50 protein-coding genes and 1 tRNA gene (1 of these 51 only partly in view) are annotated in these 57,201 nt (G+C 73.0%); 28 read left to right on the top strand and 23 right to left on the bottom strand.

All coding sequences use genetic code 11. The annotated features are described in order from the left end of the window. A partial coding sequence (locus amrb99_RS28075) for a methyltransferase domain-containing protein (RefSeq protein WP_190861564.1) occupies positions 1–619 on the bottom strand: 619 nt, incomplete at its 3' end. A gap of 217 nt (positions 620–836) precedes the next feature. Here amrb99_RS28075 and mfd point away from each other — a divergent pair. The 7 genes from mfd (at position 837) to amrb99_RS28110 (ending at position 10,766) form a co-directional block, all read left to right on the top strand. Further along, positions 837–4,457, top strand: coding sequence for a transcription-repair coupling factor (mfd, locus tag amrb99_RS28080; RefSeq protein WP_190861567.1), 3,621 nt, complete (start codon positions 837–839; stop codon positions 4,455–4,457). Positions 4,458–4,544: 87 nt separating this feature from the next. Next, positions 4,545–5,213 carry a hypothetical protein gene (locus tag amrb99_RS28085; RefSeq protein WP_190861569.1) on the top strand — a complete coding sequence of 223 codons (669 nt, stop codon included), beginning with the start codon at positions 4,545–4,547 and terminating at the stop codon, positions 5,211–5,213. Between the two features lie 94 nt (positions 5,214–5,307). Then, the gene (locus tag amrb99_RS28090) at positions 5,308–6,282 is read left to right on the top strand and encodes a MazG family protein (protein WP_190861571.1); all 975 of its coding nucleotides are present in this window, start codon (positions 5,308–5,310) and stop codon (positions 6,280–6,282) included. Between the two features lie 70 nt (positions 6,283–6,352). After that, entirely contained in the window at positions 6,353–8,740 is a 2,388-nt protein-coding gene (locus tag amrb99_RS28095; protein WP_347256893.1) for a transglycosylase domain-containing protein, read from the top strand. Positions 8,741–8,827: 87 nt separating this feature from the next. Further along, entirely contained in the window at positions 8,828–9,772 is a 945-nt protein-coding gene (locus amrb99_RS28100) for an NADP-dependent oxidoreductase (protein WP_190861573.1), read from the top strand. Between the two features lie 60 nt (positions 9,773–9,832). Next, on the top strand, positions 9,833–10,033 hold the full coding sequence (locus amrb99_RS28105) for a hypothetical protein (RefSeq protein ID WP_190861575.1): 201 nt from the start codon (positions 9,833–9,835) through the stop codon (positions 10,031–10,033). A gap of 379 nt (positions 10,034–10,412) precedes the next feature. Then, positions 10,413–10,766, top strand: coding sequence for a tetratricopeptide repeat protein (locus amrb99_RS28110; protein WP_347256902.1), 354 nt, complete (start codon positions 10,413–10,415; stop codon positions 10,764–10,766). 289 nt (positions 10,767–11,055) lie between these two features. Here amrb99_RS28110 and amrb99_RS28115 read toward each other — a convergent pair whose 3' ends face one another. From amrb99_RS28115 to amrb99_RS28130, 4 genes are all read right to left on the bottom strand, one after another. Beyond that, complete coding sequence (locus tag amrb99_RS28115) at positions 11,056–12,435, bottom strand: ATP-binding protein (RefSeq protein ID WP_190861579.1); 1,380 nt, start codon at positions 12,433–12,435, stop codon at positions 11,056–11,058. A 159-nt stretch (positions 12,436–12,594) separates the two neighbouring features. Continuing rightward, complete coding sequence (locus tag amrb99_RS28120; RefSeq protein ID WP_190861581.1) at positions 12,595–13,524, bottom strand: ABC transporter permease; 930 nt, start codon at positions 13,522–13,524, stop codon at positions 12,595–12,597. After that, entirely contained in the window at positions 13,514–14,317 is an 804-nt protein-coding gene (locus amrb99_RS28125; RefSeq protein ID WP_190861583.1) for an ABC transporter ATP-binding protein, read from the bottom strand. Before amrb99_RS28125 ends, amrb99_RS28120 begins: the two co-directional genes overlap by 11 nt. Further along, positions 14,314–15,363, bottom strand: coding sequence for an ABC transporter substrate-binding protein (locus tag amrb99_RS28130; RefSeq protein WP_190861585.1), 1,050 nt, complete (start codon positions 15,361–15,363; stop codon positions 14,314–14,316). The genes amrb99_RS28125 and amrb99_RS28130 overlap by 4 nt, the downstream gene beginning before the upstream one ends. 199 nt (positions 15,364–15,562) lie before the next feature. Here amrb99_RS28130 and eno point away from each other — a divergent pair, with 199 nt between their 5' ends. The 4 genes from eno to amrb99_RS28150 all read left to right on the top strand — a co-directional run bounded on the left by eno (position 15,563) and on the right by amrb99_RS28150 (position 18,965). Next, positions 15,563–16,849 carry a phosphopyruvate hydratase gene (gene eno, locus amrb99_RS28135; RefSeq protein WP_190861587.1) on the top strand — a complete coding sequence of 429 codons (1,287 nt, stop codon included), beginning with the start codon at positions 15,563–15,565 and terminating at the stop codon, positions 16,847–16,849. Positions 16,850–16,856: 7 nt separating this feature from the next. After that, entirely contained in the window at positions 16,857–17,294 is a 438-nt protein-coding gene (locus amrb99_RS28140) for a septum formation initiator family protein (RefSeq protein WP_347256894.1), read from the top strand. A 115-nt stretch (positions 17,295–17,409) separates the two neighbouring features. Continuing rightward, a complete protein-coding gene (locus amrb99_RS28145; RefSeq protein WP_190861589.1) occupies positions 17,410–18,018 on the top strand; it encodes a DUF501 domain-containing protein in 609 nt (202 codons plus the stop codon). Then, complete coding sequence (locus amrb99_RS28150; RefSeq protein ID WP_190861591.1) at positions 18,015–18,965, top strand: Ppx/GppA family phosphatase; 951 nt, start codon at positions 18,015–18,017, stop codon at positions 18,963–18,965. The genes amrb99_RS28145 and amrb99_RS28150 overlap by 4 nt, the downstream gene beginning before the upstream one ends. A gap of 36 nt (positions 18,966–19,001) precedes the next feature. On the opposite strand, the gene amrb99_RS28155 is transcribed toward amrb99_RS28150, so the two are convergent. Then, the gene (locus tag amrb99_RS28155; protein WP_190861593.1) at positions 19,002–19,760 is read right to left on the bottom strand and encodes a DUF2510 domain-containing protein; all 759 of its coding nucleotides are present in this window, start codon (positions 19,758–19,760) and stop codon (positions 19,002–19,004) included. 106 nt (positions 19,761–19,866) lie between these two features. On the opposite strand from amrb99_RS28155, the gene amrb99_RS28160 reads away from it, so the two are divergent. Then, positions 19,867–20,688: a uracil-DNA glycosylase gene (locus amrb99_RS28160; RefSeq protein WP_190861596.1), complete on the top strand. Its 822-nt coding sequence runs from the start codon at positions 19,867–19,869 to the stop codon at positions 20,686–20,688. 25 nt (positions 20,689–20,713) lie between these two features. Here amrb99_RS28160 and amrb99_RS28165 read toward each other — a convergent pair whose 3' ends face one another. Next, positions 20,714–21,361, bottom strand: coding sequence for a DUF4232 domain-containing protein (locus tag amrb99_RS28165; protein WP_190861599.1), 648 nt, complete (start codon positions 21,359–21,361; stop codon positions 20,714–20,716). Between the two features lie 265 nt (positions 21,362–21,626). Here amrb99_RS28165 and amrb99_RS28170 point away from each other — a divergent pair, with 265 nt between their 5' ends. Both amrb99_RS28170 and amrb99_RS28175 read left to right on the top strand, forming a co-directional pair. After that, the gene (locus amrb99_RS28170) at positions 21,627–22,976 is read left to right on the top strand and encodes an NAD(P)/FAD-dependent oxidoreductase (protein ID WP_190861602.1); all 1,350 of its coding nucleotides are present in this window, start codon (positions 21,627–21,629) and stop codon (positions 22,974–22,976) included. Positions 22,977–23,084: 108 nt separating this feature from the next. Then, positions 23,085–23,157, top strand: a tRNA-Leu gene (locus amrb99_RS28175). Between the two features lie 186 nt (positions 23,158–23,343). Here amrb99_RS28175 and amrb99_RS28180 read toward each other — a convergent pair. The 3 genes from amrb99_RS28180 to amrb99_RS28190 all read right to left on the bottom strand — a co-directional run bounded on the left by amrb99_RS28180 (position 23,344) and on the right by amrb99_RS28190 (position 26,205). After that, positions 23,344–23,571 carry a DUF4287 domain-containing protein gene (locus amrb99_RS28180; protein ID WP_190861606.1) on the bottom strand — a complete coding sequence of 76 codons (228 nt, stop codon included), beginning with the start codon at positions 23,569–23,571 and terminating at the stop codon, positions 23,344–23,346. 195 nt (positions 23,572–23,766) lie between these two features. Then, on the bottom strand, positions 23,767–24,987 hold the full coding sequence (locus amrb99_RS28185; RefSeq protein WP_190861609.1) for an acetyl-CoA C-acetyltransferase: 1,221 nt from the start codon (positions 24,985–24,987) through the stop codon (positions 23,767–23,769). Positions 24,988–25,185: 198 nt separating this feature from the next. Continuing rightward, the gene (locus amrb99_RS28190) at positions 25,186–26,205 is read right to left on the bottom strand and encodes an SGNH/GDSL hydrolase family protein (RefSeq protein WP_190861612.1); all 1,020 of its coding nucleotides are present in this window, start codon (positions 26,203–26,205) and stop codon (positions 25,186–25,188) included. 190 nt (positions 26,206–26,395) lie between these two features. Between amrb99_RS28190 and amrb99_RS28195 the strand changes: the two genes are divergently transcribed. Together amrb99_RS28195 and amrb99_RS28200 are read left to right on the top strand one after the other, a co-directional pair. After that, the gene (locus tag amrb99_RS28195) at positions 26,396–27,784 is read left to right on the top strand and encodes a cystathionine beta-synthase (RefSeq protein ID WP_190861615.1); all 1,389 of its coding nucleotides are present in this window, start codon (positions 26,396–26,398) and stop codon (positions 27,782–27,784) included. A gap of 183 nt (positions 27,785–27,967) precedes the next feature. After that, entirely contained in the window at positions 27,968–28,651 is a 684-nt protein-coding gene (locus tag amrb99_RS28200) for a hypothetical protein (RefSeq protein WP_190861618.1), read from the top strand. 164 nt (positions 28,652–28,815) lie between these two features. On the opposite strand, the gene amrb99_RS28205 is transcribed toward amrb99_RS28200, so the two are convergent. Further along, the gene (locus tag amrb99_RS28205) at positions 28,816–30,924 is read right to left on the bottom strand and encodes an MMPL family transporter (RefSeq protein ID WP_347256895.1); all 2,109 of its coding nucleotides are present in this window, start codon (positions 30,922–30,924) and stop codon (positions 28,816–28,818) included. A 208-nt stretch (positions 30,925–31,132) separates the two neighbouring features. Here amrb99_RS28205 and amrb99_RS28210 point away from each other — a divergent pair, with 208 nt between their 5' ends. After that, positions 31,133–32,281: a cystathionine gamma-synthase gene (locus amrb99_RS28210; RefSeq protein WP_190861629.1), complete on the top strand. Its 1,149-nt coding sequence runs from the start codon at positions 31,133–31,135 to the stop codon at positions 32,279–32,281. A 340-nt stretch (positions 32,282–32,621) separates the two neighbouring features. Next, positions 32,622–33,791 carry an alpha/beta hydrolase fold domain-containing protein gene (locus tag amrb99_RS28215; protein WP_347256896.1) on the top strand — a complete coding sequence of 390 codons (1,170 nt, stop codon included), beginning with the start codon at positions 32,622–32,624 and terminating at the stop codon, positions 33,789–33,791. Between the two features lie 28 nt (positions 33,792–33,819). On the opposite strand, the gene amrb99_RS28220 is transcribed toward amrb99_RS28215, so the two are convergent. From amrb99_RS28220 to amrb99_RS28230, 3 genes are read right to left on the bottom strand one after another with little or no spacing between them, the layout of a single operon-like run. Beyond that, positions 33,820–34,374, bottom strand: a complete 555-nt coding sequence (locus tag amrb99_RS28220) for a DUF2269 family protein (RefSeq protein WP_190861631.1) — start codon at positions 34,372–34,374, stop codon at positions 33,820–33,822. Between the two features lie 26 nt (positions 34,375–34,400). Further along, positions 34,401–36,482, bottom strand: coding sequence for a hypothetical protein (locus amrb99_RS28225; protein WP_190861633.1), 2,082 nt, complete (start codon positions 36,480–36,482; stop codon positions 34,401–34,403). Between the two features lie 37 nt (positions 36,483–36,519). Next, positions 36,520–37,941, bottom strand: coding sequence for a sigma 54-interacting transcriptional regulator (locus amrb99_RS28230; protein ID WP_190861635.1), 1,422 nt, complete (start codon positions 37,939–37,941; stop codon positions 36,520–36,522). Positions 37,942–38,120: 179 nt separating this feature from the next. On the opposite strand from amrb99_RS28230, the gene amrb99_RS28235 reads away from it, so the two are divergent. Genes amrb99_RS28235 through ilvA form a run of 3 tightly spaced genes read left to right on the top strand, consistent with a single transcriptional unit; the run spans position 38,121 to position 41,526 of the window. Beyond that, positions 38,121–39,281, top strand: coding sequence for an FIST N-terminal domain-containing protein (locus amrb99_RS28235; protein WP_190861637.1), 1,161 nt, complete (start codon positions 38,121–38,123; stop codon positions 39,279–39,281). Beyond that, entirely contained in the window at positions 39,281–40,264 is a 984-nt protein-coding gene (locus tag amrb99_RS28240) for an ROK family protein (protein WP_190861639.1), read from the top strand. The genes amrb99_RS28235 and amrb99_RS28240 overlap by 1 nt, the downstream gene beginning before the upstream one ends. A 35-nt stretch (positions 40,265–40,299) precedes the next feature. Further along, a complete protein-coding gene (gene ilvA, locus amrb99_RS28245) occupies positions 40,300–41,526 on the top strand; it encodes a threonine ammonia-lyase (RefSeq protein WP_190861641.1) in 1,227 nt (408 codons plus the stop codon). A 229-nt stretch (positions 41,527–41,755) separates the two neighbouring features. On the opposite strand, the gene amrb99_RS28250 is transcribed toward ilvA, so the two are convergent. The 5 genes from amrb99_RS28250 to hppD form a co-directional block, all read right to left on the bottom strand. Then, positions 41,756–43,183, bottom strand: a complete 1,428-nt coding sequence (locus amrb99_RS28250; RefSeq protein ID WP_190861643.1) for a M1 family metallopeptidase — start codon at positions 43,181–43,183, stop codon at positions 41,756–41,758. A 305-nt stretch (positions 43,184–43,488) separates the two neighbouring features. After that, complete coding sequence (locus tag amrb99_RS28255) at positions 43,489–45,174, bottom strand: M1 family metallopeptidase (RefSeq protein WP_190861723.1); 1,686 nt, start codon at positions 45,172–45,174, stop codon at positions 43,489–43,491. 55 nt (positions 45,175–45,229) lie between these two features. Then, positions 45,230–46,021, bottom strand: a complete 792-nt coding sequence (locus amrb99_RS28260; protein WP_190861645.1) for an RDD family protein — start codon at positions 46,019–46,021, stop codon at positions 45,230–45,232. Positions 46,022–46,124: 103 nt separating this feature from the next. Next, positions 46,125–47,051 (bottom strand): RDD family protein, encoded by a 927-nt coding sequence (locus amrb99_RS28265; protein ID WP_190861647.1) that lies wholly within the window; start codon positions 47,049–47,051, stop codon positions 46,125–46,127. 103 nt (positions 47,052–47,154) lie between these two features. Next, a complete protein-coding gene (gene hppD, locus amrb99_RS28270; protein ID WP_190861649.1) occupies positions 47,155–48,282 on the bottom strand; it encodes a 4-hydroxyphenylpyruvate dioxygenase in 1,128 nt (375 codons plus the stop codon). Between the two features lie 133 nt (positions 48,283–48,415). Here hppD and amrb99_RS28275 point away from each other — a divergent pair, with 133 nt between their 5' ends. Next, a complete protein-coding gene (locus amrb99_RS28275; RefSeq protein WP_347256897.1) occupies positions 48,416–48,925 on the top strand; it encodes an Lrp/AsnC family transcriptional regulator in 510 nt (169 codons plus the stop codon). Between the two features lie 71 nt (positions 48,926–48,996). Here the strand turns inward: amrb99_RS28275 and greA are convergent, their stop codons facing one another. Beyond that, complete coding sequence (greA, locus tag amrb99_RS28280) at positions 48,997–49,494, bottom strand: transcription elongation factor GreA (protein WP_151598654.1); 498 nt, start codon at positions 49,492–49,494, stop codon at positions 48,997–48,999. Positions 49,495–49,694: 200 nt separating this feature from the next. Beyond that, a complete protein-coding gene (locus amrb99_RS28285) occupies positions 49,695–50,078 on the bottom strand; it encodes a DUF4307 domain-containing protein (RefSeq protein WP_190861653.1) in 384 nt (127 codons plus the stop codon). A gap of 189 nt (positions 50,079–50,267) precedes the next feature. Here amrb99_RS28285 and mca point away from each other — a divergent pair, with 189 nt between their 5' ends. The 4 genes from mca to amrb99_RS28305 all read left to right on the top strand — a co-directional run bounded on the left by mca (position 50,268) and on the right by amrb99_RS28305 (position 53,688). Next, positions 50,268–51,131: a mycothiol conjugate amidase Mca gene (gene mca / locus amrb99_RS28290; protein WP_190861725.1), complete on the top strand. Its 864-nt coding sequence runs from the start codon at positions 50,268–50,270 to the stop codon at positions 51,129–51,131. Beyond that, on the top strand, positions 51,122–51,382 hold the full coding sequence (locus tag amrb99_RS28295; RefSeq protein WP_194737249.1) for a hypothetical protein: 261 nt from the start codon (positions 51,122–51,124) through the stop codon (positions 51,380–51,382). The genes mca and amrb99_RS28295 overlap by 10 nt, the downstream gene beginning before the upstream one ends. A 25-nt stretch (positions 51,383–51,407) precedes the next feature. Continuing rightward, a complete protein-coding gene (locus amrb99_RS28300) occupies positions 51,408–52,736 on the top strand; it encodes a low temperature requirement protein A (protein ID WP_241756015.1) in 1,329 nt (442 codons plus the stop codon). Between the two features lie 94 nt (positions 52,737–52,830). Beyond that, positions 52,831–53,688, top strand: a complete 858-nt coding sequence (locus tag amrb99_RS28305; protein WP_190861655.1) for a tetratricopeptide repeat protein — start codon at positions 52,831–52,833, stop codon at positions 53,686–53,688. Here the strand turns inward: amrb99_RS28305 and amrb99_RS28310 are convergent. After that, positions 53,663–54,139, bottom strand: a complete 477-nt coding sequence (locus amrb99_RS28310; RefSeq protein ID WP_190861656.1) for a pyridoxamine 5'-phosphate oxidase family protein — start codon at positions 54,137–54,139, stop codon at positions 53,663–53,665. The two genes, amrb99_RS28305 and amrb99_RS28310, sit on opposite strands and share 26 nt — an antisense overlap. Positions 54,140–54,224: 85 nt before the next feature. On the opposite strand from amrb99_RS28310, the gene amrb99_RS28315 reads away from it, so the two are divergent. Continuing rightward, positions 54,225–55,178, top strand: coding sequence for a ribonuclease Z (locus amrb99_RS28315; RefSeq protein ID WP_190861657.1), 954 nt, complete (start codon positions 54,225–54,227; stop codon positions 55,176–55,178). A gap of 31 nt (positions 55,179–55,209) precedes the next feature. Then, positions 55,210–56,568, top strand: coding sequence for an NAD(P)/FAD-dependent oxidoreductase (locus amrb99_RS28320; RefSeq protein WP_190861658.1), 1,359 nt, complete (start codon positions 55,210–55,212; stop codon positions 56,566–56,568). Positions 56,569–56,580: 12 nt separating this feature from the next. Here amrb99_RS28320 and amrb99_RS28325 read toward each other — a convergent pair whose 3' ends face one another. Beyond that, positions 56,581–57,201, bottom strand: partial view of a class I SAM-dependent methyltransferase gene (locus amrb99_RS28325; RefSeq protein WP_190861659.1) — the 3' portion only. Its footprint extends 282 nt past the window's final position; the window shows 621 of its 903 coding nt (coding positions 283–903); its start codon lies beyond the right edge, outside the window; its stop codon occupies positions 56,581–56,583.

Here is a 57,201-nt window from a genome sequence, read left to right on the forward strand (position 1 = left end):
GCCCGGCCGCGTCCGGTGCGTCCGGTGCGTCCCGCAGGGCCACGGTGGTGCCCGCGGGCGGCGGGACGGCGGCGTCCGCCGCGCCCTCCGCCGGGAAAGGCGCCGGGCTCTCGGCGGGGACGCGGGCGTGGGCGCCGCGTCCCGCCCGGGCGGGACGCGGCTTCCGGCGCCGCCCCGAGGCGTGCATCCAGCGCGGCAGGTGCCGGTCGAGGAACCCGAACGCGGTGTTGCGGTCGCGCAGGTGGACCAGCAGCAGCCCGCCCGGCTTGAGCGCCGCGACGAACCGGTCGAGGACCAGCTCGGCGTGCGGGACCCGCTCGACGAGGTAGGTCGCGTGGACGATGTCGTAGGCGCGCGGCGGCATCGGCACCGTGCGGAGGTCGCCGAGGTGCCACTCGTCGAGGTCGGGCCGCTCGCACGCGTGCGCGCGCAGCTCGGGGGACTCCAGATCGACCCCGGTCACCAGGCATTCGCGGTCGCCGAGGTCCAGCCCCGCGCCCCAGCCGCAGCCCGCCTCCAGGATGTGGATCCGCTGCAGGGGCTTCTCCAGTGCGTACTGCCTTGCGCGTTCTGAGAAGAGATCGCCGTCGTTGACCGGCGGCGTACGCAGATCGGTCACAGTTTCGCAGCGTAACCGCTCGACTGCGCTCTGTCCGCTATTTGCCTATTCTTGGTAACCGCCGTGTCGCCCTCCGCGACCGGCGGCGGCCTGCGGCGTCGCCAGCGCGAGGGCGTGCGCGGGCGCGTAGTCTGGTACGCGATGCCGGGTCCGCTCACGGATTCCGGTCCTTCGGGCTGCCCTGCCCCTCGGGGTGAATGCGAACTTACGGGCGAAGATGACGCTTTCTGGACTTGTTGACCTTGCGTGCGCCGATCCTGACCTCGAGCGCGCGCTGAAGCGGGCGCGCGTCGACACCGAGGTCGTCGCGCCCCCCGCCACCTGGCCGATCCTCGCCGCGGCGCTGAGCCGCGCGGTCGGCGCGCGCTCCGCCGGTCCCGGCGGGCGGCACGGCGTCGTGCTGGCGGTGACCGCGACGGGCCGCGAGGCCGAGGACCTCACCGCCGCGCTGACCAGCCTGATCGGCGCCGGCCGGGTGGCGCACTTCCCGGCCTGGGAGACGCTGCCGCACGAGAAGCTGTCGCCGCGCTCGGACACGGTCGGGCAGCGGCTCGCCGTGCTGCGCCGCCTCGTCCACCCGGACGCGGCGGACGCGCCCACCGAGGAGGAGGCCCGCGAGCCCGGCGCCGCGGGCGTCAAGGGCGGGGCGCTGGACGTCGTCGTCACGCCGATCCGCGCCGTCCTGCAGCCGATCGTGTCGGGCCTCGCCGACCTGGAGCCGGTCCGGCTGGTGTCCGGCGGGGACGCCGACATGGACGACGCCGTCCGGCGCCTCGTCGACGCCGGGTACCACCGCGTCGACCTGGTGGAGAAGCGCGGCGAGATCGCGGTGCGCGGCGGCATCCTCGACGTGTTCCCGCCCACCGAGGAGCACCCGCTGCGGGTGGAGTTCTGGGGCGACACCGTCGAGGAGATCCGCTACTTCAAGGCCGCCGACCAGCGGTCCCTCGAGGTCGCGCAGGACGGCCTGTGGGCCCCGCCGTGCCGCGAGCTGCCGCTCACCGAGAAGGTCCGCGAGCGCGCGAAGCTGCTGGCCGAGGAGCATCCGGCGCTGGAGGACATCCTCGGCCGGATCGCCGACGGCGACACCGTCGAGGGCATGGAGGCGTTCTCGCCCGTCCTCGCCGAGAGCATGGAGTTGCTCACCGACCTGCTGCCGGACGGCTCGGCGCTGCTGGTGTGCGAGCCGGAGCGGATCCGCACCCGGTCGGTCGAGCTCGTCCGCACCAGCCAGGAGTTCCTGGAGGCCAGCTGGGTCAACGCCGCCGCGGGCGGCGAGGCGCCCATCGACCTCGGCGCCGCCGCGTTCCGGTCGCTGGAGGAGGTCCGCGAGCACAGCACCGAGCTGGGCCTGCCGCGCTGGAGCGTCACCGCCCTCACCCCCGGCGCGGCCGCCGCGGACGCGTCCGACGCGTTCGACCCGGACGCCGCGGGCGAGGTGCTGAACCTCGGCGTGCACGCCGCCGAGGCGTACCGGGGCGACACCACCCGCGTCGTCGGCGACCTCAAGGGCTGGATCGACGCCGGCTGGCGCGTCGTCATGGTCACCGCCGGGCACGGGCCCGCCGAGCGCCTCGTCCAGCTCGTCGGCGAGGAGGGCGTCGGCGCGCGGCTCGCCGACGTGGCCGCGCCGCCCGAGCCGTCCGTCGTCACCGTCACCACCGGGCTGCTGGAGAACGGCTTCACCTGGGAGCCGGTCAAGCTCGCGGTGCTGACCGAGACCGACCTGTCCGGGCAGAAGTCGTCCACCAAGGACGTCCGGCGGATGCCGTCGCGGCGCCGCGGCGGCATCGACCCGCTGCAGCTCAAGCCCGGCGACTACGTCGTCCACGAGCAGCACGGCGTGGGCCGGTACGTGGAGATGGTCAGCCGGACGGTGCAGGGCGCCACCCGCGAGTACCTGATCCTGGAGTACGCCAAGAGCGACCGGCTGTTCGTCCCGACCGACCAGCTGGAGGAGCTGACCCGCTACGTCGGCGGCGAGACGCCCAGCCTGCACCGGCTCGGCGGCGCCGACTGGCAGAAGGCCAAGTCCCGCGCCCGCAAGGCCGTCAAGCAGATCGCCGGGGAGCTGATCCGGCTGTACTCGGCGCGGATGGCGAGCCCCGGGCACGCGTTCGGCGCCGACACCCCGTGGCAGCGCGAGCTGGAGGACGCCTTCCCCTACGTGGAGACGCCCGACCAGCTCGCCGCCATCGACGAGGTGAAGGGCGACATGGAGAAGCCGGTCCCGATGGACCGGCTGATCTGCGGCGACGTCGGCTACGGCAAGACCGAGATCGCGGTCCGCGCGGCGTTCAAGGCCGTCCAGGACGGCATGCAGGTCGCGGTGCTGGTGCCGACGACGCTGCTCGTCCAGCAGCACCTGTCGACGTTCACCGAGCGGTTCGCGGCGTTCCCGGTCGTGGTGAAGCCGATCAGCCGGTTCCAGACCGACGGGGAGATCGACGCCACGCTGCAGGGCCTCGCCGACGGCACCGTGGACGTGGTGGTCGGCACGCACCGCATCCTGTCGGCGCGGACGAAGTTCAAGAAGCTCGGTCTGGTGATCATCGACGAGGAGCAGCGGTTCGGCGTCGAGCACAAGGAGGAGCTGAAGCGGCTCCGCACGCAGGTCGACGTGCTCGCCATGTCGGCGACGCCGATCCCGCGGACGCTGGAGATGGGCCTCACCGGTATCCGGGAGATGTCCACCATCCTCACGCCGCCGGAGGAGCGGCACCCGGTGCTGACGTTCGTCGGCCCGTACGAGGAGAAGCAGATCGCCGCCGCGATCCGCCGCGAGCTGCTGCGCGAGGGCCAGGTGTTCTTCGTGCACAACCGGGTCCGGTCGATCGACAAGGTCGCGGCGAACATCGCCCGGCTCGTCCCGGAGGCGCGGGTCGCGACCGCGCACGGCCAGATGAACGAGCACGAGCTCGAGAAGGTCATGGTCGACTTCTGGGAGAAGAACTACGACGTGCTGGTCGCCACGACGATCGTGGAGTCGGGGCTGGACGTCCCGAACGCCAACACGCTGATCGTCGACCGCGCCGACATGTACGGGCTGTCGCAGCTGCACCAGCTGCGCGGCCGCGTCGGCCGCGGCCGGGAGCGCGCGTACGCCTACTTCCTGTACCAGCCGGAGCAGCCGCTGACCGAGACCGCGCACGAGCGGCTCGCGACGCTCGCGCAGCACACCGAGGTCGGCGCCGGCATGTACGTCGCGATGAAGGACCTGGAGATCCGCGGCGCGGGCAACATCCTCGGCGCGGAGCAGTCCGGGCACGTCGCGGGCGTCGGGTTCGACCTGTACGTCCGGATGGTCGGGGAGGCCGTCCGGGACCTGAAGGAGGGCGGCGCCGAGCCCGAGGCCGTCGAGACCAAGGTCGAGCTGCCCGTCGACGCGCACCTGCCGCACGAGTACGTGCCGGGCGAGCGGCTGCGGCTGGACGCCTACCGGCGGATCGCGGCGATCACGTCCGAGGACGAGATCGGCGCGGTGCACGACGAGCTGAAGGACCGGTTCGGTCCGCTGCCCGTCCCGGTGCTGAACCTCCTGGAGGTCGCGCGGTTCCGCGCGAAGGCGCGCCGGGCGGGGCTGAGCGACGTCACCGTCCAGGGCAACTTCATCAAGTTCGCGCCGGTGGACCTGCCCGACTCCAGGCAGGTGAGGCTGCAGCGGCTGTACCCGAAGAGCATCCTGAAGCCCGCCACCGACACGCTGCTGGTGCCCGCGCCGAAGACGGCGCCGCTCGGCGGCCGCCCGCTGCGCGACCAGGAGCTGCTGAAGTGGGCGACCGACCTGGTCGAGGCGCTGTTCCTGGAGGTCTCGCCCGCGTCCGCCGGGCGGGGATAGGCTGCACCGGATCGCCGGTTGATCAGGACCAGGGCCGTCCCGACGCGTCCGGCGACGCACAGCGACGAACGACGAGACGAGGATTCCGTGCCCGGTAAGTCCGTGAAGGTCGTGGTGGCCGCCGTGGTGGCGGCCGGCGCGCTGGCCGGCTGCGGCGGCCAGACCCGCGCCGGTACCGCCGCCCTCGTCGGCGGCGACCGCATCACCGTCACCTCCCTCGACCACACCGTCCGGGACTGGCGCGGCCAGTTCAGGGACGACCCGGTCGCCAACCAGATCCGGGCGAACTCCAGCGGTCTCGCGCCGGGGCTCGGCGACCAGGAGTCCGAGACGGACATGCAGGGCGCGCTGAGCCTGCTGGTGAACTTCCGCGTCGCCGACCGGGTCGCCCGCAAGGCGGGCGTGTCGGTGCCGGACGGGCTGGCCGACCGGACCACCGCGCTGATGGACCAGCGGGGCGGCGCCGGCTCGATCACGCTGGCCAGCGGGCTGCCGCGGTCGCGCGCCCGCGACCTGGCGCGGTTCATCGCGACGCAGACCGCGGTGATGCAGAAGTTCGGCGCCGACCTGAACAACGCGCAGAGCCCGCTGACCGTGCAGGCCGCGCAGCAGTGGGGCGAGCTGTTCCAGCGGACCGCCGCCGGCATGCACATCAAGATCAACCCGCGGTTCGGCCGCTACGACGCGGCCAAGGTCGACATCGGCCCGGTCGTGTACGACCTGTCGTCGGCGGAAACGGGTACGTCCGACACATGAGCGAAGCGAACCGGGGGGTGCGGGGGGCCGTCCCCCCGCAGGCGGCTCGCATGAGCGGAGCGGACCGGGGAGTCCTCCGGCGGGGGGCGCGCGCATGAGCCTGACGCTGCTGGCGACCACGCACCGGGTCGCGCCCGGCCTGCTGACCTGGAAGGCGTGGGACGCGCTGCGGTCGGCGGGGCGGGTGCTCGCGCGCCCCGGCCATCCGCTCCTGCCGTACCTGCGCGACGCCGGCGTGACCGCCGAGGAGACCGCCGTCCCGGACCCGGCCGCGCTCGTCGCCGCCGCGCGGGAGGCCGACGTCGTGTGGATCGCGGCGCCCGAGGGCGACGAGGACCTGATGCGCGCGGTCGGCGCCCTCGTCGTCGGCGACCCGCTGGACGTCGAGGTGCTGCACGGCTCCTACGACCTGCCCGGCGCGCGGCTGCTCGACCTGGTCGCGGTGATGGAGCGGCTGCGGCGCGAGTGCCCGTGGGACCGGGAGCAGACGCACGAGACGCTCGTCCCGTACCTGCTCGAAGAGTCCTACGAGGTGCTCGACACCATCGAGAACGGCGACTACGGCGCGCTGCGCGAGGAGCTCGGCGACGTGCTGATGCAGGTGGCGTTCCACTCCGAGGTGGCCGCCGAGCGCACCGACGACACCGCGTTCACCATCGACGACGTCGCCGCCGGGATCGTCGACAAGCTCGTCCGGCGGCATCCGCACGTGTTCGCGGACGTGGCGGTGGCGGGCGCCGACGAGGTCAACGCCAACTGGGAGCAGATCAAGGCGGCCGAGCGGGCGGCGAAGAGCGGCGCGGACGCGTCCGCGCTGGACGGCGTCCCGATGGGCCAGCCGGCGCTGTCGCTGGCGGCGCAGCTGCAGCGCCGCGCCGGCCGCGCGGGCGCTCCCGGCGAGCTGGCCCCGACCGCCGCCGACACCGGGAACGACCTGGGAATACGGCTGTTCGCCCTGGTTCGGGAGGCCGCTGATCGCGGACTCGACGCCGAAGCGGAGTTGCGGGCCGTATCCCGGGTATTCCGCGATCGTGTCAGAGCGTGGGAGCGGCGGCGGGCGCACGACTGATTCGGGGCATCGCGGGCGGAACATCGCCGATGGGGTGGTCCGCCGGAAGTCGCCCGTCTACAGTGAGCGCGTGCCGAACGGGGCCGAGGACGGCGGCGGGAACGGGGACCGGTCACCGGTGCGCCGTCGCCGGCGGCTGCTGACCTCCTCCACCACGCCGGCCCAGAAGTTGCGCGCGCTGCGCGGCCTGGGCGTGCTCGGCGGCGTCTCCGGGGTGCTCGTCGCGCTCATGGTCCTGCCGACGGCCTGCACGGCCGGGGTCAACGCGCGCGACTCGGCGCGCTGGTTCGACAGCGTCCCCGCCGACCTCGACACCTCCGGCGTGCCGCAGCGGTCCCGGATCCTCGCCGCCGACGGCTCCACGCTCGCGACGTTCTTCTACCAGAACCGGGTGGACGTCCCGCTCGCCAGGATCGCGCCCGTGGCCCGCAAGGCGGTTGTGGCGATCGAGGACAGCCGCTTCTACGAGCACGGCGCCATCGACGCGCAGGGCACGCTGCGCGCGCTCGTCAGCGACCTCGGCAACGGCGAGGTCACCCAGGGCGGCTCCGGCATCACCCAGCAGTACGTGAAGAACCTGCTGCTCACCCAGGCCGACTCGGCGGCCGAGCGCGACGCCGCCAAGGAGATCTCGGCGGCCCGGAAGATCCGCGAGCTGCGTTACGCGGTGGCGTTGGAGAAGCGCTACTCCAAGGACGAGATCCTGCGCCGCTACCTCAACATCGCCTACTACGGCGCCGGCGCCTACGGCATCGAGGCCGCGTCCCGCCGGTACTTCTCCAAGCACGCCTCCCAGCTGAACCTCGCCGAGTCGGCGCTGCTCGCCGGGGTCGTCCGGTACCCGTTCGCCTACGACCCGACACGGCACCCGGAGGCGGCCCGCAAGCGCCGCGACACCGTCCTGCGGCGCATGGCCGACCTCGGCTACATCGACCAGGCCACCGCCGCCGCGACCGAACGGCAGCCGGTCCGGCTGCACGTCCAGGACGTCAAGAGCGGCTGCGTCACCAGCTCGGCGCCGTTCTTCTGCGACTACGTGCAGCGGGAGATCCTCGCGAACCCGGTGTTCGGCAAGACGTCCGGCGACCGCGAGAAGCTGCTGAAGCGCGGCGGCCTCACCATCCGCACCACCCTGGACCGGCGGGCGCAGAAGGCCGCGCAGCGCGCCGTCGACGCGCACGTCCCGGCGAAGAACTCGGCGCACAAGGCCGCCGCCGAGGCGATGGTGGAGCCCGGCACCGGCCGGATCACGGCGATGGCCGTCGACCGCAGGCTCGGCTCGGACAGGGTGCGCGGCAAGACCTGGATCAACTTCGCCGCGGACGCCGACCACGGCTCCAGCATCGGGATGCAGGCCGGGTCGACGTTCAAGGCGTTCACGCTGGCCGCCGCCCTCGACCAGGGCCTGCCGTTCGGCACCCGGCTGATGGCGCCGAAGGAGTACACCCCGGTCGGCTACCGCGACTGCAAGGGCCGCCGGGTCGGCGACCCCGGCGCCTCGCTGCACAACGCGGGCGACGGCGAGGGCGGCAAGCCGTTCAGCATCGTCACCGGCACCCAGCACTCGGTGAACACCTTCTTCCTCGCGCTGGAGAAGAAGGTCGGGCTCTGCCCCACCGTCAAGATGGCCGAGAAGCTCGGCATGAAGCAGGCCACCGGCAAGCCGCTGCAGCAGTACCCGTCGTTCACGCTCGGCATCAACCCCGTCTCGCCCGTCCGGCTCGCCGCCGCCTACGCCGCGTTCGGAGCGCGCGGCCGGTACTGCTCGCCGATCGCGATCACGCAGATCACCGACGCGTCCGGGCACCGCCTCAAGGTGCCGAGCGCGCACTGCGAGCAGGCCATGGACAAGGAGACCGCCGACGCCGTCAACTACGTGCTGCGCGGCGTGCTCACCAAGGGCACCGCCGCCGGCCAGGGCATCGGGCGCCCCGCCGCCGGCAAGACCGGGACCGTCGACAACTTCTCCGCCGCCTGGTTCGCCGGCTACACCCCGGACCTGGCCGCCGCCGTCTGGGTCGGCGACCCGCGCGGCGGCTACCAGCACCCCATGTCGGACCTGTGCATGGACGGCCGCTGCTACGGCCCCGTCTACGGCGCGACCATCCCCGCGCCGATCTGGCAGCAGAGCATGGCCGGCGCACTGGCCGGCACGCCCGCGTCGTCGTTCGTCCGGCCCCCGTCGCACTTCTTCAGCAAGGGGACGGGCGAGGAGAGCGCCAGGCTGCCCGACGTCCGCGGGATGAAGGTCGCGGACGCCGCCGCGAAACTGCGCGGCGCCGGGTTCACCGTCCGGATCGGCGGCGCGGTGAAGTCCGACTACCCCAAGGGGACCGTCGCGCAGGTCTCCCCGTCGTCGGCGCGGCCCGGCGACACGATCACGCTGCGCCCGAGCAAGGGCGGCGGCCCCAAGCGCCGCGCCGAGGCCGGCGGCCCGCGCCACGGAATCCCGCGCTGACCTGCGCACCTGTGTGATCGTCGGGTACCGGGGTAGATCATCCGACGGGGTGATCCCAGTACTGGTCCATCGGGGGGGACGATCGTCATGCGAGCCATCGCCGTGTCCGAATACGGCGCCACACCGGCGCCCACGCACCTGCCGCGCCCGGAGCCCGGCCCCGGCGAGATCCTCGTCAAGATGATCGCCGCGGGCCTCAACCCGGTCGACTGGAAGATCGCCGACGGGATGCTGAAGGACGCCCTGGAGGCCCGCTTCCCGCTGATCCTCGGCCAGGACGGCGCCGGCGTCGTCGAGGCCGTCGGCGAGGGCGTCACCCGGCTGCGGCACGGCGAGCAGGTCTACGGCATGTTCCGCGACGTCGAGCGCGGCATCGGCAGCTACGCCGAGTACGCGCTGGCCTCCGAGGACGGCCCCGTCACCCGGATGCCCGCCGGGATGATCTACACGCAGGCCGCCGCGGTGCCGACGGCGTGCGGCACCGCGATGGCGATGGTGGACGAGGCGGACGTCGACACCGGGCAGACCGTCCTCGTCGTCGGCGCCACCGGCGGCGTCGGCCAGGCCCTCGTGCAGCTCGCCGCGCTCACCGGCGCCAAAGTGATCGCCACGGCCCGCGACGACATGGCGGGCACGATCCGCCGCCTCGGCGCCGACGAGACCGTCGACCACTCCCAGGGCGACCTGAACGACCAGGTGCTCCGCGTGCACGGCGACGGCATCGACGCGATCCTCGACGTGGCCAGCGACACCCAGGGCACCGAGCGCCTCGCGCAGCTCCTGCGGCCCGGCGGCACCTACGTCAGCACGACCTGGGCGGTGAACCCCGACGCCATGGAGGCCCAGGGGTACCGCGGCGTCAACCACGTCGGCGCGCCGTCCGCCGAACTGCTGGACCGGCTCTCCGACCTCATCGACGCGGGCGAGCTGCGGGTGATGATCGAGCGCGAGGTCCCGCTGGAAGCGGCGGGCGACGCGCTCGCCGACAACCGCGCCGGAGGCGCCCGCGGCAAGACGGTGATCCGGATCTGAGGTGATCACGGCGCCCGTCCGGGCATGCAGCACGGAACAGACCCCCGTGAGGAGACAGACATGAACGACGACGAGAAGCGCGCCCGGATCCGCGACCTCGACGCGAACATCTCCCGGCTCCGCGCCGAGCTGCCCGCCCCGTCGGCGGACGCCACCGACTTCGTCGACGGCGGCCAGAACCTCGCCGCCCGCGAGGAGCTCGCCGGCCAGATCGAAGCCCTGGAGAACGAACGCCGCCGCCTCCAGGACGAGCTCGGGTAACCCAGGGGGACGCCCCCCTGGAACCCCCGTCACGGTCGGGAGGCTGTTTCCCGCTCCGCTGGCGCTCCGCGCGAAACAGCCTCCCGACCGCCGGGCAGGCCCGCTCCGCTCGCTGGCGCTCGCTCCACGGGCCTGCCCGTGTTCTCCCAGGGGGGCGACCCCCTGGAACCCCCGTTGCGACGGACGGGGCGTTTCCCGCTCCGCTGGCGCTCCGCGCGAAACGCCCCGTCCGTCGTCGGGCAGGCCCGCTGCGCTCGCTGGCGCTCGCTCCACGGGCCTGCCCGTGGGCGGGGGCTGGGGCCTCTCTTCCGTTCGGAACAAAGCGGGTGCTCCTCCGGTTCTTGGTTGCGTCAAGCAACCCTTGAGAGGGGGCCACGTGATCACCTACGAGGACTTCGAGCGCGCCACCCTGTTCTTCGACGCGAAGGACTACGCCGGCGCCGCCCGGCTGCTGGCCCCTGTCGTCGCCGAGGAGCCCGGCAACCGGGCCGCCGTCGAGCTGCTGGCCCGCGCCTACTTCCACAGCGCCCAGCTCGGCCGCGCCGAGGAGACGTTCCGCCGCCTCGTCGAGCTGGACCCGTGCAACGGCTGGGCCCACGAGGCGCTGGCCCGCACCCTGGAGCGCCGCAGCCGCCCCGACGAGGCCCGCGCCTACCGCAACCTCGCCCGGGCCATGGGCGTCGGCTCCGCCGAGAAGGTCGACGTCTCCCTGACCGCGGCCGACCTCGCCTGAGCCGGCTGAACACAGCTGACGTGGGCAGAGCCCAGCCACCATCACGGGCAGGCACGCGGAGCGAGCGCCAGCGAGCGCAGCGGGCCTGCCCGACGACTGACAGGCTGTTTCGCCGCGGAGCGCTAGCGGAGCGGCGAAACAGCCTGTCAGTCGCAACGGGGGTTCCAGGGGGTCGTCTCCCTGGGTAAGACGGCAGGCACGCGGAGCGAGCGCCAGCGAGCGCAGCGGGCCTGCCCGCCGGTTGAGGGGCTGTTTCGCGCGGAGCTCTAGCGGAGCGCGAAACAGCCCCTCAACCGGTGACGGGGGTTCCAGGGGGTCGCCCCCTGGGCAAACGCAGCACGAAGCGGGCGCCCTCCTCGTCGGTCTGGCGGTCGGCGAGGACGAGGGAGCCGCCGTGGGCGGCGGCGATGTCGCGGGAGATGGCGAGGCCGAGGCCGGTGCCGCCGGCGTCGCGGTGCCCGCCCTCGTTGAGCCGGGTGAACCGCTCGAAGACGCGCTCGCGGTCCTCGGGGCGGATGCCGGGCCCGTCGTCGATGACCTCGACGACGGCGGTCGCCGGCTCCTCGGTGCCGACGATCACGGTGACCGCGGTCCGGGCGTGCCGGTCGGCGTTGTCGATCAGGTTGGTGAGCAGCCGGGCCAGCTCGCTGCGTCCGGCGCTCACCGTCACGGGGCCTTCCGACAGGACGGTGACGCGGGCGCGGCGGGGGCGGCGCAGCACCTCCTGGTCGGCCAGTTCCGTCAGGTCCACGGTCTCGCGGGGGAAGTTGCGGTCGGCCTCCAGCCGGGCCAGCGCGAGCAGGTCGTCCACGACCGCGCCGACCCGGTCGGTGTTGTTGAGCAGGGCGCGCAGCGTGTTGGGCAGGTCGGTGGCCTCGGGGTCGGCGAGCGCCAGCTCCAGCTCCATCCGGAGCCCGGCGAGGGGGCTGCGCAGCTCGTGGGAGACGTCGACGACGAACGCGCGCTGCCGCGCCACCGCCTCCTCCAGCCGGTCCAGGGTGGCGTTGATGCTGTCGGCGAGCACCGCGATCTCGTCGCGCCGCTCCGGGACGGGGACGCGGCGCTGGATGTCGGTGGCGGTGATCTCGTCCAGCTCCCGGCGGATCGCCTCGACCGAGCGCAGCGCCTGGCTCGCCGACAGCCATGTCCCGTACCCGGCGAGGCCGGTGGTGACGGGGATGCCGAGCGCGAGCAGCGCCGAGAGCAGCGGCCGCGGGAACAGGCCGGGCTCGGGCGCCAGGGTGTACACGAACTCCTCGCTGGGGCCCGGCAGGCCCACCCGGAACTCGACGATCTGGAAGCAGGGGCCGCCGGGCGCGTCGACGGCGCAGCTGCGGCCGTCGCGCCGGTCGTTGCCCGGCGGGGGCCGCGGGAACGCCAGCGGCGGCCGGCCCTGCATTCCGCTGCTCGCGGCGATGACGCGGTGCCGGGCGTCGACGACCTGCGCGAGCGTGTCGTCGACGGTGTAGATGTGCGGGACGGGCAGCACGCCGGCGTGGATCACGGTCGAGATGCGCCGGCCCTCGCGCGACAGCTCGTCGTTGACGCTGTTCTTCGCGTCCTGCCTGATCAGCACGATGAAGATCACGTAGAGGACGGTGGACAGCAGGAGCGCGGCGAGGGCCGCCGTGACCGTCACCCGGAACCGGACCCGCGAGCCGTGCAGCACGACCCGCCACCCCCAGCGGGTCAGGACCGCTGCGGCACGGCGGGGCCGGACACCGATGACGACCTCCCGGGTATGTTGCCGATACCCGGTGTTTCTTGCCTGAGCAGGGCAAACGCGACCGTGGGGGGCGGGTAAAAGATCGGTCCGCCCCGCGCGGCGTCAGTCGCCCAGGCCCCAGCGTTCGCGGATCGCCCGGTCCACCACGCCGAACAGCTGGTCGATCACGATCCCGATGACCAGGATCACGATCATGTAGGAGATCATCCCGGGCGCGTCGTTGAACTCGCGGGCCTGCGACAGCAGCACGCCCAGCGAGGTGGTGCTGCCGATGATCACCAGCAGCTCGCCGGCCATCAGGCTGCGCCACGCGAACGCCCAGCCCTGCTTCAGCCCGGCGACGAACGACGGCAGCGACGCGGGCATGATCAGGTGCCGGTACAGGTTCAGCCCGCGCAGCCCCATCACCTTCCCGGCGCGCAGCAGGATCGGCGGGGTGTAGTCGACGCCCGCGATGAGCCCGTTGGCGATGGACGGCGCCGCGCCCAGCACCACCACGAACAGGATCGCGCTCTCGCTCAGCTTGAACAGCATGATCGCGAGCGGGAACCAGGCGATCGACGGCATCGTCTGCAGCCCGGTGATCAGCGAGCCGAACGCGCGGCGCAGCACCCGGAACTGCGACACCAGCGCGCCGATCACGACGCCGAAGGCGATCGAGACGGCGTAGCCGATCAGCGCCCGCTGCATGGTGAGGCCGACGGCGCTCCAGAAGGAGGAGGTCGTGAGGTGGTCCCAGAGCACCGGGAGGGTGTCCTTGGGGCCGGGCAGGACGTAGGACGGCTTCCATCCGCTCCACACCACCGCCTGCCAGGCGAACAGCCCGATCAGGACGGCCGTGATGATCGGCCAGACCGCCGACCAGGCGCGCTGCAGGCTCCGAGCGCGGGTGGCGCCGCCGAGTTCGAGGGCGTCCAGCCCGGCCAGCTCCCGGTTCACCCGGCCGTTCCCCGCGGCGGCCGTGTCCTCGGGGATCGTGTCGGTCTCGGGGACGGCGGGGGCGTCGTGCCGGCTCGTGGTGTCATGCGCCATGGCGGCCGACCTCCTCTCGCAGCCGGTCGGTGATGGCCGCGGCGAGCTCGGCGACCTCGGTGGAGTCGATCCGCCGGGGCCGCTCGAAGGGGACGGGGAACTCCTGCACGACCCGGCCGGGCCGGCTGCTGAGCAGCACCACCCGGTCGCCGAGCCGCACCGCCTCCCGGACGTTGTGCGTGACGAACAGGACGGTGAGCCCGCGCTCGCGCCAGATCCGCTCGATCTCGTCGTGCAGCAGGTCGCGGGTCATCGCGTCGAGGGCGCCGAACGGCTCGTCCATCAGCAGCACGGTGCCCTGGCCGGAGTCGGAGTCGTCGACGGTCAGCGCGAGGGCGCGGGCGAGCGCGACGCGCTGGCGCATGCCGCCGGACAGCTGGTGCGGCCGCTTCTTCGCGAACCCGCCCAGGTGGACCGAGTCGAGCAGCTCGGCGGCGCGTTCGCGCCGGTCCTGCCGGGGGACGCCGCGCATCTTCAGCGCCAGCTCGATGTTCGCCGTGACGTTCAGCCACGGGAACAGCGCCGGCTCCTGGAACATCAGCGCGACCCGCGCGCCCTCGGTGTCGATGGTCCCGGCGCTGACCTGGTCGAGCCCGGCGACCAGGTTCAGCAGCGTGCTCTTGCCGCAGCCGGACGCGCCGAGCAGGCAGACGAACTCGCCGGGCGCCGCGTCCAGCGACACCTGGTCGAGCGCGAGCAGGGACGAGGTCCCGGACCCGAACGCCTTGGAGACGCCACGAAGCCGGACCGCCGCAGCGGTCCGGCTCGGGGCGGCCGTGACGGCCTGTGTCATTTGTCGCTGACCTGTGCCTTCCCGCTCGCCTTGAGCACGTCGTTGAGGGGGCCGAGCTCGTAGATCCCGTTCAGGTCGGTCTTCTGCAGCAGCCCGATCTGCTCGGCGTGCTGCGCGCCCGCGGTCAGCGACGAGGCGACCGGGTCGACGGTGAAGGTGATCGACTTGAACGCCGAGTCCAGGACGTTCGGCTTGAGGGGCTTGCCGCTCAGCTTGGTGAGGGCGTCGTTGGTGACCTTCTCGGCGTCGGCCTTGTTCTGGTTGATGTAGTCGGTGGCCTCGACGACGCCCTGCAGGAGCTTCTTCACCTCGTCCGGGTGCTTCTTCTCGAACTCCTGGCTGACGATGAGGTTGGTGATGACGAACTTGCCGCCGGGCCACAGCGACGACTCGTCCAGCAGCTTGACGCCCTTGTCCTCCAGGACCAGCCGGGAGGCGTAGGGCTCGGGGACCCAGGCGCCGTCGATGGTGCCCTGCTGGAAGGTCTGCAGCGTCTGCGAGTTGTCCTGCGGGATGATCTTGACGTCGCCGCTGCCGTCCTTGTTCGCGGTGAGCCCCTGCTGCTTGAGCCAGTACCGGACGGCGACGTCCTGGGTGTTGCCGAGCTGCGGCGTGGCGATCTTCTTGCCCTTGAGGTCCTGGGCGCTCTTGATCCCGGGCTTGACGATCAGGGCGACGCCGCCGGACGCCGCGCCGGAGATGATGTGCACCGCCTTGCCGTGGGACTGCGCCCAGGCGTTGATGGACGGGTTCGGGCCGACGAAGGTCGCGTCGATCGCGCCGGAGAACAGCGCCTCGACGGCCGCGGGACCGGCGTTGAAGGTGGCGGTCTTCGGCGCCTTGCCGAGGTGCTTGGCGAAGATGCCCTTCTCGACGCCGACGAGCGCGGTGGCGTGTGTGATGTTCGGGAAGTACCCCAGCCTGAGCTGGGTGTCCGCACCGGACTTCCCATCGCCGCCGTCGTCGCCACAGGCGCTGAGCGTCCCCGCGCCGGCCAGGACGATCAGTGCCGCGGCGGCCGCGCGCCATCGGAGTCTGCGATGCATTGTCAGTAATCCCTACTTACCCAGTGTGTTTGACGTGCTTAGTAGATAAGGTGGGCAATGATTTCGTCAAGTCGCTTGCGCGGCACGGTCGTGTAACGACCGCTGCCGCCGAACGGCGAGCCAGTTGGGCGGTACAGGGGGTGCCCGGGATAGGCTCGGTGACCGCACCGATCTGTCCCGTACCACCAGGGGGTTGCCCGTGTCGTCCATCGAGGCCGTACTCGCCCGGGAGATCCTCGACTCCCGCGGCAATCCGACCGTCGAGGTCGAGGTGCTGCTCGCCGACGGCACCGAGGCCCGCGCCGCCGTCCCGAGCGGCGCCTCCACCGGGCAGTTCGAGGCCGTCGAGCTGCGCGACAAGGACGAGCGGTACGGCGGCAAGGGCGTCCGCAAGGCCGTCAAGGCGGTCAACGAGACCATCGACGAGAAGCTCGTCGGCTACCCCGCCTCCGACCAGCGGCTGATCGACCAGCTGCTGAACGACCTGGACGGCACGCCGGCCAAGTCCGAGCTCGGCGCCAACGCGATCCTCGGCGTCAGCCTCGCCGTCGCCAAGGCCGCCGCCGACTCCGCCGGGCTGCCGCTGTTCCGCTACGTCGGCGGCCCGAACGCGCACCTGCTGCCCGTCCCGATGATGAACATCCTGAACGGCGGCGCGCACGCGGACAGCAACGTCGACGTCCAGGAGTTCATGATCGCGCCGATCGGCGCCGCGACCTTCGCCGAGGCGCTGCGCTGGGGCGCCGAGACCTACCACGCGCTGAAGTCGGTGCTGAAGTCCCGCGGGCTGAGCACCGGGCTCGGCGACGAGGGCGGCTTCGCGCCGGACCTGCCGAGCAACCGCGACGCGCTCGACCTGATCGTCGAGGCGATCGGCAAGGCCGGCTTCACCCCCGGCCGCGACATCGCGCTCGCCCTGGACGTCGCCGCCAGCGAGTTCCACGCCGACGGGCAGTACGCCTTCGAGGGCACCAAGCGCTCGTCCGACGACATGGCCGCCTACTACGGCGAGCTGCTCGGCAACTACCCGCTCGTCTCCATCGAGGACCCCCTCGACGAGGAGGACTGGACGGGCTGGGAGGGCCTCACCGCCGCCGTCGGCGACCGCGTCCAGATCGTCGGCGACGACCTGTTCGTCACCAACCCCGAGCGGCTCGGCCGCGGCATCGAGGCGGGCGCCGCGAACGCGCTGCTGGTGAAGGTCAACCAGATCGGCACGCTCAGCGAGACGCTCGACGCGGTGTCGCTCGCGCAGAGCAGCGGCTACCGCTGCATGATGAGCCACCGGTCCGGCGAGACCGAGGACACCACGATCGCCGACCTCGCCGTCGCGACCAACTGCGGCCAGATCAAGACCGGGGCCCCGGCCCGCAGCGACCGCGTCGCCAAGTACAACCAGCTGCTGCGCATCGAGGAGCTGCTGGACGACGCGGCCCGCTACGCCGGCGCCGCCGCGTTCCCGCGCTTCGACGCGCAGGGCGCCTGACGGGCCCGTGTCCCGGGACGAGCGGGACGACCCCCGGGGAGACGACTCCCCGGGGGCCGGCGAGCGCCGTGCCAGCCCCGCGCTGACCAGCCGCGCCGCGATCCTCGCGGTGGTGATGTGCGCGATCGCGCTGAGCCTCGCCTACCCTGTGCGCGAGTACATCGCGCAGCGCAAGGAGATCTCCGATCTCCAGCGCAAGCAGTCCGCGGCGCGCAAGAGGGTGGACGAACTCGCCCAACGCAAGCGGCAACTAGGGGACAAGTCGTACATTGAGCGTGAGGCGACACGAAGGCTGCACTACTGCCGCCCGGACGTGACGTGCTACATCGTGCTGGACGGCGGCGGGGACGACGGGCGCAAGGCCCGCAACGACGGTCCGGCGAGCCGGCCGCCGTGGTATGAGACGTTGTGGCGGTCGGTGGAGACCGCCGACAGGCCGCGCTGATCCCGTTCCGCGGCCGGGCGGGACGGGCGGCCGCGACCGGCGGGTGGGGCCGGTCGCGGGCGGACCGGAGGTGCGGCAGGCCGAGACGGATCGCGGGATCCGCGGGTGGGGACGAATGATCGACGAACGTTGCACAGGGGCATCCGGACCGGCGTCCGAGCGGGACGTCGCGGCGGTGGCGGCGCAGCTCGGACGGGAGCCGCGCGGCATCCGCGGGGTCGCCTACCGCTGCCCGTGCGGGCTGCCGGCGGTGCTGGAGACGGCGCCGCGGCTCCCCGACGGCACCCCGTTCCCGACGCTGTTCTACCTGACCTGCCCGAAGGCGGCGTCGGCGATCGGCACGCTGGAGGGGAGCGGCGCCATGCGGGAGATGCAGGCGCGGCTCGCCGACGATCCGGCGCTGAAGGCCGCGTACACCGCCGCCCACGAGGACTACCTGCGCCGCCGCGACGAGGCCGCCCGCGAGGACGGGATCGAGCCGCTGCCGGCGGGCATGCAGAGCGCGGGCGGGATGCCGGAGCGGGTGAAGTGCCTGCACGCCCTGGTCGCGCACGAGCTGGCCGTGCCGGGCGGCAACCCGTTCGGCCGCGAGGCGCTGGCGGCGCTGCCCGAGTGGTGGCGCTCCGGCCCGTGCGTGTGCGTCGACCCCGCCGACCCCGCGGACCCGGCGGCCGCCCAGGCCCCCGCCGCCCAGGACGCTCCCGACGCCGAGGAGGCCAAGTGACGCGCGTCGCCGCCATCGACTGCGGGACCAACTCGGTCCGCCTGCTGATCGCCGACATCGCCGCCGGCCCGGACGGCGGCTCGCTCACCGACGTCGAGCGCCGCATGGAGATCGTCCGGCTGGGCGAGGGCGTCGATGAGACCGGCCGGCTGTCGACCGCCGCGCTGGACCGGACGTTCACCGCGATGCGCGGGTACGCCGAGCTGATCGAGCGGCACGGGTCGCGGACGGGGGAGGGCCCGATCAAGACCCGGGTGGTCGCGACCAGCGCCACCCGCGACGCCGAGAACCGGGCCGACTTCGTCAGCGGCGTCGTCGACATCTTCGGCGTCGTCCCCGAGGTGATCAGCGGGGACGAGGAGGCGGAGCTGTCGTTCACCGGCGCCACCCGGGAGCTGGCCGAGCTGCGCCCGGCCCGCCCCTACCTGGTCGTCGACATCGGCGGCGGGTCCACCGAGTTCGTGCTCGGCGCCTCCTCGGTGGAGGCGGCCCGGTCGGTCGACATCGGCTGCGTCCGGATGACCGAGCGGCACCTGCGCGACGGCGACCCCCCGTCCCCGGAGCAGATCTCCAACACGGTCGCCGACATCGACGCGGCCCTCGCCGAGGTGCGCCGCACGGTGCCGGTCGACGAGGCGCGCACGCTGGTCGGCCTCGCCGGGTCCGTCACGACGGTCTCCGGCATCGCGATGGACCTGCCGGAGTACGACTCGTCCCGGATCCACCTGTCCCGGGTCACCGCGGCGCAGGTGCACGAGGTGACGCGGCGGCTGCTGCACGCGACGCGGGCCGAGCGCGCGGAGATCGGCGTCATGCACCCGGGCCGGGTGGACGTGATCGGCGCGGGCTCGCTGATCCTGGACCGGATCATGCGCGAGTACGGCTTCGGCGCGGTCGTGGTCAGCGAGCGCGACATCCTCGACGGGATCGCCTGGTCGCTGGTCTGACCTGCGGCCCGCGCCCGGCGGGCACTCGGCGCCCGGTCAGCCCTTGAGGGACGACAGCAGCGCGGGGATCAGCACCGCGTTCGGGTTCTGCTGCGGGACGTACAGGACCGGCGTCGGGCTCGCGGCCTGCCGGATCCAGACCCGGCCGCCGTCGACGACGGCGCCGGAGATCGACGACCAGCTCAGCGACACCCGGTCGCCGCGCACGCCGCCCGGGTGGACGGTGAGGCCCTGCGCGACGTCCACCGACTCGCCCGCGCGGACGCGGCCGGCCAGCTCGGCGACCATCCGCGGTTCCGCGCACGCCTGGCACAGCTGGATCAGCCGCCCCCAGACCGTCTCGGGCTCGATCGTCCCGCCCGCCTCGATGACGACCTCGACGCGCGGGCCGCCGTGGAACGGGTGCCGGCCGGCCTGGAAGATCCACCGGGTGCCGGGGGCCTGGCCGAATCCGGCCGGGATCTGCGCGGCCCAGTAGGCGACCCATTCGACGTGCGGCCACGCCAGCGCCGCCTGCCCGTACGCGACGCCCTGCTCGTCGGCGTGGAGGCGCAGCCCGTGCACGGTCGCGGCGACGCCCTGGACGACGGGCGGCCCGCCCCAGGACGGCTGCCGGGCGTGGCCGGGGTACGGCTCGGACGGCCGCCCTCCCGGGGCGGGCCGCCCCTGCTCCGGCGTGCGGGCGCGCGGCGGGCGGTCGGGTTCGGGGTTGAGGCGGTCGGTCCAGGTCCGGCCGTCCCACCAGCGCAGGCTGCCGGTTCCGTAGGGGTCGGGATACCAGCCCGGTTGCGACAAGGCATGCCTCCGCTCGGCAATGGCGCACGCCGGACACCCCGCGTCCCCGACCGGCGGAACCGCATCGTACCGAGGGCCGTCGCCGGGGCGTGCGAGGATCGAGGGCATGACCGACGCGCGCGCTCCCCATGTGCCACCTGGGACGGGATGGCCCGACGATCCCGCCGCACCGGACACCCCCGTCGCGCACGGCGCGGGCGACGTGATCGAGCTCGCCGCCGGGGCGCCGGACTTGGCGGAGCTGTGCGCGCGGCAGTCGGTGTGCCGGGCGTGCGACCGGCTGGTGGAGTGGCGGGAGAAGGTCGCGGTGGAGCGGCGGCGCGCGTTCGCCGGCGAGGAGTACTGGGGGCGGCCGATCCCCGGCTGGGGCGACCCGGAGCCGCGCATCCTGATCGTGGGGCTGGCGCCCGCGGCGCACGGCGGCAACCGCACCGGCCGGATCTTCACCGGCGACCGGTCGGGCGACTGGCTGTTCGCGTCGCTGCACCGGGTGGGGCTCGCGTCGCAGGCCACGAGCGTGCACGCGGGCGACGGGCAGCGGCTGATCGGCGCGCGGATGGCCGCGACCGTGCGGTGCGCGCCGCCCGACAACAAGCCGACGCCGCTGGAGCGCACGACGTGCCTGCCGTGGCTGGCGCGGGAGGTCGAGGACGTCGCGCCGAGCGTCCGGTGCATCGTGTGCCTCGGCGGGTTCGCGTGGCAGGGCGTGTGGCCCGCGCTCAAGCAGGCCGGATACGAGGTGCCGCGGCCGCGCCCGAAGTTCGGGCACGCCGCGGAGGTCGAGCTGGCGCCGCCGCCCTCGGCGGCCCGCCGGGATCCGGTGCTGCTGCTGGGGTGCTACCACCCGAGCCAGCAGAACACCTTCACCGGACGGGTCACCGAGGGCATGCTCGACGCCGTCTTCATCCGCGCTCGCGACTACGCGTAGCGCGCCGCGTCCGCGCGGATGCGGGTCACATCTTGCCGAGCCGGATCGGCGTCAGCCGGATCTGGCCCTGCTGGCAGACCGGGCCGCCGATCCAGCTGGTGCTGATGAAGGTCGTCTGGTTCGGCGGGATGATGTGCAGCGCCTTCGCCGTGGGCTCGCACTGGCCGGTCTCGCTCTCGCCCTCGCCCTCGCCCGGGACGACGCCCCAGTGCAGCTGCTCGTAGGCGGACGCGCCGGCGGGGATCGTGATCGTGCGGGCGGTGCCCTCGCGGACGACCTTCGTCGGGAGCGCGCCGGCGGCGTTGACGAGGCCGAGCCCGGACCAGCCGCCGGTCGTGCAGGACGTCCCGGAGTTGTTCGTCAGCTGGAGGGTGCCGTACCGCTGCCCGGCCCCCGGGTCCCCGTTGGAGTACGCGGACGCGTGGAGGTCGGACGTCGTGCAGTGCCGGACCCCGGTGCCGTTGGGGCGGGAGCCGGTGCCGGTTCCGGTCGTGGTGGAGGTACCGCTTCCGCCGTTGGTTCCGCTATGGTGTGGGGAGCCGTTCTGCGTGGACGTACTAGCGGGCGGGCTGCTCTCGTTGGACGAGGGGCTGGCGGTGAAGCTGGCGTCGCATCCGGTGAGGGCTGCGGTCAGTGCCGCTGCGGCCACGGTTCCCCAGATGATTCGTTGCATGTTCGCACACCCCTAATACGAGTCGTCGACGGTGGGGCAGGGCCTTGGCCAAGCGGCCGCTGAAGCCGCGCCGACCGGCCCCTGTTCCGGTCGCCGTCCGCGGCGCTTGGCGCCCCCGTGCGGCCCTGTCCCCGTTCCGTCCTCTCTCTGGCTGGTACATACGGTGAGATGCCGGGGTGCCCGGGGAAGTTCGCGCCTTCAGACGATCTTTCCGCTGTGACGCGTTTGGCGTGATCCGGTGGCGGATGCGGGTATCGGTCCCGTTATGCCTTCCGAGCGCAAGCACATCGTGATCGTCGGCGGCGGCTACGTCGGCATGTACACGGCCCTGCGGCTGCAGAAGCGGCTGCGCGGCGAGCTGCGGCGCGGCGAGATCGCCGTCACCGTCATCGACCCCCAGTCCTACATGACCTACCAGCCGTTCCTTCCGGAGGCGGCGGCCGGGAACCTGGAACCGCGGCACGTCGTCGCGCCGCTGCGCCGCGTCCTGCCGCGCTGCCGGATCGTCAACGGGTACGTCACGCGCATCGAGCACGCCTCGCGCAGCCTGACCGTCCGGCCGGCGGGCGCGCGGAGCGCGGGGGTGCCGGAGCGGACGATCGGCTACGACCTGCTCGTGGTGGCGCTCGGCTCGATCTCCCGCACGCTGCCCATCCCCGGCCTCGCCGAGTGCGGGATCGGCTTCAAGACGGTCGAGGAGGCCATCTTCCTGCGCAACCACGTGCTGCACCAGCTCGACATCGCGGCCTCCAACCCCGACGACGAGGAGGTCCGCAGGCGCGCGCTGACGTTCGTGTTCGTCGGCGCCGGGTTCGCGGGGATCGAGGCGCTCGCCGAGTTGGAGGACCTGGCCCGCGACGCCTGCAAGTTCTATCCGAACATCGACCCGTCCGACATGCGCTGGATGATGGTCGAGGCGACGGACCGGATCCTGCCCGAGGTCGGCCCCGAGATGGGCCGGTGGACGGCGGAGGCGCTGCGCCGCCGCGGCATCGAGGTGAAGCTCCGGACGATGCTGAAGTCCGCCGAGAAACGGCACATCGTGCTGAGCGACGGCGACGAGTTCGACGCCGGCACCCTCGTCTGGACCGCCGGGGTGAAGCCGCACCCCGTCGTCAAGGACAGCGACCTGCCGCTGGACGACAAGAGCCGGATCAAGACGACCGACCAGCTCACCGTCGAGGGCCTGGAGGGCGTCTACGCGGCGGGGGACAACGCGGCCGTGCCCGACCGGTCCGGCTTCGCCGAGTTCACCGCGCCGAACGCGCAGCACGCGGTCCGGCAGGCGAAGCGGCTGGGCGACAACATCGTGGCGGACCTGCGCGGCAAGCCCCGCAAGACCTACGAGCACAAGTACGTCGGGTCCGTCGCGAGCCTGGGCCTGCACAAGGGCGTCGCCAACGTCTACGGGGTCAAGCTGCGCGGGCTGCCCGCGTGGGTCATGCACCGCACTTATCACCTGTCGCGGATGCCGACCGTCAACCGGAAGTTCCGCATCACCGCGGACTGGACGCTGGCGCTGTTCTTCCGGCGCGAGATCGTCTCGCTGGGCGAGCTGGAGTCGCCCCGCCAGGAGTTCGAGCTGGCGGCGGGCCGCACCGCCGAGGGCGCCTGAGGGGGCGCGTCCACCGCGGCCCCGCCCCGGGCACCCGGCCGGCGGCGCGCCGCCCCGGGTGCGCTGACCTGGCCGTCTCCGGCGTCACCGTCCGGATATGATGACGCCGCCCCTGTAGCCCAATGGCAGAGGCGGGCTCCCTAAAAGAGCCATTGTGTCGGTTCGAGTCCGACCAGGGGCACCCTGCGTGCATCGATCAGCCCCTCGCCGCGGTCGGCGAGGGGCTGATCGCGCGTGGGATCTCTGCGCCAGGGTCGTGGCGTCTGCTCGGGCGCAGCGGCACGACGGCGGGGGCGTCCGCTGGCGGGATCCCACCAGGTCCGTACGGTGTTCGGCCGTATGCGGTTGTCGGCGGCTCGCGACGCGCTCAGTAGTGGCGCTCGCGGCGCGCCCGCTCGTGCTCGCGGACGAGGGCGGAGGCGTAGCCGTGGGAGAGGTTGTGCTCCTCGGCCAGCCAGGTGCTCCGTTCCTCGCAGCGGGTGAACGAGGGACCGTTCTCGATCGTCGAGAACCACTCGGGAAGGTCACGTCCGGTGACCGACGGGATGCGGGCGATCAGCTTGCTGTGCGTCTCCGGCGAGTGGTTCAGTGACAATTGGCACCTCCAGGTCGCGGGGCTCTTCCTGGCACTCTGCAACACCGGCCCGTATGTGACAACCCCCTAACGGGGACCTATCCATGACGTTACGTAGATCATTCGTAACGGGGATATTCTCCGGAAAGCGCAGGTGGCCCGCACCCGGCGCGCGAGCGCTCGGGACGGGCCACCGCGGGCCGCTCGGGCCGCTCGTCAGGAGAGCCGCTCCAGGACCATCGCCATGCCCTGGCCGCCGCCCACGCACATGGTCTCCAGCCCGAACTGCTTGTCGTGGAACTGCAGGCTGTTCACCAGCGTGGAGGTGATCCGGGCGCCGGTCATGCCGAACGGGTGGCCGACCGCGATCGCGCCGCCGTTGACGTTCAGCTTGTCGAGGTCGATGCCGAGGTCCTCGGCGGACGGCAGCACCTGCGCGGCGAACGCCTCGTTGATCTCGACGAGGTCGATGTCGCCGATGGTCATGCCGGCCTTGGCGAGGGCCTTGCGGGACGCCTCCACCGGGCCGAGGCCCATGATCTCGGGGGACAGGCCGGTGACGCCGGTCGAGACGATCCGGGCCAGCGGCGTGAGGCCGAGCTCGGCGGCCTTGGTGTCGCTCATGACGACGACCGCGGCGGCGCCGTCGTTCAGCGGGCAGCAGTTGCCCGCGGTGACGGTCCCGTCCGGGCGGAACACCGGCTGGAGCTGCGACACCTTCTCGTAGGTGGTGCCGGGCCGGGGGCCGTCGTCCTTGGCCACCACGGTGCCGTCGGGCAGCGTGACGGGGGTGATGTCCTTCTCCCAGAACCCGTTGGCGAGGGCCTTCTCCGCCAGGTTCTGCGAGCGGACGCCGAACTCGTCCTGCGCCTGCCGGCTGACGCCGCGCATCCCGGCGACGTTCTCGGCGGTCTGCCCCATCGCGATGTAGATGTCGGGGACCTGGTCGTCCTGGCGCGGGTCGTGCCACACCGGCGCGCCGCCCTCGGCGGTCTTGGCGGTGCGGGCCTGCGCGTCGGCGAAGACCGGGTTCTGGGTGTCGGGCAGCCCGTCGCTGCTGCCCTTGGCGAACCGGCTGACGGTCTCGACGCCGGCCGAGACGATGACGTCCGCCTCGCCGGCCTTGATCGCGTGCAGCGCCATCCGGGTCGTCTGGAGCGAGGACGAGCAGTAGCGGGTGATGGTCGCGCCGGGCACGTTGTCCCAGCCGAGCAGGACCGACACCACGCGGGCCATGTTGTAGCCCTGCTCGCCGCCGGGCAGCCCGCAGCCGAGCAGCAGGTCGTCGATCTGCGACGGGTCCAGCTGCGGGACCTTCGCCATCGCGGCGGTGATCATCTGGGCGGTGAGGTCGTCGGGCCGGATGTCCTTCAGCGACCCCTTGAAGGCGCGTCCGATGGGCGAGCGCGCGGTGGCGACGATGACTGCCTCGGGCATGTGCGGGTCTCCTGTCTCAGCGGCCGTCTCCGGGCCCGGCGCGACCGTCGCGGCGGACGGTGTTACTCGCCGGTCACCAGCAATCTAGCTCCCGCGCCGCACCCGCGCGCAACCCGGCCCCTCCGGCTGTGTTGACAGTGAGTCTAATAAGTGCCCGCTTACTCACCTGGGCCAACGGTCGGGGCCGGGCCGGCCGCGTCAGGCGATGTCCGGAGCGACGGCCGGGGACGGCGGCGTGGTGTCGGCGGCCGGCGCGGAGCGGCGGCGCAGCAGCCGCGCCCACCGCCCCCGGGGACCCCGGTCGCGGCCCGCGACGGAGGCGCCCGACACCTCCGTGCCGGAGATCTCCGCCGCCTCGGCCGCCGCCAGGTACACCGGCAGCACGTCCTCGCCGAGCCGCGGATCCGGCAGCGCGCCGAGATCGGGCTCCAGGCCGAGCGCGTGCGCCATCGACGGCAGCACGGCCGCCGCGGCGGCGGCATAGCCTCGTGCGGACGGGTGGTAGCGGTCCTCGCTGAACATCGAGATCGGGTCCGCGGCGAACTCGCGGCCCAGCAGGTCGCCGAGCGACACCGACCGCGCGCCCTGCTCCACCGCCGCGATCGTCTGCGCCGCGGCCAGCTGCCGGCTCGCCCGCCGCGCGATCCACTTCAGCGGCTGCATCAGCGGCTTGATCGTGCCGAGGTCGGGGCACGTGCCGACGACCACCTGGCAGCCCGCCGCGCGCAGCCGCACCACCGCGTCCGACAGGTGCCGCACGGACGTGCCGGCCGGCACCCGGCCCGTCACGTCGTTCGTGCCGACCATGATGATGGCGAGATCCGGGCGGGCCTCCAGCGCCCGGTCGGTCTGGCCCTCCAGCTCGGCGGACCGGGCGCCCGAGCGCGCCACGTTCGTCATCCGGACGGGCCGCTCCGCGATCGCCGCCAGCCCGGCGGCCAGCATCGCCCCCGGCGTCTCCTCGGCGGTGTGCACGCCGAGCCCCGCCGCGGTCGAGTCGCCCAGCATCAGCAGGGACAGCGGCCGGCCGGAGAGCGCCTCGCCGTAGAGGCCGTCCGCCGCCGGCGGATCCCCGTTCGGCGTCGCTTTGATGATCTTGCGGGCGAGCTTGGCCTCCGCCACGAGCAGCCCGAACGTGATGCCGCCGAGGGCCGTGATGCCCCCGCCCCCGTAGGCCGCGGCCGCCGCGATCCGGCGCGCCGTGAACGCTCTCAGCATGTCCGATGACCCTCCGTGATCGAGTTGTACCCTCCCGGAGACCGTTCGATGCCCGCGGGGCCGATCTCGGCTACCGTCGGTGCTGGGGCATCCCCCCGATCGCGCGTCCGGTTCCCCCTGCGTCACACGCTGCTGGAACGGGAGCGCGACCCGTTGAATTCCGACACACACACTGGACAAGGACGTCGCGGTGCACGTACACGACTCGCTCGTCGAGCTGATGGGCAACACCCCTCTCGTTCGGCTGCGCAAGGTGACCGGCGGCTCGGTGAACGAGCGCGGCCCGCAGGTGCTGGCCAAGGTGGAGTACTTCAATCCCGGCGGCTCGGTGAAGGACCGCATCGCGGTCCGGATGATCGACGCCGCGGAGGCGTCCGGCGAGTTGCGGCCGGGCGGGACGATCGTCGAGCCGACGTCCGGTAACACCGGCGTGGGGCTGGCCATCGTCGCGCAGGAGCGCGGCTACAAGTGCGTCTTCGTCTGCCCCGACAAGGTCGCCAAGGACAAGGTGGACGTGCTGCGCGCGTACGGCGCGGAGGTCGTGGTCTGCCCGACGGCCGTCTCGCCGGAGCACCCCGACTCCTACTACTCGGTCTCCGACCGGCTGGCCGCCGAGATCCCCGGCGCCTGGAAGCCGAACCAGTACACCAACCCGCAGAACCCGGTGTCGCACTACGAGACGACGGGCCCGGAGCTGTGGGAGCAGACCGAGGGCCGCATCACCCACTTCGTCGCGGGCATCGGCACCGGCGGCACGATCAGCGGCACCGGCAAGTACCTCAAGGAGGTCTCCGGCGGGCGCGTGAAGATCATCGGCGCCGACCCGGAGGGCTCGGTGTACTCGGGCGGCTCGGGCCGCCCCTACCTGACCGAGGGCGTCGGCGAGGACATCTGGCCGGAGACCTACGACCGCGACATCTGCGACGACGTCATCGCGGTCTCCGACAAGGACTCCTTCCTCATGACCCGCCGGCTGGCCCGCGAGGAGGCCCTCCTCGTCGGCGGCTCCTGCGGGATGGCGGTCGTCGCGGCGCTGCGCGTCGCCGCCGAGGCCGGCCCGGACGCGGTCATCGTGGTGCTGCTCCCCGACGGCGGCCGCGGCTACCTCAGCAAGATCTTCAACGACAGCTGGATGGAGGACTACGGGTTCCTGCCGTCCTCCACCGAAGAGGCCCGCGTGAACGAGGTGCTGACCCGCAAGGGCGGGGCGCTGCCGGAGTTCGTGCACGTCCACCCGCACGAGAGCGTGCAGACCGCCATCTCGATCATGCGCGAGTACGAGGTGTCGCAGCTGCCGGTGATGAAGGAGGAGCCGCCGGTGATGGCGGCCGAGGTGATCGGCTCGGTCGTGGAGAGCGAGCTGCTCGACGTCCTGGTCAAGGAGCGCTCCGGCCTGCTGGACCCGGTGGAGGCGCACATGTCCGCGCCGCTGCCCACGATCGGCTCCGGTGAGCCGGTGAGCAAGGCCGTCGGCGTCCTGGAGAAGTCGGGCGCCGCCGTCGTCCTCGTGGACGGCAAGCCCAAGGGCCTCATCACCCGCCAGGACCTCCTCGCCTACCTGGCCGACCCGAACAACTGACGTCCGCGAACCGAGCGCCGGAGCCCGGGGACGGCCGAACCGCCGGCCGTACCCGGGCTCCGGCGCTCTGGTGAGACATGCGTCACATCGAGTGTATCGATGTCACGGGACGTCCGGCCGATTCGCTCTCAGGTCCGCCAGGTTCGCGATGCCCGTGTGCCGCGGGCGGAGGAGACGATCGCCATGCCCAGTCCGATGTCTCGCGCCGTGACCGTCGCCGCCGCGGCGGCGGCCGTCCTGGGCGGCACAGCCGCCGCCCGGGCGTCCGTGGAACCCGCCGCCGCCTGGACCGTGTCCGCGGGAGGCGCGACCGAGGTGCACGGCACCGGCGGCACCGCGGTCCTGACCAACGACCGGACCGGTGCCAGGATCACCTGCTCGACCGGACCGACCTTCGCGAGCCGCGTCGCCGCGGGCCGCACCACCGGCCAGCGGCTCGGCCTGCTGGACGACTACTACATCGACTGCACCGACGCGAACGGCCTGGCGCTGCGGTTCGGCGACGCCTACCAGGCCCTGCACAACGCCGACGTCCTGTACGGCACCGGCTACGACGCATCCGCGGGCCGCGTGACGGGCTACCTCGACATCGACACGAGCGCCCCGCAGATCCCCGCCCTCGTCGCGCAGACCCTGTCGTCGAACACCTGCCTGCTGGTGTTGCAGCCACCCGGGGTCCCCTCGGCCCCGAACCACTACCGGGTGCCGTTGACGTACACGAACTCCACCCGCACGCTGACCCTCGGCGCCCGGCTGTCGCTCGTCGCCCCGACCAGCTGCCCCGGCGTGCAGATCACCGACACCTACACCTACTCCGGCACGGTCGCGATCGGTGAACCGCTGACGATCACGCCGGCGACGTCCTGACGGCGGGGCCGGGGGAGGCGTCCGGCTCCGGACGCGGCGAAGCGCCGGAGACCGTGCGGTCTCCGGCGCTTCGCCTTCGGAGGAAGCCGGATTGCGGGCCCCGGCCCGTGGGCGGCATTTCTGACCGGGGCTCCGCAATCCGACGACTGCGGGGGCCTGCCGTCCTAGGACGGGTAGCCCGTGCCGACGTACTGGTCCTGCGTCGGGTCGGGGCGTCCGAGCCTCTTCTTCGGCTCGTCGCCGTGGCCCGGCCACCAGGCCCGGTGGCCCAGCATCGCGGTGATGCCCGGCACCAGGAACGTCGACATCACGAAGGCCGACAGCGCGATGCCCATCGCGACCGAGAAGCCCATCTGCTTGAGCATGGAGACCGGCGCCAGCAGCATCACCGAGAAGGTGCCGGCCAGGATGAGGCCCGCCGCGGCGACCGTCGGGCCGCCGTGCCGGACGGCGCGGGACGCCGCCTCCCGGGGCGAGTACCCCTCCTTGGCCTCCTCGCGCAGCCGCGCGGTCATCAGGATGTTGTAGTCGGTCCCGATGGCCAGCACGAACAGGTAGAGGATGATCGGCAGCTGGAAGATCACGCCCTCCTTGCCCTGGGCGTACTGGAAGACGTACACCGCGGAGCCGAGCGTGGAGGCGAACCCGAGCAGCACCGCCACGACCAGGTAGATCGGCGCGACCACCGACCGCAGCAGCAGCGCCAGGATCAGCGCGATCAGCACCGCCGCCACCGGCAGGATCACCGACAGGTCGCGGTTGTTGACGGCGTTGATGTCGGCGTAGGTCGCCGTCGGGCCGCCGACGTAGGCGCGCGTCCCGGGCGGCGCGATCTTGTGCACCGCCGGCGCCAGGTCGTTCTTGACCAGGCTGATCGCCTCGTTGGAGGCCGGGTTCTTCTTCAGCACCAGGTCGACCCGGACGACGCCGTTCTTGCCGGGCTCCGCCGGGTTGACGCGTCCGACGCCGGGCGCGGTCTCGGCCTTCTTGGAGAACTCGGTGATCGCCTGCTTGGCGACCGGCTGCCCGTTGTCGCTCTTGATGAACACCTGGACGGGCTGGGTGAGGCCGGGCGGGAAGCCCCGCTCCATGTCCTTGGTGGCCTGCGCCGACTCGGTGTCCTGGGGGAACCCGGCGGCGAAGTCGTAGTCGGACTTGAAGCCGAGCGCGCCGATGGCCAGCACGACCATGACACCGCCCGCGGCCAGCGCCGCGACGGCCGGGTGGCGGCCGACGCCGCGGCCGATCGCGCCGGAGACCCGCTCCTTGGGCTGCTTCTTCCAGGCCTTCGACGGCCAGAACACGGCGGTGCCGAGCAGCGACACGAGCGCCGGGAACAGGGTCAGCGAGGTGATGCCCATGGTGACGACGGAGATCGCCAGGGCCGGGCCCCAGGCGCTGAACACGCCGAACGTCGCGAGCAGCAGCACCAGGAAGGTGACGGCGATGGCGGCGGCGGCCGAGGAGATGACCTCGCCGACCCGCTCCACCGCGTGGATCATCGCGGTCTTCTTGTCCTCGCCCGCCCGCAGCCGTTCGCGGAACCGGAACATCACGAACAGGTAGTAGTCGGCGCCGATGCCGAACAGCACGATGAGGATGATGGTGCTGAGACTGTCGTCGCCGGAGAAGCCGAACAGCTTCGAGGCGGTGCCGATGAGGCCCATCGCGACCTGCATCGTCAGCATGATCACTACGATCGGCAGCACCGCGGCGATCGGCGCCCGGAAGATCACCAGGATCAGCCCGATGATCAGGACGAAGGTGGCGATCCCGACGATCTCGAAGGACTTGTTGAAGGAGTCCTCGTTGTCGACGAAGCCGGCGACGTCACCGCCGACCTTGGCCTCGAGCCCGCTGCCCTTCAGCAGCCCGGGCAGGTCCTTGCGTATCTCCTTGACCGCGTCGCCCTGCTTCTTGCTGGCCGCCTGGTCGGTGCCCTTCATCGGCACCGAGATGACCTGGACGGCCTTGTTGGGCGCCACCAGCTGCTCGCCGGTGAGGAAGTTCAGCACGGTGGCCGGCTTGCTCGCGTTCATGGACGCGGCGGCCTTGTCGATCACCCGGGTGTCGGCCGGCGTGATCTTCCCTCCGTCCGAGCGCTTGACGACGACGATCGAGGAGGTGTCCTCCTGCTGGGGGAACGCCTTCTGGGCGATCTTGGCCGCCTGGACCGACTCGTACTTGGAGGGCAGGAAGTCGCCCTGGTCGGACTCGGTGGACAGCTTGGGGGACAGCGTGATGATGAGACCGGCGGCCACCAACCAGGCCACGATGGTCCACCATGGATGTCTCACGACGAAGCGCGCGAGCCGAGCGAACATGCGTCTTCCTTAAATAAAGGGTCAACTCGGGATACTGGTTAAACGGTAGGGAACGCGCGCGCTCTTGGGGTCAACCCGCGTGCTGAAATGGGGGCTGATACCTCCGGGGGAGCTCCTCCTCCCAGAGGAGGGGCGGCGGGTGGATAGCCTCGTACCCATGGACAACGAGGTTCACCGGGGGTTCGAGACCCTGGCCATCCACGCGGGACAGGAGCCCGACCCCGCCACGGGGGCGGTCGTCCCGCCGATCTACCAGGTCTCCACGTACAAGCAGGACGGGATCGGGGGGCTGCGCGGCGGCTACGAGTACTCCCGATCGGCCAATCCGACGCGTACCGCGCTGGAGGTATGCCTCGCCGAGATCGAGACGGGGGCGCGCGGGCTGGCGTTCGCGTCCGGGCTCGCCGCCGAGGACGCGCTCATCCGCACCGTCTGCAAGCCCGGCGACCATGTGATCATCCCGAACGACGCCTACGGCGGCACCTACCGCCTCTTCGCGAAGGTCGCCGAACCGTGGGGCGTCTCGTTCGACCCGGTGCCGCTCGGGGACGCGGCGGCCGTGCGCGCGGCGATCCGCCCCGAGACGAGGCTCATCTGGGTGGAGACGCCGACCAACCCGCTGCTCGGCATCGCCGACATCGCGATGCTCGCGGGCATCGCCCACGACGCGGGCGCGCTGCTCGCCGTCGACAACACCTTCGCCTCGCCCTACCTCCAGCGGCCCCTGGAGCTCGGTGCGGACGTCGTGGTGCACTCCACCACCAAGTACATGGGCGGCCACTCCGACGTCGTCGGCGGCGCGCTGGTCGTCGCGGACGGCGGGCTCGGCGAGCGCCTGGCGTTCCACCAGAACGCGATGGGCGCCGTCGCGGGCCCCTTCGACGCCTGGCTGACGCTGCGCGGGATCAAGACGCTCGGCGTGCGGATGGACCGGCACTGCGCCAACGCCGAGAAGGTCGTGGAGCTGCTGACCCGGCACCCCGCCGTCCGGCAGGTCCTCTACCCGGGCCTGCCCGACCACCCCGGCCACGAGGTCGCCGCCAAGCAGATGCGCGCCTTCGGCGGCATGGTCTCCTTCCGGATGGACTCCGAGGAGGCCGCCGTCCGGGTGTGCGAGCGGACGAAGCTGTTCACGCTCGGCGAGTCGCTCGGCGGCGTCGAGTCGCTGGTCGAGCACCCGGGCCGGATGACGCACGCCTCGGCCGCCGGCTCCCCGCTGGAGGTCCCGGCCGACCTGGTCCGCCTGTCCGTCGGCATCGAGGACGCCGACGACCTCCTCCGCGACCTCGAACTAGCGCTCGGTTGACCCAGGGGGGCTGTGTTTTCCCAGGGGGGCGACCCCCTGGAACCCCCGTCACGACGGACGGCCTGTTTCGACGCTCCGCTAGCGCTCCGCGTCGAAACAGGCCGTCCGTCGCCGGGCATGCCCGCTGCGCTCGCTGGCGCTCGCTCCGCGTGCCTGCCCGTGGTCTGTGGCTGAGGCTCAGACCGCCGGGTCGCTGCGCTCGCTCCGCGTGCCTGCCCGTGACCTGCGCTGGGGTCGGCGGCAGTGGGGCGGAAAGTGGTGAACCCGGCATGCTTCCCGCAAGTAACGTGATCAAACATCTATACTCAGCCCGCCAGGTTCGTTCACGAAGGGGCCCGGGGTGCGCAAAGTACTGGTCAGTGGGGCGGCGTTCGCCGCGACGTGTGTCTCCGCCGTAGCCGTGCCGATGGCCGCCCAGGCCACCACTCCCGGGCCGAGCCCGACGCCCTCGGTGTCGGCCCCGTCGGACGTCCCCACGGGGGCTCCGGGGTCCGACGCGCCCACCGGTGCTCCCGGAAGCGGCGCGCCGGGAAGCGAGTCGCCGTCCGGGACGCCGTCGACGCAGTCCCCGGACGGGGAGCCGGAGGCCGCCGGCGGCGGCACCGACGGCGTCGTCCGCGCCAAGGCCGTCATGGTCACCCCCAAGCTCCCGCGGTCCGCGACGTACAACTACGGGCCGTCCGCGAGCCAGCGCGTCGACGCCTACTGGCAGCCGACCCCGGCGCAGCGGGCCAAGGCCCGCGGCGACGCCAGGCGCAACGCCGCGGGCGGCGCCCGGAGCGCGACCCGGCCCGGCGTGCTGATCATCCACGGCGGCTACTGGATGGGCGGCAGCAAGGACAGCTGGAAGTACTTCGCGCGGAGGCTGAGCGACGCCGGCTACGTCGTCCTGTCGGCGAACTACCGGCTCGCGCCGAAGGCGCAGTGGCCCGCGCAGCGCGACGACGCCCTCGGCGCCCTCCGGTTCATGAAGAAGCACGCCCGCACCTGGAACCTCGACCCCGACCGCATCGTGGTGCTCGGCTCGTCGTCCGGCGGGCAGCTCGCGACGCAGATCGGCACCCACGGGACCGGCACGGACCTCGTCCGCGGCGTCGTGGCGCTGTCGCCGCCGAACAACCCGTTCCTGGCCTACAAGGACGGCGCGGCGACCGAGGCCTCGTCCCGCCAGCGCAAGCTGCGCCAGGCCGTCGTGGACCTCGTCCACTGCGCGCCCGGCTCGCCGGAGGCCACCCTGGAGGCCGCGGACTGCTGGAAGCGCGTCGAGGACGCCGACAGCACCACGCACGCCTCCGCCGGCGACGCGCCGATGCTGCTGCTGCACGCCACCGGCGACTTCGTGCCGGTGACGCAGAGCCAGGGCCTGGCGAGCGCGCTGCGCGCCGCGGGCGTGCAGGTGAAGGTACAGACGGTCGACGGCGTCATGCACGCCTCGGACATGCTGAACGTGGACGGCATCACGCCGGAGATCCTGCGCTGGATCAAGGCGCACACGCAGGCGCGCCCCTGACCCCGAAGGGGCGCGCCCCGGCGGGACGTCAGGCGTTCCAGACCATCAGGACGAGGATCACCAGCCAGATCAGCGCGATGACGCCGGAGATGGCGGCGATCCGGCCGCGCTCCACCTGGGCGACCTCGCCGGCCGCGGGCTTCGCCGCCACCGGCGTCTCCCCGGTGGTCTTCGCGGCGCCGTCCTCGGCCTCGGCGGCGGCCTCCGCCTCGGCCTGGGGCGCGGCCGCCGCGGCGGCCGGAGCCGAGGCGGCCGCCGGGCCCGCCTCGTCCAGCAGCTTCGCGGCCTTCCGCTGGTCCCGCTCCACGATCAGCAGCAGCACCAGCGCGACGATGAACAGCGTCATCGACACCGACAGCCACGCCTGCGCGAAGTGGCCCTCGGCCAGCCACAGCCCGAACAGGAAGATCAGCAGCGTGCCGACGCCGTAGATCTGGGTGGTGCGGTTCAGGTACCGCACCACGGTGGCGTTCCGGTTGCGGATGTAGCGCGGCGTGGACATCGTCGCGGCGGTCAGCGGGCCCAGCGTGAAGATCGCGAACCCGATGTGCAGGATGAGCAGGATGCGGTCGGAGGTCGACATGTGCCGACCCTAGCGCCGACCGCGCCCTAGCGGCGGCCCCTGCGGACCCTCAGGTAGTCGCTGACGACGTACTCGCCGAGCCGGTCGGCGTCCGGCGCGAACACCCGGCCGCCGTTGCGGCGCGCGACCTCCTCCACGAACGACACCAGCCGCCGGTCGTCGGCCAGCATGAAGAAGTTCATGGTGGCGCCGCGCCGGGTCATCTTGTCGACCTCGGCCAGGGTGAGCACCAGCGTGTCCGTGGACGGCGGGTAGTCGAACAGCGAGCGGCCGTCCGGGCGCAGGTGCGCGGTCGGCTCGCCGTCGGTGACGACGAGGACGATCGGCTCGAAGTCGGGGTGTCGGTCCAGGTGCCGGCCCGCGATCATCAGCGCGTGGTGCAGGTTCGTGCCCTGCACCATGTCCCAGTCGAGCCCGGCCATCTCCTCGGGGTGCAGCGTCCGCGCGTAGTTGGAGAACCCGATGATCTGGATCGCGTCCTGCGGGAACTTGCTGGTGACGAGGGTGTGCAGGGCGAGCGTCGTCTGCTTGGCCGCCGCCCACGTCCCGCGCAGCACCATCGAGTACGACAGGTCCACCAGCAGGCAGACCGCCGCGCCCGTGCGCCGCTCGGTCTCGTGCACCTCGAAGTCGTCGACGCCGAGCCGCACCCGCGCCGGACGGGCCGGACCGCGCCGGTCCACCGCGTCGGCGCCCACCGGCTCCAGCACCTCGGCCGCGGCGAGGGACTCCAGGGACGCCGCCGGGGCCGCGACGAGGCCGGTCGCCGCGTCGGGCACCGGGCCCTCCATCGCGCTGCGGCGGATCGCGTTGCTCACCGTCCGGACGACGTCGAGGGGCTGCTCGTCGCCGAACCGCCACTCCCGGCTGGACCCGGTCAGCTCGCCCGCCTGGCCGGCGTCGCGCTGGTCGTGGTCGCCCTGCCGGCCCGACGTCAGCTGCGAGAACACCCGGCGCAGCGCCGTCTCGCCGAGCCGCCGCACCGCCTTCGGCGTCAGCTCCAGCTTCCCGCGGTTGCGGCGCAGGTAGCCCTGCTTCTCCAGCTCCTTCTCCAGGCGGCGCAGCGCGTCGAGGTCGTCGACGGCCTGCCGGCCGAGCGCCCGCCGGACGGCGTCCTCGTCGATGTCGTCGAGCCGCGCGCCGGGGTAGTCCTGGCCGAGCGCCGCCTCCAGCTCCGACAGGTCCGCGAGCTCCGCCAGCGCGGTCGTCGCGTCGCCCATCCCGAGCGGGTTCTCGCCGTCCATCTGCTCCGGCTGGCCCCAGCCCAGATCGGGCCTGCGCGCGCGCAGCGCGTCACCGAGCCGGGTCATCTCCATCGCCAGGCCCGCGTCCTGCATGGCCTGCTCCATCAGCCCCGCCAGCTCGGCGCGCTGCTCCGGGCTGAGCGAGGCGAGCAGCCGGTCCATCGCCGCGGCGCGGCGGGCGAGCTGGTCGACCAGCTCCTCCAGGTTCTCCGGACGCTCGGGGAACATGTCCCCGTACTCGTCCATGAACCGGTCGAAGTCGGCCTGGGTGTGCTCGCCCCGCGCGTCCTTCTCCAGCATCCCGTTCAGCGACGCCATCATGTCCTTGACGCGCTGCATCGCCGCCGGGTCCTGGTTCTCCAGGGCCTGCTTCATGCCCTGGAACTGCGCGTCCAGCACCTCCCGCCGCAGCAGGTCCTTCAGCTGCTCGAACGTTTGCCGCGCCGCGTCGGACCGCCACTGGTAGTCCGACAGCCGCCGGATCGCCTGCGACGTGTCGGACGGCAGCGTGTCCAACTCCGCCTCCCGCAGTCGCGCGTCATCGGACGGGTCGGGGAACAGCTCGGCCCGCTCCTGCCCGATCGCGGTGTCGAGCAGCGCCCGCGCCTCCTCCAGCGTGCCGTCGAGACGGCCCCGCTCGCGCAGCGCGCGCCGCCGCTCCCGCACCTCGCGGAGCAGGTCGTCGAGGCCGCGGCGGCCCTGCGCGTTCGGCAGCCCGCGGCGCAGCAGCTCCCGCAACGCGTCGTCGGGACGGGTGCCGTCCAGCACCGAGTCGCCCATCGCGTCCAGCGCGTCGCGGACGTCGTAGGGCGGCGCCAGCGGGTCGGGCCCGTCCTCGTACGCGCCGTACCTGTACCGGCTCATCGAACCTCCTCGGACATGGCGCCTCCAGGACCCGCGATCAGGTCCGGTACGTCGCCGTCCCGTCGGCCCGGCCGCCCTGAACGTCCTTGGACAGCCGCCGGGTCAGGAACAGCCCTTCCAGGGCGAACTCCAGCGCGGCCGCGGCCTGCTCGGGGGAGTCCCCCGACATGCCGAGCCGTTCCATGATCTTGGCGAGGCCGGGCACCTGCCCGATCCTGCGCAGCAGCTCGGTGGAGGACACCAGCTCGCCCGACTCGACGGTGTCGCCGGAGTCGAACTTGTCCAGCAGCCCGGACAGGTCGGCGGGGCCGAGCGTCCGCCGGTAGGTCTCGGCGATCGCGCGGCGCAGCAGGTGCTCCAGCACCTCCTGCTCGCGGCCCTCCTCGCTGACCTCGAACTCCACCTTGCCCATCAGCGACGGCACCACCGCCGGCAGGTCGCACACGCGCGCGACGGCGCGCTCCTCGCCGGCCAGCGCCGCGCGCCGCACCGCGCCCGCCGCGACGGTCTCCGCGCCCGCCAGCGCGAACCGCGCCGACACGCCCGACCGCGCGTCCACCGCCGTCGACTCCCGGACGAGCCGGGTGAACCGGGCGATGACCTCGATCAGGTGGTCGGGCACCTCGGCGGGCAGCCCCGCCAGGTCCGCGAAGTCGGACTCCTGCCGGATCAGCGCCAGCTCGGCGTCCAGCTCGAGGGGGTAGTGGGTGCGGATCTCCGCGCCGAAGCGGTCCTTCAGCGGGGTGATGATCCGGCCGCGGTTGGTGTAGTCCTCCGGGTTGGCGGACGCGACGAGCAGCACGTCCAGCGGCAGCCGCAGCGCGTAGCCGCGGATCTGCACGTCCCGCTCCTCCAGCACGTTCAGCAGCGCCACCTGGATCCGCTCGGCCAGGTCGGGCAGCTCGTTGATGGAGAAGATCCCGCGGTTGGTGCGCGGGACGAGGCCGAAGTGCACGGTCTCCGGGTCGCCGAGGGTGCGGCCCTCGGCCACCTTGATGGGGTCGACGTCGCCGATGAGGTCGCCGACGCTCGTGTCGGGGGTGGCGAGCTTCTCGCCGTAGCGGTCGTCGCGGTGCCGCCACTCGACCGGCAGCTCGTCGCCGAGCTCGGCGGCGAGCCGGCGGCAGCGCACGCACACCGGGTCGTAGGGATGGTCGTTGATCTCGCAGCCGGCCACCACCGGGGTCCACTCGTCCAGCAGCCCGCCCAGGGTGCGGATCAGCCGCGTCTTGCCCTGCCCGCGCTCGCCGAGCAGCACGAGGTCGTGGCCGGCGAGCAGGGCGCGCTCGAGATGGGGGAGGACGGTGTCGTCGAAGCCGAGGATGCCGGGGAAGCGCGGCTCGCCGGATCTCAGCCGGGCGAGCAGGTTGTGGCGGATCTCGGCCTTCACCGTTCGCTGGACGTGGCCGCTGGTGCGCAGCTCGCCCAGTGTGGTCTCGCGTGGTGTGGATGAACGCACGCGATCGACACTACGTCGCCGACGCGCGCGATCGCACCTGTGCGCCGCGGATTCCTCGTCCCCCGCGTCCGGGCGCGCCGCGGCCTTGGCGGGACCGGGATGTTGGGTCAGATGCGTCCGGCGGGGGAGACTGGGAGATGTGATGCGACCCGGTGAACGGAGTGAGGGAGGCGGCGCCGATGGCGCGATTCGGTGACGGCCTGGCCCTCGGCCCCGATCTGTCCAGTGCCGCCGTGTCCGCGGTCGAGCAGGCGCTCGCGCCGCTGTCCGCGGCGCCCGACCTGGTCTGCGTCTTCATCTCCGGGGACGACCCGGAGGAGATCGCGGCCGCGGCGCGGCGCGCGGCGCTGTCCGCGTCGCCCGCGCTGGTGATCGGCTGCAGCGCGTCCGGAGTGATCGGCGGGGGCCGGGGCGTGGAGGACGCGGGCGCGGTCAGCGCGTGGGCGGCGGTGCTGCCCGGCGCGCGGCTGGAGGCGTTCCGGCTGGAGACGCTGAAGGCGGAGGACAAGCTGATCGTGGTCGGCATGCCGGAGGGGCAGGACGACGACGTGGTGGGGCTGCTGCTGGCCGACCCCTACAGCTTCCCGGTGGACGCGTTCGTCGAGCGGTCCGACGACGCGCTGCCCGGCCTCGCGCTCGTCGGCGGCCTCGCGGAGGCGGGCGAGCACGGCGAGGCGCGGCTGTTCGTGGACGGCGACGTGTACGAGGACGGCGCGGTCGGCGTGGTCATCGGCGGCGCCGTCACCGCCGCGACCGTCGTCAGCCAGGGCGCCCGGCCGATCGGCCCGGACATGGTGGTGACGAAGGCCGACGAGAACGTGCTGTACGAGCTGGCGGGCGTGCCGGCGCTGGAGAAGCTGGAGCAGATCGTCCTGGAGCTGCCCGAGGACGAGCAGGAGCTGGCCGGCCGCGGCCTGCTGATCGGCGTCGCGATGGACGAGTACGCCGACGAGCACGAGCGCGGCGACTTCCTCGTCCGCGGGGTGGTCGGCGCCGACACCGACAGCGGCGCGATCGCGATCGGCGACGTGGTGGACGTGGGGCGGACCGTCCGGTTCCAGGTCCGCGACGCGGGCGCCGCGGAGGAGGAGCTGACCGCGCTGCTGGAGCGGTTCGACCTCGCGCCGGTCGAGGGCGCGCTGCTGATCTCCTGCAACGGCCGGGGGCAGGCGATGTTCCCCGACTCCGACCACGACGCCAAGGTGCTCGACCGGGCGTTCGGGCCGGCCGGGGTCGGCGGGTTCTTCGCCGCCGGCGAGATCGGCCCGGTCGCCGGGCGCAACCACGTGCACGGGTTCACCGCGTCGATCCTGGCGTTCGGCCGGGCGGGGGACCGGTGATGGCGGCTGCGGGTCCGGCCTCGGGTTCGGGTCCGGCCGCACCGGTCCTGGCGGTGGACATCGGCGGGACGAAGCTGGCCGCGGCGGTCGTCGAGCAGGGCGGGCGCGTCGTCGCCTACGACCGTGTCGCCACCCCCAACGGGGAGGGGCTGGACGCCGAGGGCCTGTGGCGGACGCTCCAGGGCCTGCTCGACAAGGTGCACGCCGACGCGGGCTCCCCGGTGCTCGCGGGCGTCGGCTGCGGCTGCGGCGGCCCGATGACGTGGCCGGCCGCCGAGGTGTCGCCGCTGAACATCCCCGCCTGGCGGGGGTTCCCGCTGCGCGCGCGGCTCCGCGGCCGGTATCCGGGGCTGCCCGTCCGCGTCCACAACGACGCCGTCTGCGTCGCGATCGGCGAGCACTGGCGCGGCGCGGGGCGCGGCCGCAGCAACCTGCTCGGGATGGTGGTGTCCACCGGCGTCGGCGGCGGCCTGATCCTCGGCGGGCGGCTCGTGGACGGCGCGAGCGGCAACGCCGGGCACATCGGGCACGTGGTCGTCGAGCCGTCCGGCCCGCCGTGCGAGTGCGGCGGCCACGGCTGCCTGGAGGCGATCGCCCGCGGCCCCGGGCTGGTCGCGTGGGCGCGCGGCGAGGGCTGGCGGCCCGGCGGGCAGGACGTCACGGGCGTCGAGCTGGCGTCCGACGCGCGCCGCGGCCACCCGGTCGCGGTCGCCGCGATGCGCCGCGCGGGCCACGCCATCGGCGTCGCGCTCGCGTCGGCGACCCACCTGTGCGACCTGGACGTCGTCGCGATCGGCGGCGGGGTGTCGCAGGCGGGCGCGCTGCTGTTCGACCCGGTGGAGGAGGCGTTCCGGGCGCACGCCCGGATGGAGTTCGCGCGCAAGACGCAGATCGTCCCGGCGGCGCTCGGGCAGACCGCCGGGCTGATCGGCGCCGCCGCGCTGATCTTCGCTCAGGACCGCTACTGGAACGCGGCCGACTGACCGGCGCCCCGTGCGGCCCGTGGGAGGATCGGGGGATGAGTGCCGTCTTCATCGACGAAGTACGCGCCGCGCGGGACCTCCTCCGCGACGTGGCGGTGCCCACCCCGCTGATCTCCTCCCGGGTGCTGTCGGAGCTCATCGGCGGTCCGGTGCTGCTGAAGTGCGAGAACCTGCAGCGCACCGGCTCCTTCAAGATCCGCGGCGCGTACGTGCGGATCGCCCGGCTGACCGAGGAGGAGCGGGCCCGCGGGGTCGTCGCCGCCAGCGCCGGGAACCACGCGCAGGGCGTCGCGCTCGCCGCGTCCATGCTGGGCTGCCGGTCGACGGTGTTCATGCCGGTCGGCGCGCCGCTGCCGAAGATCGCGGCGACCAAGGGGTACGGCGCGCAGGTGCGGTTCCCCGGCCCGACCGTCGACGACTGCCTCGTCGCGGCGGAGAAGTACGCCGAGGAGACCGGCGCGGTCTTCATCCACCCGTTCGACCACCTGGACGTGGTCGCCGGGCAGGCGACGATCGGGCTGGAGATCCTCGAGCAGTGCCCGGACGTCGCGACCGTCGTCGGCGCGGTCGGCGGCGGCGGGCTGATGTCCGGCGTCGCGGCGGCGGTGAAGGGCGCCGCGAAGGAGCTCGGCCGCGACTCCGGCGTCAAGGTGATCGGGGCGCAGGCCAAGCGCGCCGCCGCGTTCCCGCCGTCGCTCGCGGCGGGCCTGCCCGTCCGCGTCGAGCTGCAGCCGACCATGGCGGACGGTATCGCCGTCGGGCGCCCGGGCGACATCACCTACGGGCTGGTCAGCGAGCTCGTCGACGCCGTCGTCACGGTGACCGAGGAGTCGATCTCGCAGGCGCTGCTGCTCTGCCTCGAACGCGCCAAGCAGGTCGTCGAGCCCGCGGGCGCGGCCGGGGTCGCGGCGCTGCTGGAGCACTCGTACGCGGTGAAGCCGCCGGTCGTCGTGCTGCTGTCGGGCGGCAACATCGACCCGCTGCTGCTGTCGAAGGTGCTGCGGCACGGCCTGGCGGGCGCGGGCCGGTACCTGGTCGTCCGGTGCCGCCTGAAGGACCGCCCGGGCGCGCTCGTCACGCTGCTGAGCGAGCTGGCCGAGATGGGCGTCAACGTGCTGGACGTGATGCACGAGCGGGTCGCGGCGCGGCTGCACGTCGAGGAGGCGGAGGTGCTGATGCACCTGGAGACCCGCGGCGCCGACCACTCCGAGGACGTCATCGGCCGCCTCCGCGCCAAGGGCTACACCCTCACGCTGAGTTGATTCGCATTGCCCTTGGCGGTCGGGCCCTGGGGGCCCTCCCTTCGGCGGGCAATGCGTGCGATCGCTGCATCGCTCCGACTCGCCCTGGGGGCTCGCTGCGCGATCGGATTCTCGCTTCGCTCGAATCCGGCTTCGCTCGCGATCGCGACGGCCGGGGTCGTTGGCGGCTGGGGAGGAGAACCTGCTCGCTGCGGAGGGGGCGGGCGGGCCGCGCCCTCCGCAGCGTCGGTCAGAGGGCGGGCTTGCCCTCGGAGTAGAGCCACTTGGCGGCCCAGCCGCCGAGGTCCTTGTGCGCGACCTGCTGGGCGAACGCGACGAAGTCCTTCGTCGAGGCGTTGCCGTAGCGGTAGCGGGCAGGCCACGCCTTCAGCAGCTTGAAGAACGCCTTGTCGCCGATGGTCTGGCGCAGCACGTGGATCGCCATGGCGCCGCGGTCGTACACCAGGCCGTCGAAGATGTGGTCGCGGCCCGGGTCGGCGACCTTGCCCTTCCACAGGTCGTCGGTCGCCGGGGTCGCGTAGTCGGCGTCGAAGGCCTGCTGGACGGTCTTGCCGCCGTGCGCCGCGTTGTACAGCCACTCCGAGTACGTGGCGAAGCCCTCGTTCAGCCAGATGTCGGCCCAGCGCCGCGGCGACACCGCGTCACCGAACCACTGGTGGCCGAGCTCGTGCGCGAGGAGGTCGCCGGACGGGATCGCGCCCGGGTGGCGGCCCAGGTCGTAAACCGGGCGGCCCTGGGTCTCCAGCGCGTAGCCGACGCCCGCCTTCACCGTGATGCCGCCGGTGGAGCTGTAGGGGTAGCGGCCGTACAGACCGGACTCGAAGTCCACGACCTCGGCCGTCTGCTGGTTGAACTTCTTCGCGTCCGCCGCGGAGATCGCCATCGCGCGGTCCGTCGCGGTCAGGTTCGGGACGCCGCCCTTCGTGCGCCCGTTGACCACGTCGTACTTGCCGAACGCGACCATGGCCAGCTCGCTGGCCATCGGGCTGCGCATCTCCCAGCGGGTGGTGGTGAGCCCCCCGGCGGTGCGCGTGCCGGTCAGGTCGCCGTTGGCCAGCGTGGTGAGGTCCTTCGGCGCGGTGAGCGCGAACGAGTACGTCGCCTTGTCGGTCGGGTGGTCGTTCACCGGGTAGACGGTGGCGGCGCCGATCGGCTGGTTCAGCATGATCCCGCCGTCGGCCGTCGGGACCCACCCGGACACGCCCAGCGCCGGGTCGTTGATCGTCTGCGGGACGCCGGAGTAGACGGCGCGGACCTGGAACCGGCGGTGCTCGCGCAGCCCCTTGCGCGGCGTGATCACCAGTTCCTGGGCGCCGGACCGGGTGTAGGACGCCGGGCGGCCGTCCACGGTCAGCGACGAGATCTTCAGCGGGCCCTGGAAGTCCAGGTCGAACCGGGACAGGTCCTGCGTGGCGCGCGCGGTGACGGTGGTGACGGCCTGGATCGCCTTGGTCTTCGGGTCGTAGCGCAGGGCGATGTCGTAGTGGGAGACGTCGAAGCCGCCGTTGCCCATGTCCGGGAAGTAGGGGTCGCCGGCCCCGGGCGCGCCCGGGGTGAACCGCACGGCGTCGGCGTCGGCGGGGGCCGCCGCCGACACCATGAGGCCCGCCGCGGCGCCGAGCGCCACGGCGGCAAGAGCTCTGGGGGTTCTGCTCATCGATCTCGTCCTCAGGTGAGACGACACAAGTGGATCAAGGATTTCCGTTGCCACCGCGGTGTTCAAGCGCGTTTCCATCTCGAATTCGTTGATCCGGGACGGATTTCGCTGCGGAACCGGAACGGGGCGGCGGTACGGGCTGTGGACAAGGCGCCGCCGCCCACCGCTCCGGCGAGCCGACCCGGGGGCCGTCCGCGCGGACGGCGGACGGTCCGGAAGGTCCGTTCACTGCTGGATGGTGCCGTACGGGCGGCCCGCCCGGTGCGGGAAACGGCCGCGCTTTCCGAGACCGTTGCCGTCCCTTGTCACTTCGCGGGGCGGCCCTTGCGGTACAGCCAGGCGTCGAAGAAGGCGTCCAGGCTCTTGCCGGACACCTTGTTCGCCAGCGCGATGAACTCCTTCGTCGTCCCGGTCGAGTACTTGTGCTCCTTGGTCCACGTCTGGAGCAGCCTGTAGAAGGCCGGCTCGCCGATCCGGCCGCGCAGCGCGACCAGCGTCATGCCGCCCCGGTCGTACACCGAGCGGCCGAACATCTGGCGGCGGCCCGGGTTGCCCGGCGGCACGTCCCACAGCTCGCCGGCCGACCCCTCCCGGTACCGCTGGTCGAACTGGTCCTGGACGCTCGGCCCGCCGGACTTCTCGCCCCACAGCCACTCCGCGTACGTCGCGAAGCCCTCGTTCAGCCAGATGTCCTGCCAGCGGCCGACGCTGACGCTGTCGCCGAACCACTGGTGCGACAGCTCGTGCGCGACGACCGTCGGCTGGAGGCCGAACGCCCCGTACACGGGGCGCGTCTGGGTCTCCAGCGCGAAGTCGACCTGCGCGTTGTCGATCAGGCCGCCGGTGGAGTCGAACGGGTACGGGCCGAACAGCTTCGACCACTGGTCGATGACCTCGGCGTTCAGCTTGGCGAACGCGTCCACGTTCACGCCGGGGACGCTCGGGTCCACCGCGGTGATGACCGGGATGCCGCCGGAGGTCTTGCTCGTCCGGACCGAGAAGCGGCCGACGTCCACGGTCGCCAGGTACGTCGCCATCGGCTGCTTGACGTGCCAGGTCGTGGTGGTCGTGGCGCGGCGGTCGGCGGCCGGGACGACCGACGGGCCGCCGTTCGGCGACCCGCCGCCGGGCGACTCCCCGCCGCCCGAGCCGCCGCCGGGCGCACCGGGGAGGCCGGGCGTGCCGCCGCCGTCCGACCCGGTCACCGGCGTCGTGGGCTCGCCGTTGGCGATCGCCGTGAGCCCCTGCGGCACCGTGACCTCGAAGTCGAACGTGGCCTTGTCGCTCGGATGGTCGTTGGCGGGGAACCAGGTGTGCGCGCCGCTCGGCTCGCAGGCGATGAAGACCCCGTCGGACGTGCGGACCCACCCGTAGGTGCCGAGGATCGGGTCGGAGATGGTGCGCGGCGTCCCCGCGTACTTCACCACGGTGGTGAACTTCGCGCCCTTCGCCAGCTCCTTGGCCGGCGTCACCTCCAGCTCGCTGCCCGCCCGCTGCTGCCGCGCGGGCCTGCCGTCCACGGTGATGGAGGAGATGGTGAGGCCGGTCAGGTCCAGGTTGAAGCGGCCGAGCGTCTCCTTGGCCGTCGCGGTGATCGTCGCCGTCGCGTTCAGCTCGGTGGACGCGTCCGGCGTGATGTTCAGCTTCAGGCTGTAGTTCTGGACGTCGTAGCCGCCGTTCCCGTCGCCCGGGACGTACGGGTCGCCGGCGGTCGTCGGCCCGGCCGGGCCCGCGGCGGCGGCCGAGGACGGCCCGGACCCCGACCCGCGGTCGCCGATGGAGACCTCGCAGGCGGCGGTCAGCGAGCCCGCGACGGCGAGCGCGGCCAGCCCGGCGGTCCCGCGGAACGCGCCGCCGCGCAGCACGGTGCCCCGAAGCGCGGTGCCGCGAAGTACGGTGCCGCCGAGCACGGTGCCGCGGAGCAGGGCGCCGCGCGGGGCGGCGCCGCGGCCGCGGCGGCGAGGGCGGGGGCTGGGGGAGTATCCGGCCATATGCACGCCGCCCAGCCTGCCCGTGCCGGGGCGTGCCCGGCAACTCCGAAAGCCGTCAGCGGCGCACGTACGGGTCGGGGAGGTGCGCGCCGGCCTTGATGACGACGGTCCGCGCGACCTTGTCGTGCAGCGCCTGCTTGCGCGGGTCCCACAGGATCCACAGCACGTCGATGAGCCCGATGCAGCCGCAGATGCCGCCGAGGACGGTGTAGAAGGCGGACCGGCCCGCCGCCTGCCCGGTCGTGACCGCCAGCCCGTCGTCCTGCCGGACGACCCGGATCTTCAGCAGCATCTTGCCGAGCGTCTGGCCCCACCTGGCCGTCATCAGCCAGAAGTAGAGGAAGCCCAGCACGACGCTGACCGCGTTGGTGCCGACCCGGGCGCCGTCGTACATGGTGCCGTTGTTGTGGATCACGTGGTCCCAGTCCACGAACGGCAGCGAGATCAGCCCGACGACGATCCCGACGATGATGCCGTCGATGATGGCCGCGCCGAGGCGGGCCCACCGGCTCGCCAGCCCGGCGGACGGGTCGGCGTACTCGCCCGGGCCGCCCTGGTAGCGGGGGAGCCCGCCGTAGGGGTCGCCCTGACCCGGGTAGGGCTGCTCCTGCCCGTACCCCGGCTGCCCGTATCCGGGTTGCCCGCCGTAGGGCTGCTGCTCGCCGTAGCCGGGCTGGCCGTAGCCCGGCTGGCCGTAGCCCGGCTGCTGCTGGCCGTAGCCGGGCTGGCCGCCGTACGGCGGACCGGTGTACGGGCCCGGCTGTTCCGGTTGCCCCTGCGGTTGCTGCCCGTGCGGCCGGTCCTCCGGCTGGTCCCCGGACCGAGGGTCATTGGGCGGTTGCGTCATGCCTGAGAGGTTCGCCGCGCCGCGTCCGTCCAAACCTCGCCGACGTCGGCGGACACCGGAACGTTACCGCCGTGATGATCAAGGGTTGCCGCCGGGCCGGGGATCATGTACGGGCGTACGGGTCAGGTGCCCACGCCGGCGCCCGCACCACCATCGTCCCCGCCACCTTGTCGTGGACGGCCCGCCGGTCGCGGTCCCACAGGATCCACGCGTTGTCGAGCAGCGCGACGAACCCGAACAGGCCCCCGAACGGGACCAGGAGGGTCAGCGCCGTGGTGATGGCGTCGGTCAGGAAGACGAACCCCTGCCGCGCGATGATCTGCCCCCAGCCCGCGGCCGTGCGGTCGTCCGCCCGCACGACGCGGATCCCGACCGCGCGCTTCCCGATCGTCTTTCCCCATACGGCGTGCTGGACCGTGTAGTAGGCGACGCCCAGGAGCATCGCGACGGCGTAGCCGACCGCCAGGCGCGGGAGGTCGTAGGCGTCCAGCGGGTTGTCGAGGCTCTGCCCGGTGTCGGCGACCTCCCGCAACCGGTCCCAGCGGATGGCGAACAGCACGACCGGCACGTTGAAGAGGCCGACGATGAACCTGTCGATGAGCCCCGCGGCGAACCGCAGCCCGCGGCTCGCGGGCGCGTTCGGGTCGACGGGGGCGAGGGACGGCGGGCCGTAGCCGGGGCCCGGCCCGTACGGGGCTTGCGGGTGGGGAGCCTGGCCGTAGGGCGGCTGACCGGGCCCGGACGGCGCCTGCGGAGCGCCCGGCCCCTGGCCATATCCGGCCTGGCCGGATCCGGGCGCCGGGTACCCGGCCGGGGGCGTGAAGGCCGGCTGCGGGCGCCCGGGAGGCGCGCCGTACATGCCCTGGTACGGCGGCGGCCGGTCGTCGGCCGGTTCCGCCGGGGCGGGGACGTCCGGCCGCTCCGGCGCGGACGGCGCGTCCGGGGAGGCCCAGCCCTGCTCGGGCGCCTCCGGGCGCGGTGCCGCTCCGGAAGGCTCGGGCGGCTCGGCGTTCTGCGGCGGTTCGGTCATAGCGCCACAGTGTGCCGGTCCGCGCCCTCGTCCGCCCGCCGGGCTCCTGACCGGCCCCGGACACCCTCGTTCCGGGCCGGCCAGGGCCGCACGGCGGCGGTTGTCACAGGTTGCCGCGGCGCTCCTGCTCGCGCTCGATCGCCTCGAACAGCGCCTTGAAGTTGCCCTTGCCGAAGCCGAGCGACCCGTGCCGCTCGATCAGCTCGAAGAACACCGTCGGACGGTCCTGCACCGGCTTGGTGAAGATCTGCAGCAGGTAGCCGTCCTCGTCCCGGTCGACCAGGATGCGGCGCTTCTGCAGCTCCTCGATCGGCACCCGCACCTGGCCGATGCGCTCGCGCAGCTCCGCGTCCTCGTAGTAGGAGTCGGGGCTGTCGAGGAACTCCACGCCGGCCGCGCGCATCCGGTCCACCGACGCCAGGATGTCGTTGGTGGCCAGCGCGATGTGCTGCACGCCCGGCCCGCCGTAGAACTCCAGGTACTCGTCGATCTGCGACTTGCGCCTGCTCTCCGCCGGCTCGTTCAGCGGGAACTTCACCTTCCGGGTGCCGTCCGCGACGACCTTCGACATCAGCGCCGAGTACTCGGTCGCGATGTCGTCGCCGACGAACTCGGCCATGTCGGTGAAGCCCATGACGCGGTGGTAGAACTCCGCCCACTCGTCCATGCGCTCGACGTTGCCGACACAGTGGTCGATCGCCTGGAAGTATCGCCCGGGGGAGCGACCCCCCGTACCCCCCGAGGACCGCTTCTCCGGCGGCTCGACGATCGGGGCGGCGGCCGCGAAGCCCGGCAGGTACGGGCCGCTGTAGTTGGAGCGGTCGACCAGCGAGTGCCGCGTCTCGCCGTAGGTGGCGATCGCCGCGATCGTCACCTTGCCGTGCTCGTCCTCCAGGACGTGCGGCTCCTCCAGGCCCGTGGCGCCCTTGGCGAGCGCGTGCCGGTAGGCGTGCTCGACGTCCGGCACCTCGATCGCCAGGTCGACGACCCCGTCCCCGTGCTCGGCGATGTGCCGGCCGATCGCGGTGCCCGCCTTCACCGGGCCGCGGAACACGAACCGGGCGCCGCCCGACTCCAGCACGTGCACCGCCTCGTCCGGGCTGCCGTTCTCCGGGCCGCGGTAGGCGACCCGGCGCATCCCGAAGGCGGTCGAGTAGTAGTGGGCCGCCTGCTTGGCGTTGCCCACGGCGAACACGACGGCGTCCATGCCCTTGACCGGAAACTCATCCATGCCCACCAATCTCGGCGGACGCCTACAAGGTGCGCAAGAGTCGCCGAAATCACTGCACAATCTGTACAGTAATCAGCGGAAACGACCGGTCGCTCTGTACAGCGTGACCAGGACCACAGCGGGGGAGGGCGCCGTGCCCATCGACGAGCTGGACGGACGGCTGATCGAGATGTTCGCCGCCGAGCCCCGCGTCGGCGTGCTGGAGGCGTCCCGCCGCCTCGGCGTCGCCCGCGGGACCGTCCAGGCCCGGCTGGACCGGCTGTCGCGCGACGGCGTCATCGCCGGGTTCGGCCCCGAGATCGACCCGGCGGCCCTCGGCTACGGCGTCACCGCGTTCGTGACGCTGCAGCTGCGGCAGGCCGGCGGCCACGACCCCGTCGCGCGCCGCCTCGCCCAGGTCCCGGAGGTGATCGAGGCGCACACGATCACCGGCCCCGGCGACATGCTCTGCCGCATCGTCGCGCGCAGCAACACCGACCTGCAGCGCGTCATCGACGTGCTCGTGGACGTCGCGGGCGTCGAGCGCGCGTCCTCGGTGATCTCCCTCGCCACCCAGATCCCCTACCGCACGCTGCCCCTCGTCCGGGAGGCGTCGGGCCGGACGGGCGGGTCCGGGCAAAACGACGGTCCGCCGCCCCGCTGAGCGGGACGGCGGACCGTGAAGCGCACTCCCGGCCGGTGACGCCGCTCGGGGAGCGGCGATCGCGGCGGGGGTCAGCCGCCGTAGGGGGTCGCGTCGAGGATCTCGACGGTCATGCTGCGGCCGTTCGGCAGCGCGTAGGTGGCCTTGTCGCCGACCTTCTTGCCGTTGATCGCCGCGCCGAGCGGCGACTTCGGGGAGTAGACGTCGATGGGCGCGCCGACCTCCTCGCGGGAGGCCAGCAGGAACGTGACCTCCTCGTCGTCGCCCTCGAAGGTGACCGTGACGGTCATGCCGGGGCCGACGACGCCCTCGGTGCGCGGCGCCTCGCCCACGCGCGCGTTCTCCAGGATGCCCTGGAGCTGGAGGATCCGGCCCTCGATCTTGCCCTGCTCCTCCTTGGCCGCGTGGTAGCCGCCGTTCTCGCGCAGGTCGCCTTCCTCCCGCGCCGCCTCGATCTTCTGAGCGATCTCGATGCGGCCCGGGCCCGACAGGTGGTCCAGCTCAGCCTTGAGCCGGTCGTACGCCTCCTGGGTCAGCCAGGTGACGTTGTCAGCGCGGGTCTCGGTCACGGGTACTCCTCATCCACATGTTGCGATCCTCGCCGGCCCTTCCGGGCGGGCGCCACATCGACATGAAGTGCGGCCGGGTGAAACCTCTAGCCTATCCGGTGTGTGCGGGTAAAGGTTCCCTGAACTCGGCGTGTGCAACCGGCCAATCGGGTTTCACCCGCCGACCGGACGATCCGGGCGTTCGCCGCCCGGACCCGGCGTCACGCCTTGCGGCAGCCCTGCACCTGGGCGCTGGTCGCCTTGCCCGGCGTCGGCAGCGTCTCCGACATGCCCGCCTTCGACGTCCCGGCCGGGATCGTGACGTCCCTCTTGGCGATCACGGCCATGTTCTCGTCGAAGGCCTGCAGCGTGCAGTGCACCACGTCCCCCTTCGGCTTGGCGACGGAGAAGTTCACCTCGATGGAGGCCGGGCCCGCGTCGTAGGTGATCAGCTGCGCGTCGATGCCGGGAGTCTGCCCCACGTGCGCGGCGATGAACCCGAAGCCGCCCGCCGCGACCGCGCACACGATCCCGATGATCACCAGGCCGAGCCGGCCGCGCTTGGGCTCGGCGGGCGCCTCGGGCGCCGGCACGCTCGTCGTCATCGCGGGGAATCTCCGTGCGGGGTGCGGACGTTGTCAGGGACAATTCTCGTCTGTAGGCGCGGGTGCTCCGAACCGGGGTCCGCCTTCACGGTCAGAACCGCTCGCTGAGAGGGAGATCCCCAGGTGTCCGAGGTCATCGACGATACGACGTGCGCCGGGCCGGACGGGGGCGCCGAACCGCTGCGCCTGATGGCGGTGCACGCCCACCCCGACGACGAGTCCAGCAAGGGCGCGGCCACGATGGCCCGGTACGTCGCCGAGGGCGTGGAGGTCATGGTCGTCACCTGCACCGGCGGTGAGCGCGGCGACATCCTGAACCCGGCGATGGACCGTCCGGAGGTCAAGGCCGACATCGGCAAGGTGCGCGAGGCCGAGATGGCGCGGGCCCGCGAGATCCTCGGCGTCCGGCAGCGCTGGCTCGGCTTCGTCGACTCCGGCTTCCCCGAGGGGGACCCGCTGCCGCCGCTGCCCGAGGGCTGCTTCGCGCTGGAGCCGCTCGAGACCGCCAGCGAGCCGCTGGTGCGCGCCGTCCGCGAGTTCCGCCCGCACGTCATGCTGACGTACGACGAGAAGGGCGGCTACCCGCACCCCGACCACGTGAAGTGCCACGAGGTGTCGGTGGAGGCGTTCGAGGCGGCCGGCGACCCGGAGCGCTACCCCGGCGCGGGCGACCCGTGGCAGCCGCTGAAGCTCTACTACCACATGACCTTCAGCAAGGACCGCATCCTCGCGCTGCACACCGCGATGGAGAAGGCGGGCCTGGAGTCGCCGTACCACGAGTGGATCGAGCGCTTCGAGGAGGAGAAGGAGAAGCGCGCGATGTGGGACGTCACGACCCGGGTCCCGTGCGCCGACCACTTCGAGACCCGTGACCGCGCGCTGCTGGCGCACGCGACCCAGATCGACCCCAACGGGTTCTGGTTCCGCGTCCCGCTGGACGTCCAGCGCGAGGCATGGCCGACCGAGGACTACCATTTGGCCAGGTCCCTGGTCGACACCGAGTTGCCGGAGGGCGACCTGTTCGCCGGCATCCGGGAGAAGGTGTGTCTGTAGTGCTTCCGCTCGCCCACGCCATTCCGCTCAACAACGACACGGTCAGCCCCGGCTTCCTCGGCTTCGGGGTCTTCCTGGCGCTGCTGATCGCGCTGGTGTTCCTCGTCCGCTCGATGAACAAGCAGATGAGGAAGATCCAGGCGCCCCGGGAGGCCGATCTCAAGCAGCAGGAATGGGAGCGGGCGCAGGCCGCCAAGGCCGCCGCGGCCGCCGACCGCGCGGCGGGCGACGAGTCCGCCGGCACCGCCTAGCCGGCGCGCCGGCCGGGCATCCCCCATGAGCGACGCGCGCACCGGGCACGCCGCGCCGTCCGGCATGCCCGCCGGGCGTCCGTCCAGGGCGGACGCCCTGCTGCGGCCCCGCGGCGACGGCGCGGCGCGGGTCACCTTCTTCGAGCTCTTCTTCGACCTGGTCTTCGTCTTCGCGGTGACCCAGCTGTCGCACCGGCTGCTGGAGCACCTGACCGCCCGCGGCGCCGCCGAGACGCTGCTGCTCCTGCTCGCGGTCTGGTGGGCGTGGATGTACACCTGCTGGACCACCAACTGGTTCGACCCGGACCATCCGGCGGTCCGGCTGGTGCTGGTCGGCGTGATGGTCGCCGGGCTGTTCATGGCGGCGATGCTGCCCGGCGCGTTCGGCTCGGGCGGGGTGTGGTTCGCGGCCGCCTACGTGGTCATCCAGGTCGGCCGGACCGTCTTCGTCGTCGCCGCCACCTGGGCCCACGAGCTCGGCCGCAACTTCCAGCGGGTGCTGTTCTGGCAGGCGGTGTCGGCCGTGCTGTGGATCGGCGGCGCCCTCGTGGACGCGGCGGACGTCCGCGCCGGGCTGTGGCTGCTCGCCGTCGCCCTGGAGTACCTGGCGCCATGGCACGGGTACACGACGCCGCTGCTCGGCCGGTCCAGCACGGCCGACTGGACGATCGACGGCGGCCACATGGCCGAGCGCTGCCAGCTGTTCGTCATCATCGCCCTCGGCGAGTCGGTGCTGGTCACCGGCACGACGCTGGGCGGGCACACGCCGGGCGCCGGGGTCGCGGCGGGGTTCGTGTCGGCGTTCGCCGGCGCCGTCGCGCTCTGGTGGATCTACTTCGACCACACGGCGGAGAAGGCGGCCGAGCGGATCGCCGAGTCCGCCGATCCGGGACGGCTGGGCCGGTCCGCCTACACGTTCATCCACATCGTGATGGTCGCGGGCATCATCGTCGGGGCGGTCTCGGACGAGATGGTCATGGCGCATCCCGGCGGGCACATGACCACCGGTTTCGCCGCCGTCGCGGGGGGCGGCCCGGCCCTGTTCGTGTTCGGGCACGCCCTCTTCAAGCGAGCCGTCTTCGGGGACTTCACCCGGGCCCGCCTCACCGCGCTGGTCGCGCTCGCGGGGCTCGTGGCGATCTCGTTCGCGATGGACCGGCTGACGCTGCACATCTGCACGACGGTCGTGGTGGCCGCGCTGGCGCTGTGGGACGTGCGCGCCTACCGGCTGCACAGCCGCGGCCTGGGCGTGCCGGGGATGCCGGGCGTGCCGGGGATGCGGCCCGCCCCGCTCGAGGAGACGGCCGCCGAGTCAGCCGGTGCCGGGCCCGCTGAGCCGCCCGCAGGACGCTGAGCCGGCCGCCGGACGCTGAGCCGCCCGCCGGCCGGACGCCGTGCCGGCCCGGCCGCCCGGTTGGCCCCCGCCGCGCCGGGGGAAGGACCCCGACGTGCGCGCGAAATTCGAGGACTCCTACCGGGCGCTCCCTCCGGACGCCGCCCGGCTGCTCCGGCTGCTGGGCCTCCAGCCCGGCGACGACTTCGGCGTCGCCGCGGCCGCCGCGCTGGCCGGGGTCCCGGAGGCGGAGGCCCGCGACCTGCTCCGGACGCTCGCCGACCGCGGCCTCGTCGCCGACGCGGGCGGCGACCGCCACCGGCTGCCCGGGCCCGTCCGCGACTACGCGCGGGAATGGGCCGTACGCGAGGACACCGAGGAGGAGCGCGACACGGCGCTCCGCCGCGTCCTGGACCACTACCTCGCCGGTACGGCGTCAGGGGAGGCGGAGCTGGAGGCGGAGGGCCTGGCGCTGCTGCACCGGGAGCGCTGGGCGGAGGCCGCCGAGGCGCTGGAGGAGGGCCTGCGGCTGGCCGAGCGCGACGGCGACCGCCGCACGGTCCTGCTGGCCCGGCACAACCTCGGCCGCGCGCTGTTGGAGACGGGCGACCTCGACCGCGCCATCCGGCTGCTCGGCTCCCTGCCGGACGAGTTCGCCGCGCTCTCCGACGACCACGACCGGGCCCGCGCCCTCACCACCCTCGGCGAGGCGTACCTGCGCGCGGGACGGCCCGTCGCGGCGACCAACTTCTTCGGCCAGGCGCTGGAGATCGTGCGCGCGGAGGAGGCCCCGGAGCGGGAGGGCGACGCGTTCGTGCACCTCGCGGACGCGGCCCGGCAGCGCGGCGACGCCGCGGCCGAGGGCGCCGCCCTCGACCGCGCGATCGCCCTCTACGGCTCGGTCCCGACCCCGAAGGCGGAGGACGCGGCGCGCCGCCGGGAGGGGCTCACGCCTTCCGATGGTCCCAGCTGACGATGGTGTCGGGGTCCATGACGACGAGGACGCGCTTGGACATGGCCTGCTCGATGCCGGCGGCCATGGCGGGGTCGATGGGCTCGCCGATCTCGGGGACGGGCAGGCCCGCCATCCGGGAGCCGACGACGTAGCCGACCTTGTGCAGCTCGTCGCGGTCCTCGATGACCAGGCCGCGGCCGTACAGCGCGACGCCGCGCAGCTCGTTGTACTCGACGCCGTCCTCGACGAGGCACGTCATCGTCGGGTTGCGGCGCAGGTTCACGACCTTCTGCGACGAGTGGTACGTGGTAAACGCGATCTTGCCGTCGAGCAGGGCGTAGAACATCGTGACGAGGTGCGGCTCGCCGTCCTTGCCGACCGTGGCGACCTGGACCTTGAAGTTGCCGGCGAGGTAGGCGGCGACCTCGTCGGGGGTCATCTTGATCTTGTCGCGCTTGCTTCCGGCCACGCGGCTCTCCCTTGCTCGCATCGGTCCAGGACGCGGTCAGGATAACCAAGCGCTTGCAACGCCCCTCGCGCGGCACCATGGGGGGATGTCCGTTCGCGATCTGATCGTCCTCGGCTCCGCCAGCGCGGTGCCGACCAAGGCCCGCAACCACAACGGCTACCTGCTGCGCTGGGACGGGCAGGGGCTGCTGTTCGACCCGGGCGAGGGGACGCAGCGGCAGATGGCGCACGCCGGGGTCGCCGCGAACGACGTGACGTGGATCTGCGTGACGCACTTCCACGGCGACCACTGCCTCGGCGTGCCCGGCATCGTCCAGCGGATCGCGCGCGACGGCGTCGAGCACCCGGTGAACGCGGTGTTCCCGGCGAGCGGCGCGGAGTACTGGCAGCGGCTGCGGTACGCGTCGGCGTTCCACGACACCGAGGTGGTCCGCGAGTGGCCGGTGTCGGGGGAGCGGACCGCGCTCGACCTGGAGGACGCGCCGTTCTCGCTGGTCGCGCGGCGGCTGTCGCACCCGGTGGAGGCGTACGGGTACCGGGTCGAGGAGCCGGACGGTGTCACGATGCTGCCCGAGCGGCTCGCCGCGAAGGGCGTGCGGGGGCCGCTCGTCCGCGAGCTCCAGGAGCGCGGCCGGGTGACCGCGCCGGACGGCACGACGGTCGCGCTGGAGGAGTGCAGCACGCGGCGTCCCGGGCAGAAGGTCGCGTTCGTCATGGACACCCGCCGCTGCGACGGCGTGCGGGACCTCGCGGCCGGCGTCGACATGCTGGTGATCGAGTCGACCTTCCTGGACGAGGACTCCCCGCTCGCGGCCAGGTTCGGGCACCTCACCGCGGGGCAGGCGGGCCGGGTCGCGGCGGACGCCGGCGTCCGGCACCTGGTCCTCACGCACTTCTCCGAGCGCTACCGCGCCGAGGACGAGCACCGCTTCGAGGACGAGGCCGCCGCCGGGTTCGGCGGCGCGATCTCGCTCGTCCACGACCTGGACCGGATTCCCCTGCCGCCCCGCCGGGCCGCAAAACCTCGCCCGCCACAGTGAGACCCCGCCCAACATGGGCAGGACCCGGTGCATGGCTGAAGAAGTCGATGTCGTCGTCATCGGTCTCGGGCCCGGCGGGGAGGACGCGGCGGGCCGGCTGGCCGAGGCGGGCCTGTCCGTCGCGGCCGTGGAGTCCCGGCTGGTCGGCGGGGAGTGCCCGTACTACGCGTGCGTCCCGACGAAGATGATGGTGCGCGCCGCGGGGCTGATCGCGGACGGCACCCGCATCCCGGGGATGGCGGGCGACTCGATCATCCGGCCGGACTGGGCGCCGGTGGCCGCCCGGATCTGCGACGAGGCGACCGGCTCGTGGACCGACACGGCCGCCGCGGACCGGCTCACCGGCAAGGGCGCGCGGCTGGTGCGCGGGGAGGGCCGCATCACCGGGCCCCGCGAGGTGACGGTCGGCGACCGGGTGTTCCGGGCCCGCCGCGGCATCCTGCTCAACACCGGCACGGCGCCGTCGGCGCCGCCGGTCGACGGCCTCGCCGACGTCCCGTTCTGGACGAACCGGGAGGCCGTGCAGGCCACCGAGGTGCCGGAGTCGCTGCTGGTGCTGGGCGGCGGGGTCGTCGGGGTGGAGATGGCGCAGGTCTTCTCGCGCTTCGACAGCCGCGTGACGGTCGTCGAGGCCGCCGACCGCCTGCTGCTGAACGAGGAACCGGAGTCGAGCGAGCTGCTCCGGCAGGTGTTCGAGCGCGAGGGCGTCGGCGTGCGGACGGGCGCGAAGGTCACCGGCGCCTCGTACGCGAACGGCGAGTTCCGCCTGCACCTCGGGGACGAGACCCTGACCGCCGACCGGCTGCTCGTCGCGACGGGCCGCCGCCCGAACCTGAAGGGCCTCGGCCTGGACGCCGTGGGCCTCGACGAGGGCGCCCGGCAGATCGACGTGGACGGGCACATGCGCGCCGCCGACGGCGTCTGGGCGATCGGCGACATCACCGGCAAGGGCGCGTTCACGCACGTGTCCATGTACCAGGCGTCCGTCGCGGTCCGCGACATCCTCGGCGAGGAGGGGCCGCAGGCCGCCTACCGGGCCGTCCCCCGGGTGACGTTCACCGATCCCGAGATCGCGGCGGTCGGGCTCACCGAGGCGCAGGCCCGCGACCAGAACCTGCCGGTCCGCACCGGGCTCGCGCCGATCCCGGAGTCCACGCGCGGCTGGATCCAGAAGGTCGGCAACGACGGGTTCGTCAAGCTCGTCGAGAGCACCGAGTGGGGCGTGCTGGTCGGCGCGACCGCGGCCGGGCCGGCCGGCGGGGAGGTCCTCGGCGCGCTGGCCGTCGCCGTGCACACCGAGGCCCCCACCGCGGCCCTCCGCGAGATGATCTACGCCTATCCGACGTTCCACCGCACCATCGAGACCGCCCTCGCGGCCCTCGACGGCTAGCGCGGCCCGCCGCTAGCGCGGGCGCCCGTTGCGGCGGCGCATCGCCCGGGGCAGCGCGGTGGCGGCCCGGCCGACCTTGAAGCTGAGCGAGTTGCGGACGGAGTCCAACTCGTGCTGCGCGCGCGCCCGCTGCTCCTCCGCGCGGGCGAGGCGTTCCTTGAGCTCGCGCGTCCGGTCCTTCTTCGGGGTCTTCGGGGCCTGCTTCGTCTTGACGCGCAGGAGCGGCCGCCCGGCCACCTGCTGCACCTCGTGCCAGAGGTCATCCTGATCACCGAGCCAGGCCAGCAGGTCGTCCTGGACGTCCTTCACCTCGCCCCACGTCCCGTAGAACTTCTGCGGGGTGACGCAGACCGGGCGCAGGCCCTCGGAGGCCACCGCCTCCCAGACGGCGGCGGAGACGCCCGGGGTGTGCTCGGAGCGGTAGTCGTCGCAGACGATCACGCCCTCCACGGGCAGCATCACGTGCGCGGCCTGGATGTCGCCCCGCACGTGCTCGTACAGGTGGGACGCGTCCACGTGGACGAACCGGCAGCTCTCGGGCCGGACGTGATCGAGGATCACCGAGGTCGGCGCCTGGACGATCCGCGGCAGGCCGTCGTGGAACGCGCGGTAGTTCGCCTCGAAGGCCGTGCG

It is taken from the genome of Actinomadura sp. RB99 (genome assembly GCF_014706005.1).
Taxonomy (GTDB): domain Bacteria; phylum Actinomycetota; class Actinomycetes; order Streptosporangiales; family Streptosporangiaceae; genus Spirillospora.

Excerpts from the sequence above, each read along its gene's own strand:
- mfd (WP_190861567.1), top strand. The coding sequence starts at position 837 with ATGACGCTTTCTGGACTTGTTGACCTTGCGTGCGCCGATCCTGACCTC.
- amrb99_RS28090 (WP_190861571.1), top strand. The coding sequence starts at position 5,308 with ATGAGCCTGACGCTGCTGGCGACCACGCACCGGGTCGCGCCCGGCCTG.
- amrb99_RS28100 (WP_190861573.1), top strand. The coding sequence starts at position 8,828 with ATGCGAGCCATCGCCGTGTCCGAATACGGCGCCACACCGGCGCCCACG.
- amrb99_RS28105 (WP_190861575.1), top strand. The coding sequence starts at position 9,833 with ATGAACGACGACGAGAAGCGCGCCCGGATCCGCGACCTCGACGCGAAC.
- amrb99_RS28120 (WP_190861581.1), bottom strand. The coding sequence starts at position 13,524 with ATGGCGCATGACACCACGAGCCGGCACGACGCCCCCGCCGTCCCCGAG.
- amrb99_RS28125 (WP_190861583.1), bottom strand. The coding sequence starts at position 14,317 with ATGACACAGGCCGTCACGGCCGCCCCGAGCCGGACCGCTGCGGCGGTC.
- amrb99_RS28130 (WP_190861585.1), bottom strand. The coding sequence starts at position 15,363 with ATGCATCGCAGACTCCGATGGCGCGCGGCCGCCGCGGCACTGATCGTC.
- amrb99_RS28145 (WP_190861589.1), top strand. The coding sequence starts at position 17,410 with ATGATCGACGAACGTTGCACAGGGGCATCCGGACCGGCGTCCGAGCGG.
- amrb99_RS28160 (WP_190861596.1), top strand. The coding sequence starts at position 19,867 with ATGACCGACGCGCGCGCTCCCCATGTGCCACCTGGGACGGGATGGCCC.
- amrb99_RS28165 (WP_190861599.1), bottom strand. The coding sequence starts at position 21,361 with ATGCAACGAATCATCTGGGGAACCGTGGCCGCAGCGGCACTGACCGCA.
- amrb99_RS28170 (WP_190861602.1), top strand. The coding sequence starts at position 21,627 with ATGCCTTCCGAGCGCAAGCACATCGTGATCGTCGGCGGCGGCTACGTC.
- amrb99_RS28185 (WP_190861609.1), bottom strand. The coding sequence starts at position 24,987 with ATGCCCGAGGCAGTCATCGTCGCCACCGCGCGCTCGCCCATCGGACGC.
- amrb99_RS28190 (WP_190861612.1), bottom strand. The coding sequence starts at position 26,205 with ATGCTGAGAGCGTTCACGGCGCGCCGGATCGCGGCGGCCGCGGCCTAC.
- amrb99_RS28200 (WP_190861618.1), top strand. The coding sequence starts at position 27,968 with ATGCCCAGTCCGATGTCTCGCGCCGTGACCGTCGCCGCCGCGGCGGCG.
- amrb99_RS28210 (WP_190861629.1), top strand. The coding sequence starts at position 31,133 with ATGGACAACGAGGTTCACCGGGGGTTCGAGACCCTGGCCATCCACGCG.
- amrb99_RS28220 (WP_190861631.1), bottom strand. The coding sequence starts at position 34,374 with ATGTCGACCTCCGACCGCATCCTGCTCATCCTGCACATCGGGTTCGCG.
- amrb99_RS28225 (WP_190861633.1), bottom strand. The coding sequence starts at position 36,482 with ATGAGCCGGTACAGGTACGGCGCGTACGAGGACGGGCCCGACCCGCTG.
- amrb99_RS28235 (WP_190861637.1), top strand. The coding sequence starts at position 38,121 with ATGGCGCGATTCGGTGACGGCCTGGCCCTCGGCCCCGATCTGTCCAGT.
- amrb99_RS28240 (WP_190861639.1), top strand. The coding sequence starts at position 39,281 with ATGGCGGCTGCGGGTCCGGCCTCGGGTTCGGGTCCGGCCGCACCGGTC.
- ilvA (WP_190861641.1), top strand. The coding sequence starts at position 40,300 with ATGAGTGCCGTCTTCATCGACGAAGTACGCGCCGCGCGGGACCTCCTC.
- amrb99_RS28250 (WP_190861643.1), bottom strand. The coding sequence starts at position 43,183 with ATGAGCAGAACCCCCAGAGCTCTTGCCGCCGTGGCGCTCGGCGCCGCG.
- amrb99_RS28255 (WP_190861723.1), bottom strand. The coding sequence starts at position 45,174 with ATGGCCGGATACTCCCCCAGCCCCCGCCCTCGCCGCCGCGGCCGCGGC.
- amrb99_RS28260 (WP_190861645.1), bottom strand. The coding sequence starts at position 46,021 with ATGACGCAACCGCCCAATGACCCTCGGTCCGGGGACCAGCCGGAGGAC.
- amrb99_RS28265 (WP_190861647.1), bottom strand. The coding sequence starts at position 47,051 with ATGACCGAACCGCCGCAGAACGCCGAGCCGCCCGAGCCTTCCGGAGCG.
- hppD (WP_190861649.1), bottom strand. The coding sequence starts at position 48,282 with ATGGATGAGTTTCCGGTCAAGGGCATGGACGCCGTCGTGTTCGCCGTG.
- amrb99_RS28285 (WP_190861653.1), bottom strand. The coding sequence starts at position 50,078 with ATGACGACGAGCGTGCCGGCGCCCGAGGCGCCCGCCGAGCCCAAGCGC.
- mca (WP_190861725.1), top strand. The coding sequence starts at position 50,268 with ATGGCGGTGCACGCCCACCCCGACGACGAGTCCAGCAAGGGCGCGGCC.
- amrb99_RS28300 (WP_241756015.1), top strand. The coding sequence starts at position 51,408 with ATGAGCGACGCGCGCACCGGGCACGCCGCGCCGTCCGGCATGCCCGCC.
- amrb99_RS28315 (WP_190861657.1), top strand. The coding sequence starts at position 54,225 with ATGTCCGTTCGCGATCTGATCGTCCTCGGCTCCGCCAGCGCGGTGCCG.
- amrb99_RS28320 (WP_190861658.1), top strand. The coding sequence starts at position 55,210 with ATGGCTGAAGAAGTCGATGTCGTCGTCATCGGTCTCGGGCCCGGCGGG.